The sequence below is a fragment of the Staphylococcus sp. HMSC14C01 genome (genome assembly GCF_001808085.1).
In the GTDB taxonomy this organism is placed as follows: domain Bacteria; phylum Bacillota; class Bacilli; order Staphylococcales; family Staphylococcaceae; genus Staphylococcus; species Staphylococcus hominis.
This window is the reverse complement of sequence record NZ_KV792049.1, coordinates 1-57,671: the sequence shown is the minus strand read 5'-3', so window position 1 is coordinate 57,671 and position 57,671 is coordinate 1. Positions and strand designations below refer to the sequence as shown.

General features: G+C 30.9%; 61 protein-coding genes, 1 tRNA gene, 1 other RNA gene and 1 pseudogene (1 of these 64 running past the window's edge). 40 read left to right on the top strand and 24 right to left on the bottom strand.

The features are described 5' to 3' along the window. On the bottom strand, nucleotides 1–566 hold the 5' portion of the coding sequence (gene murB, locus HMPREF3131_RS09930) for a UDP-N-acetylmuramate dehydrogenase (RefSeq protein ID WP_017175938.1). The gene continues 361 nt to the left of window position 1, outside the view; 566 of the gene's 927 nt are visible here — the first part of the coding sequence; the start codon lies at nucleotides 564–566; its stop codon lies off the left edge, out of view. Between the two features lie 93 nt (nucleotides 567–659). After that, the gene (locus HMPREF3131_RS09925; protein ID WP_017175937.1) at nucleotides 660–1,175 is read right to left on the bottom strand and encodes a GrpB family protein; all 516 of its coding nucleotides are present in this window, start codon (nucleotides 1,173–1,175) and stop codon (nucleotides 660–662) included. 107 nt (nucleotides 1,176–1,282) lie between these two features. On the opposite strand from HMPREF3131_RS09925, the gene HMPREF3131_RS09920 reads away from it, so the two are divergent. From HMPREF3131_RS09920 to HMPREF3131_RS09910, 3 genes are all read left to right on the top strand, one after another. Further along, the gene (locus HMPREF3131_RS09920; protein WP_019834939.1) at nucleotides 1,283–2,161 is read left to right on the top strand and encodes an EMYY motif lipoprotein; all 879 of its coding nucleotides are present in this window, start codon (nucleotides 1,283–1,285) and stop codon (nucleotides 2,159–2,161) included. Nucleotides 2,162–2,275: 114 nt separating this feature from the next. Continuing rightward, nucleotides 2,276–2,596, top strand: a complete 321-nt coding sequence (ytxJ, locus tag HMPREF3131_RS09915; RefSeq protein ID WP_002449093.1) for a bacillithiol system redox-active protein YtxJ — start codon at nucleotides 2,276–2,278, stop codon at nucleotides 2,594–2,596. Between the two features lie 204 nt (nucleotides 2,597–2,800). Continuing rightward, nucleotides 2,801–3,925, top strand: coding sequence for a glycerate kinase (locus tag HMPREF3131_RS09910; protein ID WP_048681296.1), 1,125 nt, complete (start codon nucleotides 2,801–2,803; stop codon nucleotides 3,923–3,925). 45 nt (nucleotides 3,926–3,970) lie between these two features. Here the strand turns inward: HMPREF3131_RS09910 and pepT are convergent, their stop codons facing one another. The 4 genes from pepT to HMPREF3131_RS09890 form a co-directional block, all read right to left on the bottom strand. Next, nucleotides 3,971–5,200 carry a peptidase T gene (gene pepT / locus HMPREF3131_RS09905; protein ID WP_048681299.1) on the bottom strand — a complete coding sequence of 410 codons (1,230 nt, stop codon included), beginning with the start codon at nucleotides 5,198–5,200 and terminating at the stop codon, nucleotides 3,971–3,973. Nucleotides 5,201–5,214: 14 nt separating this feature from the next. Then, entirely contained in the window at nucleotides 5,215–5,709 is a 495-nt protein-coding gene (locus HMPREF3131_RS09900) for a threonine/serine exporter family protein (protein WP_002448047.1), read from the bottom strand. A gap of 16 nt (nucleotides 5,710–5,725) precedes the next feature. Further along, nucleotides 5,726–6,487: a threonine/serine exporter family protein gene (locus tag HMPREF3131_RS09895; protein WP_002448186.1), complete on the bottom strand. Its 762-nt coding sequence runs from the start codon at nucleotides 6,485–6,487 to the stop codon at nucleotides 5,726–5,728. A gap of 207 nt (nucleotides 6,488–6,694) precedes the next feature. Next, nucleotides 6,695–7,765 carry a GGDEF domain-containing protein GdpS gene (locus HMPREF3131_RS09890; RefSeq protein ID WP_017175933.1) on the bottom strand — a complete coding sequence of 357 codons (1,071 nt, stop codon included), beginning with the start codon at nucleotides 7,763–7,765 and terminating at the stop codon, nucleotides 6,695–6,697. Nucleotides 7,766–8,137: 372 nt separating this feature from the next. On the opposite strand from HMPREF3131_RS09890, the gene HMPREF3131_RS09885 reads away from it, so the two are divergent. Beyond that, a complete protein-coding gene (locus tag HMPREF3131_RS09885) occupies nucleotides 8,138–9,211 on the top strand; it encodes a glycosyltransferase family 4 protein (protein ID WP_017175932.1) in 1,074 nt (357 codons plus the stop codon). Between the two features lie 64 nt (nucleotides 9,212–9,275). Here HMPREF3131_RS09885 and HMPREF3131_RS09880 read toward each other — a convergent pair whose 3' ends face one another. After that, nucleotides 9,276–9,917 carry a YigZ family protein gene (locus HMPREF3131_RS09880; protein ID WP_017175931.1) on the bottom strand — a complete coding sequence of 214 codons (642 nt, stop codon included), beginning with the start codon at nucleotides 9,915–9,917 and terminating at the stop codon, nucleotides 9,276–9,278. Nucleotides 9,918–10,057: 140 nt separating this feature from the next. On the opposite strand from HMPREF3131_RS09880, the gene fakB1 reads away from it, so the two are divergent. From fakB1 to whiA, 19 genes are all read left to right on the top strand, one after another. Beyond that, the gene (fakB1, locus tag HMPREF3131_RS09875) at nucleotides 10,058–10,924 is read left to right on the top strand and encodes a fatty acid kinase binding subunit FakB1 (RefSeq protein WP_048679876.1); all 867 of its coding nucleotides are present in this window, start codon (nucleotides 10,058–10,060) and stop codon (nucleotides 10,922–10,924) included. A 306-nt stretch (nucleotides 10,925–11,230) separates the two neighbouring features. Beyond that, entirely contained in the window at nucleotides 11,231–12,313 is a 1,083-nt protein-coding gene (locus tag HMPREF3131_RS09870; protein WP_019834943.1) for a DEAD/DEAH box helicase family protein, read from the top strand. After that, a complete protein-coding gene (locus HMPREF3131_RS09865; RefSeq protein ID WP_017175928.1) occupies nucleotides 12,306–12,983 on the top strand; it encodes a ComF family protein in 678 nt (225 codons plus the stop codon). Before HMPREF3131_RS09870 ends, HMPREF3131_RS09865 begins: the two co-directional genes overlap by 8 nt. 61 nt (nucleotides 12,984–13,044) lie before the next feature. Continuing rightward, nucleotides 13,045–13,620: a ribosome hibernation-promoting factor, HPF/YfiA family gene (gene hpf / locus HMPREF3131_RS09860; protein ID WP_017175927.1), complete on the top strand. Its 576-nt coding sequence runs from the start codon at nucleotides 13,045–13,047 to the stop codon at nucleotides 13,618–13,620. 461 nt (nucleotides 13,621–14,081) lie between these two features. Then, entirely contained in the window at nucleotides 14,082–16,619 is a 2,538-nt protein-coding gene (secA, locus tag HMPREF3131_RS09855) for a preprotein translocase subunit SecA (protein ID WP_017175926.1), read from the top strand. 114 nt (nucleotides 16,620–16,733) lie between these two features. Further along, a protein-coding gene (gene prfB / locus HMPREF3131_RS09850) for a peptide chain release factor 2 (RefSeq protein ID WP_100442621.1) occupies nucleotides 16,734–17,847 on the top strand; the annotation gives its coding sequence in 2 pieces (ribosomal slippage) (nucleotides 16,734–16,805 and nucleotides 16,807–17,847; 1,113 coding nt in all). A gap of 220 nt (nucleotides 17,848–18,067) precedes the next feature. Beyond that, a complete protein-coding gene (locus HMPREF3131_RS09845) occupies nucleotides 18,068–18,958 on the top strand; it encodes a CHAP domain-containing protein (protein WP_002448211.1) in 891 nt (296 codons plus the stop codon). A 208-nt stretch (nucleotides 18,959–19,166) separates the two neighbouring features. Next, nucleotides 19,167–19,814, top strand: a complete 648-nt coding sequence (locus tag HMPREF3131_RS09840) for a YfbR-like 5'-deoxynucleotidase (RefSeq protein WP_017175923.1) — start codon at nucleotides 19,167–19,169, stop codon at nucleotides 19,812–19,814. Nucleotides 19,815–19,819: 5 nt separating this feature from the next. Next, nucleotides 19,820–20,047 carry a CsbA family protein gene (locus HMPREF3131_RS09835; RefSeq protein WP_002448072.1) on the top strand — a complete coding sequence of 76 codons (228 nt, stop codon included), beginning with the start codon at nucleotides 19,820–19,822 and terminating at the stop codon, nucleotides 20,045–20,047. Between the two features lie 267 nt (nucleotides 20,048–20,314). After that, nucleotides 20,315–22,300 (top strand): excinuclease ABC subunit UvrB, encoded by a 1,986-nt coding sequence (gene uvrB, locus HMPREF3131_RS09830; protein WP_070436767.1) that lies wholly within the window; start codon nucleotides 20,315–20,317, stop codon nucleotides 22,298–22,300. Between the two features lie 7 nt (nucleotides 22,301–22,307). After that, nucleotides 22,308–25,148: an excinuclease ABC subunit UvrA gene (uvrA, locus tag HMPREF3131_RS09825; protein ID WP_070436765.1), complete on the top strand. Its 2,841-nt coding sequence runs from the start codon at nucleotides 22,308–22,310 to the stop codon at nucleotides 25,146–25,148. Nucleotides 25,149–25,326: 178 nt separating this feature from the next. Then, nucleotides 25,327–26,262 carry an HPr(Ser) kinase/phosphatase gene (gene hprK / locus HMPREF3131_RS09820; RefSeq protein WP_002448148.1) on the top strand — a complete coding sequence of 312 codons (936 nt, stop codon included), beginning with the start codon at nucleotides 25,327–25,329 and terminating at the stop codon, nucleotides 26,260–26,262. Nucleotides 26,263–26,265: 3 nt separating this feature from the next. Then, nucleotides 26,266–27,108 (top strand): prolipoprotein diacylglyceryl transferase, encoded by an 843-nt coding sequence (gene lgt, locus HMPREF3131_RS09815; RefSeq protein ID WP_048680598.1) that lies wholly within the window; start codon nucleotides 26,266–26,268, stop codon nucleotides 27,106–27,108. Beyond that, nucleotides 27,108–27,587 carry an acyltransferase gene (locus HMPREF3131_RS09810; RefSeq protein ID WP_002455611.1) on the top strand — a complete coding sequence of 160 codons (480 nt, stop codon included), beginning with the start codon at nucleotides 27,108–27,110 and terminating at the stop codon, nucleotides 27,585–27,587. The genes lgt and HMPREF3131_RS09810 overlap by 1 nt, the downstream gene beginning before the upstream one ends. Before the next feature lie 17 nt (nucleotides 27,588–27,604). Then, nucleotides 27,605–29,044: a tetratricopeptide repeat protein gene (locus HMPREF3131_RS09805; protein WP_070436763.1), complete on the top strand. Its 1,440-nt coding sequence runs from the start codon at nucleotides 27,605–27,607 to the stop codon at nucleotides 29,042–29,044. 63 nt (nucleotides 29,045–29,107) lie between these two features. Further along, nucleotides 29,108–30,049, top strand: a complete 942-nt coding sequence (trxB, locus tag HMPREF3131_RS09800) for a thioredoxin-disulfide reductase (protein WP_002448085.1) — start codon at nucleotides 29,108–29,110, stop codon at nucleotides 30,047–30,049. A gap of 153 nt (nucleotides 30,050–30,202) precedes the next feature. After that, nucleotides 30,203–31,117 carry an RNase adapter RapZ gene (gene rapZ / locus HMPREF3131_RS09795; RefSeq protein WP_002448066.1) on the top strand — a complete coding sequence of 305 codons (915 nt, stop codon included), beginning with the start codon at nucleotides 30,203–30,205 and terminating at the stop codon, nucleotides 31,115–31,117. Continuing rightward, nucleotides 31,114–32,100, top strand: a complete 987-nt coding sequence (yvcK, locus tag HMPREF3131_RS09790) for a gluconeogenesis factor YvcK family protein (RefSeq protein ID WP_070436761.1) — start codon at nucleotides 31,114–31,116, stop codon at nucleotides 32,098–32,100. The genes rapZ and yvcK overlap by 4 nt, the downstream gene beginning before the upstream one ends. A 102-nt stretch (nucleotides 32,101–32,202) precedes the next feature. Next, nucleotides 32,203–33,147 (top strand): DNA-binding protein WhiA, encoded by a 945-nt coding sequence (gene whiA, locus HMPREF3131_RS09785; protein ID WP_019834952.1) that lies wholly within the window; start codon nucleotides 32,203–32,205, stop codon nucleotides 33,145–33,147. 24 nt (nucleotides 33,148–33,171) lie between these two features. Here whiA and HMPREF3131_RS09780 read toward each other — a convergent pair. Then, nucleotides 33,172–33,243, bottom strand: a tRNA-Arg gene (locus HMPREF3131_RS09780). A gap of 177 nt (nucleotides 33,244–33,420) precedes the next feature. On the opposite strand from HMPREF3131_RS09780, the gene clpP reads away from it, so the two are divergent. Further along, on the top strand, nucleotides 33,421–34,008 hold the full coding sequence (gene clpP / locus HMPREF3131_RS09775) for an ATP-dependent Clp endopeptidase proteolytic subunit ClpP (RefSeq protein WP_070436759.1): 588 nt from the start codon (nucleotides 33,421–33,423) through the stop codon (nucleotides 34,006–34,008). Nucleotides 34,009–34,059: 51 nt separating this feature from the next. Here the strand turns inward: clpP and HMPREF3131_RS09770 are convergent, their stop codons facing one another. From HMPREF3131_RS09770 to HMPREF3131_RS11380, 3 genes are all read right to left on the bottom strand, one after another. Then, nucleotides 34,060–34,242, bottom strand: a complete 183-nt coding sequence (locus HMPREF3131_RS09770; protein WP_048761424.1) for a hypothetical protein — start codon at nucleotides 34,240–34,242, stop codon at nucleotides 34,060–34,062. 17 nt (nucleotides 34,243–34,259) lie between these two features. Then, a complete protein-coding gene (locus tag HMPREF3131_RS09765) occupies nucleotides 34,260–35,159 on the bottom strand; it encodes a TIGR01777 family oxidoreductase (RefSeq protein WP_048761426.1) in 900 nt (299 codons plus the stop codon). A 269-nt stretch (nucleotides 35,160–35,428) separates the two neighbouring features. Further along, nucleotides 35,429–35,599 (bottom strand): hypothetical protein, encoded by a 171-nt coding sequence (locus HMPREF3131_RS11380; RefSeq protein WP_002448117.1) that lies wholly within the window; start codon nucleotides 35,597–35,599, stop codon nucleotides 35,429–35,431. A 187-nt stretch (nucleotides 35,600–35,786) separates the two neighbouring features. On the opposite strand from HMPREF3131_RS11380, the gene HMPREF3131_RS09760 reads away from it, so the two are divergent. Then, nucleotides 35,787–36,551: a DUF4887 domain-containing protein gene (locus tag HMPREF3131_RS09760; protein WP_049382073.1), complete on the top strand. Its 765-nt coding sequence runs from the start codon at nucleotides 35,787–35,789 to the stop codon at nucleotides 36,549–36,551. A 52-nt stretch (nucleotides 36,552–36,603) separates the two neighbouring features. Here HMPREF3131_RS09760 and HMPREF3131_RS09755 read toward each other — a convergent pair whose 3' ends face one another. Then, nucleotides 36,604–36,831 (bottom strand): hypothetical protein, encoded by a 228-nt coding sequence (locus HMPREF3131_RS09755; protein ID WP_049382072.1) that lies wholly within the window; start codon nucleotides 36,829–36,831, stop codon nucleotides 36,604–36,606. A 266-nt stretch (nucleotides 36,832–37,097) separates the two neighbouring features. Between HMPREF3131_RS09755 and HMPREF3131_RS09750 the strand changes: the two genes are divergently transcribed. From HMPREF3131_RS09750 to ssrA, 12 genes are all read left to right on the top strand, one after another. Continuing rightward, nucleotides 37,098–38,117, top strand: coding sequence for a sugar-binding transcriptional regulator (locus tag HMPREF3131_RS09750; protein ID WP_048683224.1), 1,020 nt, complete (start codon nucleotides 37,098–37,100; stop codon nucleotides 38,115–38,117). Nucleotides 38,118–38,163: 46 nt separating this feature from the next. Further along, nucleotides 38,164–39,171, top strand: coding sequence for a type I glyceraldehyde-3-phosphate dehydrogenase (gene gap / locus HMPREF3131_RS09745; RefSeq protein ID WP_017175906.1), 1,008 nt, complete (start codon nucleotides 38,164–38,166; stop codon nucleotides 39,169–39,171). A 145-nt stretch (nucleotides 39,172–39,316) separates the two neighbouring features. Then, nucleotides 39,317–40,507: a phosphoglycerate kinase gene (gene pgk / locus HMPREF3131_RS09740; RefSeq protein WP_017175905.1), complete on the top strand. Its 1,191-nt coding sequence runs from the start codon at nucleotides 39,317–39,319 to the stop codon at nucleotides 40,505–40,507. 111 nt (nucleotides 40,508–40,618) lie between these two features. Then, a complete protein-coding gene (gene tpiA, locus HMPREF3131_RS09735; RefSeq protein ID WP_017175904.1) occupies nucleotides 40,619–41,380 on the top strand; it encodes a triose-phosphate isomerase in 762 nt (253 codons plus the stop codon). Nucleotides 41,381–41,382: 2 nt separating this feature from the next. Further along, a complete protein-coding gene (gene gpmI, locus HMPREF3131_RS09730; protein WP_048683222.1) occupies nucleotides 41,383–42,900 on the top strand; it encodes a 2,3-bisphosphoglycerate-independent phosphoglycerate mutase in 1,518 nt (505 codons plus the stop codon). A gap of 131 nt (nucleotides 42,901–43,031) precedes the next feature. Then, nucleotides 43,032–44,336, top strand: coding sequence for a surface-displayed alpha-enolase (gene eno, locus HMPREF3131_RS09725; protein WP_017175902.1), 1,305 nt, complete (start codon nucleotides 43,032–43,034; stop codon nucleotides 44,334–44,336). Between the two features lie 173 nt (nucleotides 44,337–44,509). Next, nucleotides 44,510–44,980, top strand: a complete 471-nt coding sequence (locus HMPREF3131_RS09720) for a hypothetical protein (protein WP_017175901.1) — start codon at nucleotides 44,510–44,512, stop codon at nucleotides 44,978–44,980. A gap of 67 nt (nucleotides 44,981–45,047) precedes the next feature. Beyond that, complete coding sequence (gene secG / locus HMPREF3131_RS09715; RefSeq protein ID WP_002448159.1) at nucleotides 45,048–45,281, top strand: preprotein translocase subunit SecG; 234 nt, start codon at nucleotides 45,048–45,050, stop codon at nucleotides 45,279–45,281. A 205-nt stretch (nucleotides 45,282–45,486) separates the two neighbouring features. Then, nucleotides 45,487–46,227: an alpha/beta hydrolase gene (locus HMPREF3131_RS09710; protein ID WP_017175900.1), complete on the top strand. Its 741-nt coding sequence runs from the start codon at nucleotides 45,487–45,489 to the stop codon at nucleotides 46,225–46,227. Nucleotides 46,228–46,264: 37 nt separating this feature from the next. After that, complete coding sequence (rnr, locus tag HMPREF3131_RS09705; protein ID WP_017175899.1) at nucleotides 46,265–48,643, top strand: ribonuclease R; 2,379 nt, start codon at nucleotides 46,265–46,267, stop codon at nucleotides 48,641–48,643. A 24-nt stretch (nucleotides 48,644–48,667) separates the two neighbouring features. Then, nucleotides 48,668–49,138: an SsrA-binding protein SmpB gene (gene smpB, locus HMPREF3131_RS09700; RefSeq protein ID WP_017175898.1), complete on the top strand. Its 471-nt coding sequence runs from the start codon at nucleotides 48,668–48,670 to the stop codon at nucleotides 49,136–49,138. An 86-nt stretch (nucleotides 49,139–49,224) separates the two neighbouring features. Then, nucleotides 49,225–49,586: a transfer-messenger RNA gene (gene ssrA, locus HMPREF3131_RS09695) on the top strand. A gap of 89 nt (nucleotides 49,587–49,675) precedes the next feature. Here the strand turns inward: ssrA and HMPREF3131_RS09690 are convergent. The 3 genes and pseudogenes from HMPREF3131_RS09690 to HMPREF3131_RS09680 form a co-directional block, all read right to left on the bottom strand. Continuing rightward, nucleotides 49,676–49,906 carry a hypothetical protein gene (locus tag HMPREF3131_RS09690; RefSeq protein WP_017175897.1) on the bottom strand — a complete coding sequence of 77 codons (231 nt, stop codon included), beginning with the start codon at nucleotides 49,904–49,906 and terminating at the stop codon, nucleotides 49,676–49,678. Nucleotides 49,907–49,915: 9 nt separating this feature from the next. Beyond that, nucleotides 49,916–50,091 (bottom strand): annotated as a pseudogene (locus HMPREF3131_RS11220) (tyrosine-type recombinase/integrase); the annotation flags it as partial. 593 nt (nucleotides 50,092–50,684) lie between these two features. Beyond that, nucleotides 50,685–50,993: an SdpI family protein gene (locus HMPREF3131_RS09680; RefSeq protein ID WP_228451885.1), complete on the bottom strand. Its 309-nt coding sequence runs from the start codon at nucleotides 50,991–50,993 to the stop codon at nucleotides 50,685–50,687. A 434-nt stretch (nucleotides 50,994–51,427) separates the two neighbouring features. On the opposite strand from HMPREF3131_RS09680, the gene HMPREF3131_RS09675 reads away from it, so the two are divergent. Continuing rightward, entirely contained in the window at nucleotides 51,428–52,369 is a 942-nt protein-coding gene (locus HMPREF3131_RS09675) for a cation diffusion facilitator family transporter (protein ID WP_070436757.1), read from the top strand. Between the two features lie 54 nt (nucleotides 52,370–52,423). On the opposite strand, the gene HMPREF3131_RS11375 is transcribed toward HMPREF3131_RS09675, so the two are convergent. From HMPREF3131_RS11375 to tsaA, 8 genes are all read right to left on the bottom strand, one after another. After that, on the bottom strand, nucleotides 52,424–52,600 hold the full coding sequence (locus HMPREF3131_RS11375) for a hypothetical protein (RefSeq protein ID WP_002448052.1): 177 nt from the start codon (nucleotides 52,598–52,600) through the stop codon (nucleotides 52,424–52,426). A gap of 135 nt (nucleotides 52,601–52,735) precedes the next feature. Beyond that, the gene (locus tag HMPREF3131_RS09670; RefSeq protein ID WP_070436754.1) at nucleotides 52,736–53,452 is read right to left on the bottom strand and encodes a hypothetical protein; all 717 of its coding nucleotides are present in this window, start codon (nucleotides 53,450–53,452) and stop codon (nucleotides 52,736–52,738) included. Between the two features lie 132 nt (nucleotides 53,453–53,584). Further along, nucleotides 53,585–53,812 carry a hypothetical protein gene (locus HMPREF3131_RS09665; protein WP_049335109.1) on the bottom strand — a complete coding sequence of 76 codons (228 nt, stop codon included), beginning with the start codon at nucleotides 53,810–53,812 and terminating at the stop codon, nucleotides 53,585–53,587. Nucleotides 53,813–53,967: 155 nt separating this feature from the next. Continuing rightward, nucleotides 53,968–54,252 (bottom strand): hypothetical protein, encoded by a 285-nt coding sequence (locus HMPREF3131_RS09660; RefSeq protein WP_017175890.1) that lies wholly within the window; start codon nucleotides 54,250–54,252, stop codon nucleotides 53,968–53,970. A 76-nt stretch (nucleotides 54,253–54,328) separates the two neighbouring features. Next, complete coding sequence (locus tag HMPREF3131_RS09655; protein ID WP_049379259.1) at nucleotides 54,329–55,075, bottom strand: poly-gamma-glutamate hydrolase family protein; 747 nt, start codon at nucleotides 55,073–55,075, stop codon at nucleotides 54,329–54,331. 73 nt (nucleotides 55,076–55,148) lie between these two features. Continuing rightward, entirely contained in the window at nucleotides 55,149–55,715 is a 567-nt protein-coding gene (lnsA, locus tag HMPREF3131_RS09650) for a lipoprotein N-acylation protein LnsA (RefSeq protein ID WP_371089541.1), read from the bottom strand. Nucleotides 55,716–55,811: 96 nt separating this feature from the next. Then, entirely contained in the window at nucleotides 55,812–56,000 is a 189-nt protein-coding gene (gene tsaT / locus HMPREF3131_RS09645; RefSeq protein ID WP_017175887.1) for a type II toxin-antitoxin system toxin TsaT, read from the bottom strand. 22 nt (nucleotides 56,001–56,022) lie between these two features. Beyond that, complete coding sequence (gene tsaA, locus HMPREF3131_RS11590; RefSeq protein ID WP_070436752.1) at nucleotides 56,023–56,280, bottom strand: type II toxin-antitoxin system antitoxin TsaA; 258 nt, start codon at nucleotides 56,278–56,280, stop codon at nucleotides 56,023–56,025. 454 nt (nucleotides 56,281–56,734) lie between these two features. Between tsaA and HMPREF3131_RS09635 the strand changes: the two genes are divergently transcribed. Beyond that, nucleotides 56,735–56,938: a sterile alpha motif-like domain-containing protein gene (locus HMPREF3131_RS09635; protein ID WP_002448195.1), complete on the top strand. Its 204-nt coding sequence runs from the start codon at nucleotides 56,735–56,737 to the stop codon at nucleotides 56,936–56,938. Here the strand turns inward: HMPREF3131_RS09635 and HMPREF3131_RS09630 are convergent. Beyond that, nucleotides 56,930–57,172: a hypothetical protein gene (locus HMPREF3131_RS09630; RefSeq protein ID WP_002448133.1), complete on the bottom strand. Its 243-nt coding sequence runs from the start codon at nucleotides 57,170–57,172 to the stop codon at nucleotides 56,930–56,932. The genes HMPREF3131_RS09635 and HMPREF3131_RS09630 overlap by 9 nt on opposite strands. Nucleotides 57,173–57,366: 194 nt before the next feature. Here HMPREF3131_RS09630 and HMPREF3131_RS09625 point away from each other — a divergent pair. Continuing rightward, on the top strand, nucleotides 57,367–57,671 hold a 305-nt coding region (locus tag HMPREF3131_RS09625; protein WP_141738206.1), incomplete at its 3' end, for a histidine phosphatase family protein.

Genomic DNA, 57,671 nt, shown 5'->3' with positions numbered 1-57,671 from the left:
AGAACTACTAAATGTTGTTTTTGAACGACACTGTTTCTATAGTCTAAATGTAATTGTTCTTTAGTAAGTTGTATCAAATCGCCGTGTTCATTTACACATAAAGCATAATCGATGCAATCTTTAATTTCTCCTCCATAGGCGCCTGCATTCATATAAACAGCACCACCAACAGAACCAGGAATGCCACAAGCAAATTCTAAGCCGGTAAGAACGTGATCTCTTGCCGCTCTTGATACATCTATAATTGCTGCACCGCTTCCTGCTATAATTGCATCATCTGAGACATTAATATGATTAAGAGATAATAGACTAATCACAATACCTCTGATACCGCCTTCGCGAATAATAATATTTGAACCATTCCCTAAATATGTAACAGGTAATTGATGTTCATGAGCATAACGTACGATAGTTTGTACTTGCTCATTTTCAGTAGGTGAAAGGTAAAAATCTGCATTTCCACCAGTTTTCGTGTATGTATAACGTTTTAACGGTTCATTAACTTTAATAATATTGTCAGGTACTAAAGATTTTAAATCTTTTAAGATGTCTTCTTGTTCTAACATAAGTACATCCTTTCTTCTCTTCTATAATCTAAACTTTATTATAGCAACTTTACATATGTTTTGCTAAAAGAGTTTAAAACAATTTGTATATCATTAAAGTGTATGATACAAATTATCAAAAAATTTCTGTTTTTGGTTTTCGTAGTATCGGATTGTTGAGTTTAGATTGATAAATTTATTTTTCTGATTAGAAAACATCTGTGCTACGTGTTTTTGTGTAGACAGTACGTGATCTATAGCTAAATATTGAGTGAATAAGGGCGTATCTATTTGAATAATATGTAATCGTATTATTTGCTTAAGATTGATCATATTATCAAATTTTGCCATCATCACTTTCTTTTTATAAGGGTGGTGTAATCGATAAAAGCCTACATAATTCAATCTCTTTTCATCAAGAGATGTAATATCATGGAGATTGTTGACTCCAACTAAAACATCTAAAATCGGTTCTGTGGGATAAGAAAAATGTTTTGTTCCTCCGATATGTTGTGTAAATTTTACTGGAGAATCTAACAAGTTAAATAACAGAGCTTTAGTGTCTTCGTACAACTGATGATAATCATTGCCGTTGGAACAATTTATAAATGATTGAACAGATGCATACATGTGTAACTCCTTCAATTAAATTATTATACAAATTCTGAAATACTATAACATAATTTATTTTCAATATAAATAACTTTATGTATAATACGGGTGTTAGGAGTGCAAAAATGAAAAAATTAATAATACTTTCATTATGTTCACTATACTGTTTGATACTTTCTGGTTGTGGTCAGAATAATAACGAAGATTTAAATCGCTTCAAACAACACCTATCTAAAGTAGAGACCAAGCAAAAAAGCGTGGAAAAAGTGATGAATCAATTAGAGCTGAACCGTTTAAATGATATAAGTAAAACCGATACAACAGATAAAAATAAAAAGTCATTTGAACGACTACAGAAAAATATAAATCACCGTTTAGTGCCTGAGTTTAAAGAGTATGAAAAAGAAGCTAAACATCTTCCGGCTAAGACAAATAAAACTCGTCAATTAAAGAAAGATTATTTAAATCATGTGAGTAATCAACATCAATCTATAAATGAAATTAAATCATTTGTAGATTTATATAATCAATCAGTTGTGGAAAATGAAAAAATTCTAAATTATACACATTCATTTGAAATAAATAGAGCACTAGTAGAAAAAGATATACGTAAAACAAATAATCAAGAAAATGCACATCTATTAAAATCTAAAATTGAAAACAATAATCGTAATTTACGAAAAACTGCTCAAAAATATTTAGAAAAGGATAATTATCCTACTTCAAAAGCAATTAATGAGCATATAAAACCACTGATACAAAAACAGATTAAAGATTTAAATCAGACTAATATTACAGATTCACATTTAAACAATGCTCGTAAAAATGCGATAGAAATGTACTATAATTTACTTGATTATTATGAGACACGTGAAACAACTATTAAGATTGAAGATCAACTTTCAAAAATTAATGTTGAGAAACTACCTAAAACGGGTAAAGATTTAAGTAAGGGAAATTACAACTTTAATACAGAATTAGAAAAAGTACAGCAAAACGAATAAAACCTAAATTTAAATTTTTGGTTAACATTATATGATGAAATGTGTATAATTGTAGCCATTGAGAAGTTTAATTTAAAAAAAGGGACAAAGTTAAAAAATTTAGAGGTGAATAGAATGGCTATAAAGCTGAGTTCGATTGACCAGTTTGAACAAGTATTAGAAGAACATAACGATGTATTTGTATTAAAACATAGTGACACATGTCCAATTTCAGCTGCAGCATTTGATCAATTTAATAAGTTTTTATATGAAAGAGACATAGATGGATATTATCTAGTGGTTCAAGAAGAAAGAAAACTTTCTGATTATATTGCTGAAAAGACAAATGTGAAACATGAATCACCACAAGCTTTTTATTTTGTAGATGGAAAAGCTGTATGGAATGCTAGTCATAGTGATATTAATGTATCTACATTAGCACAAGCTGAAGAATAAGAAAGATAAATATATCGATTTAAGAGTCTGGTACATTTTTTGTTACCAGCTCTTTATTATATCTACCTTTTTATCATTTTAAATGACTTTTATGTTTATAAAATATAAAAAATGAAATATGCGATGAACCTATGTATAATGTGAAAGTGAAGTTATAACGTATGAATTTAAGAAAGATAGAAAGTGGCATGAGGTGAAAATAGAATGAAAATTTTAGTGGCCATGGATGAATTTAACGGTATTATTTCGAGTTATCAAGCGAATCGTTATGTGGAAGAAGCAATAGCAAGTCAAATTGATCAGGCAGATATTGTACAGGTACCTTTATTTAACGGACGTCATGAATTATTAAATTCAGTATTTCTTTGGCAATCAGGTACAAAATATAAAGTGAATGTTCATGATGCTGATATGAATGAGATTGAAACGATATATGGACAAACTGAAGAAGGTACTATAATTATTGAAAGTAATTTATTTTCAAAAGGTAATAAAGCAATTGAACAACGTACTAGTTTTGGGCTAGGAGAAGTTATTTTAGATGCATTAAACAAGGACACAGATCATATTATTATATCTTTAGGTGGTATGGATAGTTTTGATGGTGGCGTAGGGATGCTACAAGCTTTAGGAGCTAAATTTTATGATGATGAAAATAGAGAACTTGACGCACGAGAAGGCGCACAAATGATTAAATTCATTCGTCATATTGATATCTCTGGACTGCCTAGCACATTGGAAAATGTCAGACTGCAAGTGATGACAGATTTTTCTAGTAAGTTGTATGGAAAAAATAGTGAAATTATGAAGTTAAGCTATAATCATCAAATTCCACACAAAAAAGCAGTAGAAATTGATAATTTAATGTGGTACTTAAATGAGATTATGAAAAATGAATTACATATTGCTTTAGGATCTATTGAACGTGGAGGAGCCGGTGGCGGTATTGCTGCGGTGTTGAAAGCATTATACAACACAGAAATTTTAACGAGTCATGAACTAGTAAATCAAATTACACATTTAGATGAGTTAGTATCTCAGGCAGATTTAATTATCTTTGGAGAGGGTTTAAAAGAAGAAGATCATATGCTTGAAACAACCACATTGACTATTGCGGAACTTACAGAAAAATATCACAAACCATCTATTGCAATTTGTGCGACTAATGATAAGTTTGATATATTTAATCATCATCGCGTAACAGCCATGTTTAACACATTTATTGAAATGCCGAAAACATATACAGATTTTAAAATGGGTCTTCAAATTAGACATTATACAGTTCAAGCTTTACGATTATTAAAAACTACAGCTAATGGAATAAAATAAATAAAAAAGTTTAGTTCAAAGAATGAACTAAACTTTTTTTATTTGTTATTTTTCATATTGTGTTACTTCTTGAGCAATACCAATAATCACTTGTACTGCTTTTTCCATTACATCGATAGAAGCATATTCAAATGGGCCATGGAAGTTTCCACATCCTGTAAAAATATTAGGTGTAGGTAAACCTTTAAATGAAAGCTGAGAACCATCAGTACCACCGCGTATAGGCGCAGTATTTGGTTTTATCTCTAAATCTGCAAATACTTTTTTAGGAATATCAATAATATACGGATGTGGCTTAATTTGTTCAGCCATATTATAGTATTGGTCTTCGATATCTACTTTTACTGGATAACCTTCATAATGAATATTAATATCATCACGAATTTCTAAAAGTTTTTTCTTTTTAAGTTCAAAAGATTTTCTATCATGATCTCTTATAATATATTGTAAAGAAGCTTTTTCAACTGTTCCTTCTATTTTCATTAAATGATAGAATCCTTCATAACCTTCTGTACGTTCTGGTACTTCATTAGCAGGTAGTAGACTATGGAATTGATGTGCTAATCCAATAGCATTAACCATAACGTTTTTTGCAGAACCAGGATGAACGTTTACACCATGTGTAGTGATTGTTGCTTCTGCTGCATTAAAACTTTCGAATTGTAATTCTCCAAACTCACTGCCATCCATAGTATAGGCGAAATCGGCATTAAAGCGTTTCACATTAAATTTGTGAGGACCACGACCTATTTCTTCATCAGGTGTAAAAGCTATACGTATGCGACCATGTTTAATTTCTGGATGGGTCTGCAAGTATTTTACTGCTTCCATAATTTCTACAACACCTGCTTTATCATCGGCACCTAGTAAAGATGTACCATCTGTAATCATTAGAGTGTGACCTTCTAATTTTTTAAGTTCTGGAAATACATCTTGACTTAATACGCGATTTGTTTGACCTAATTTAATAGGTTGACCATCATAATCTTCTATAATCTGAGGATTAACATTTGTCGCATTAAAATCTGGTGATGTATCTACATGTGCTAAGAAACCTACCGTAGGAACTTCTTTTTCTATGTTACTTTCTAAAGTAGCAAAAAGATAACCATTATTATCCAATTCTATTTCTAATCCAAAGTTTTGCAGTTCTTTTTGTAATAAATGTAATAAATCCCATTGTTTCTCAGTAGAAGGCGTCGATTTCGATTCGGGATTTGATTGTGTATCTATTTTCACATATCTTGATAATCTATCTATAATCTGTACTTTCATGACGAAACATCCCCTTAGACTCTATTGTTCATATTGTAAGATTTTCTGTACGTTTTTCCTTTGATTTTACCATAAAATTGCTTAATACGTGTGTAAATATAATAGAGAATTTCTGCTACTAATATTCCAAAAGCAATTGAACCAGAAATTAATGTGACCTCTAGAAATGTATTCACAGCATGAGTATAGTCATTAGATACTAAAAATCGTGTTGCTTCATATGCTGTACCACCAGGAACAAGAGGGATTATACCTGGCACAATGAAGATAATAACGGGTCTTTTATAGCGTCGACTCATCACATGACTTAATAAACCAAGAATTAAACTACCTAAAAACGCAGCGCCAACTTTTCCTAAATCCATATCTACGGTATATTGATAAATTGTCCAAGCTAAGGCGCCGACAAATCCACAAGCAAGTAAAAGTCGTTTAGGAGCGTTAAATATAATAGAAAAAAGTACTGTCGAAATAAAACTTATAACAAAATGAAATAAATAAAATAACATACATAAACAGCCTTTCTTAAAGAATTAATAAAACAATCGCTACGCCTGCACCAATAGCGAATGATGTTAGTGCAGCTTCTACACCACGAGACATTCCAGCAAGTAGCTCGCCAGCCATTAAATCTCTAATAGCGTTACAAATTAAAATTCCAGGTACTAAGGGCATAACACTAGAAATTGTTATAATATTTTGATTTGTAGCAATGCCTAGTTTAGTAAATGTAACAGCAATTGTAATGACTACTGCTGATGCTACAAATTCAGAAAAGAATTTAATTTGAATGAAACGCTGGACAAAGCTAAAAGTTAAGAACGCAGCACCGCCAGCTAAAATAGCAATCCAGCAATCAGAAACAACACCGCCAAACATGAGTAAGAAAAAGCCACATGCAATTGCCGCAGCAAAAAAATTCAATAAAAAAGAATATTGTAATGAAGCTTTACTTAGATGAATCAGTTCTGATTTAGCTTCATCAATAGTTAACTCATTTTTAGCAATCTTTCTAGAAAGACTATTTGTAAGAGCAATTTTTTCTAAATCTGTAGTACGATCTCTAATTCTTATAAGCCTTGTATTTGTTCGATCATTAAGTGAGAAAATGATAGCGGTCGATGTGACAAAGCTATATGTATCATTTAAACCATAACTGTGAGCAATTCGATTCATAGTGTCTTCAACACGGTAAGTTTCAGCTCCAGATTCTAAGAGAATACGACCAGCTATTAACACAACATCAATCACCTTATTTTCATCGATAATAGTGATTGAATTATTCATAAAAGCACCTCCACAATAATTAAAATATATAATGATTTTCTTGTATATCTATAATATTCTTCGCTTGTATTAATACTTTATTACTAAATCAGTCATTTTAAAAGTAGAATAACAAATAAATAATATAGATGTTAAATGAGTATAAAAAAGAGATGCAACAGAATTCATTTCGAATTCCACGTTCCATCTCAAATTAAATCGTAACGTCTATAATTTAATTATAGGATTAAACATTACTTGATTACGACCTTCTTTTTTAGCTACATGGACCATATCATCGGCGTCTTTAAATACTTTACGTTGAGATTTATATTCATCTTGAGATAAATAACCAACGCCAATAGATACAGATAATTTTATAACTTCCTTATTAGGTAAATGGAACGAAGATTTTTCGACTGCCATCCTAATATTTTCAGCAAGTTTCACACTTTGATCTAAAGAATAATCGAAGATAACGATAGAAAATTCTTCACCGCCATTACGGAAGATTTTAAATTGATGTGGTACATAATTTTTAAGCAATTGAGACATTTGTTTTAGTACAGCGTCTCCTGCTTTATGAGTATATGTATCATTAACATCTTTAAATCCGTCAATGTCAACGAGTAAAAGTGCGAGACTAGTATGTTCTATTTCGGCTTTTTGAGAAATCTTATTTAAATGTCTATCAAATTCTTTTACATTACCTAAACCTGTTAAATAATCGTACTTATCCTCGTTTTCGTACCGTGTAACAAGCGAAAAGAAATGCCAGATATCAACAAAGGTAATAGCAGAAGTAATCGTTAGTACGAATGAAATAGGTATAAGCATAATTAATTCAGTTAAATCATATAAAGTTGTGAAGATAGATAAAACAAAAATAATAACAATACTGATAGCATTTAAAATAATTAAAGCAATAATATCATTTTTTTTAAGAAACGGCCCAATTAAACTAACAATAATACCTATTATAATAAGAACGACGCCATAAAAAAATGAATTTCCGAATAAAAATATATCCACTAGACTTATGATAAGTGAGGCAATAAAAGTGTAACCGACGTTTGTATAGCGACCAAGGAATAGTAACGGAACGAAAGTTAGGCGAATAAGATATTGATGATGAAAAGGAATAGGGTAAGCTGTTAATAGTAATGCCACCAAAGTCATTAAAATTGTGACATAACCTTTAGAAAATATCATGATTTTATTTTCTGAATATTGTAATCGATGGAATAAATAAATTCCAGCTACCATAACGGCAATATTGTAAATAATTGCTTCAATCATATTGGGATCGACTCCTTTAAATTAACCATTAGTAATTGTAAGTGAAAACTTACTATTTGTCATTAAGTTGTTTGTTATAAAATATATATTATGAATTTCAGATAGACTTTCATGTTCAAATTTATAACAAAATGATATGATATAAAAAATACGTATCTTTACAAAAAATTTACAATTAATTTTAATTAGTTTATGATACATGATTAAAAGTGGTCTATTTAATGAATAGATTATTACGAAGAAAATAAATAGACTAATAATATATAAAATTAAAAAAGTATATATACTACTATAGTCTAATTTAAAAAATTAATAATAATTGTTTAAATAGTATAGATGAAAAAATAACAGGAATATATTGAAGGTGAACTGATGTATACTTTATTACTTATTGTTGTAACATTGGTAATCAGTTTAATAATAACACCTATTATAATAAAGGTTTCTTTTAAATTTAATTTAGTAGATCGACCTAACTATAGAAAAGTACATACAAAACCAGTATCAGTCATGGGAGGTACTGTCATACTACTTTCATTTCTTATTGGTTTATGGTTAGGTCATCCCATAGAGAGAGCAGTCAAACCTTTGGTAATTGGTTTAATTATTATGTATTTTGTAGGCATCATTGATGATATTTATGATTTGAAGCCAATTTTAAAATTAATTGGACAAATTATAGCAGCATCAGTTGTCGTTTTTTACGGGATTACCATAGATTTTATTTCTTTTCCAATTGGTCCAACCATTCATTTTGGTATTTTAAGTATACCGATTACAATTATATGGATTGTAGCAATAACAAATGCAATAAATTTAATAGATGGTTTAGATGGTTTGGCATCAGGTGTGTCAGTTATTGGTTTAACTACCATTGGTTTCATAGCTATATTACAAGGAAATGTATTTATCATTATGATTTGCAGTTTGTTGATTGGCGCATTACTTGGCTTCTTATTCTTTAATTTCCATCCTGCTTCAATCTTTTTAGGCGATAGTGGAGCATTAATGATTGGATTTATTATTGGCTTTTTATCCTTACTAGGTTTTAAAAACATCACATTTATTTCTTTATTCTTCCCAATTGTTATTTTAGCGGTACCATTTATTGATACCTTATTTGCAATGATTAGAAGAGTGAGAAATGGTCAACACATTATGCAAGCAGATAAATCACATTTACATCATAAACTTCTTGCATTAGGATATACACATCGTCAAACAGTATTACTGATATACTCTATTGCGATTATGTTTAGTTTATCGAGTATTATATTGTATTTATCTCAACCATTAGGTGTATTACTAATGTTTATCTTAATCGTCATCACAATTGAACTCATCGTTGAATTTACTGGCTTAATAGATGATAGCTATCGTCCTATTCTTAATTTAATTTCTAAAAAAAATGACGATGCATCTCGCCATAAGACAAACCATAAATAATACTTTTATTCACTTATTTACAAAAGCCAGCAATCTTAAGCGTTTGCTGGCTTTTGTAATTTAATTAATTTGTTTCAATATCAAAAGGTAATTGCTTAGGTGTATCTTTTTCTAAATCATATTGACTTGCTGTATTACGGTTTAAAAATTCGATAAATGAGTCGTATTCTGTTTCTACAACATCAATCTTATAACTCACTTTATCAGTGTAAACTTTGTCTCTTAGAAAAAAAGAGGTTGAAGCAAGTTCATACTCAAATTTACCTGTTAAGTCATAATTAATGGTAACAGTAGTGGGAATAGCATTTCTTAATTCTACACGGCCGATATCGTAAATCACATCTCGTACTGCACCACTATATGCACGAATTAATCCGCCACCGCCAAGTTTAATGCCACCAAAATACCGAGTAACTACTACACAAGCATTGTGAATATCCAGTTTTTTTAATATTTCAAGCATAGGAATACCTGCTGTTCCTGTTGGTTCTCCATCATCGTTGGCTTTTTGTATATTCATTTGATTGCCAACAGTATACGCAGAACAATTATGTGTTGCTTCTTTATGAGTTTGTTTTACTTCTTCTATAAACATCTTAGCCTCTTCTTCTGAGAAAACAGGTTTGATATGAGCAATAAATCGAGATTTATTAATTGTATTTTCAATAATATGTTCTTTTTTTATAGTAATAACATGATCACTCAATTGATAAATACCTCCACGATATGATTAATATGAATTTTATTATACACGTTTGTTTTCTTTTAGATAAATAATTGATTATGAATTTCCTTTTTTATTAAAATAATTTATAATACTGTTGAGTATAATTGAGGAGGACGATTATGAAAATTGCAGTAATGACAGACTCTACTGCGAATCTGCCAAAACATATTATTGAAAAATATCAGATACCAGTTGCACCACTGAGTGTAACATTTGATGATGGAGAAACATTTACTGAACATCCAGATCTTTCAAAAGAATCTTTTTATAAAAAAATGGCCGCATCTAAAACAATTCCTACAACAAGTCAACCAGCTATTGGTGAATGGATAAAGAACTATGAGGAATTAAGAGATAAAGGTTATACAGATGTTATCGTCTTTAATTTATCAAGTGGGATTAGTGGTAGTTATCAATCAGCAACACAAGCAGGTGAAATGGTAGATGGCATTCAAGTCCACACATTTGATACAAGATTAGCTTCTATGATTGAAGGCAGCTATGTGATTTATACATTAAAATTGATTGAAGACGGAGCAACCCCTAACGAAATTATTGATGAATTAACGTCTATTCGTAAAGATACAGGTGCATACTTATTTGTTGATGATTTAAAAAACTTACAAAAAAGTGGTCGTATTACTGGTGCCCAAGCATGGATTGGAACACTTTTACAAATGAAGCCAGTGCTTAAGTTTGAAGAAGATGGAAAAATTCATCCTTTAGAAAAAGTACGTACACGTAAGCGAGCTTATAATTCTATAGAACAACATGCACTTGATATTGCGAAAAATATTAATGATGTAACAGTGTTTGTGATTAATGGCGATAAAATAAAAGAGGGTAAAGATTTTTGTGCTAAATTAAAAGAGAAATATTCAAACATTAATATTCAATATTGTGAATATGGGCCAGTCATTGCATCTCATTTAGGTTCAGGTGGAATCGGAGTTGGATATTTCCCAAGAAAAATTGTAATCGAATAAGATGAAGGTCTAATCGTTAAAAGTGAGAACATGGAGGGCTAAGGTACCCATCTCCTTTTCGATTAGACTTTTTTTATTTTAATAAGGAAGTGATGAAATATTAAATATTATGGAAGATTAGTATCTTCAGAAATAGAATTAAAAGATGAAATAATCAGTGAGAAAACGTTAGGTATCGTAAAGAGTTCAAAAGGATATCGATGTATTCAATGTGGTAATGAAGATAGTGCTCATTTCTATCAATATTTTTCCTCTATTCTTAATAAAGAAGTAATATATTGTCGACAATGTATACATCTAGGAAGAATGGATAATATTACTGAATATAAAATCATTAAAAGTAAAAATGTTAAATCAGAGGGATTATATACATTATCTTTTAAATTATCTGAACAGCAATGTTATGCATCTGAAAAAATCTTATCTGCTATAGAAAACTGTGAAGACTTATTATTATATGCGGTAACTGGTGCAGGAAAAACAGAGATGATATATGAGGGTATTAGCTTATCACGTAAAAGAGGATTTAATGTAGCAATCATCTCTCCAAGAGTAGATGTAGTAGTAGAGATTAGCCAGCGTATTAAAGAAGTTTTTTTGAAAGAAGATATTGACGTATTGCATCAATCAAGTAAACAACAATATAACGGACATTTTGTAATTTGTACTATCCATCAACTATATCGATTTAAAAATCACTTTGAAGTTATTTTTGTCGATGAAGTTGATGCATTTCCGCTGCCTATGGATCATCATCTACAAAATGCTATTAAACAAGCGGCTAAACCGCTATCTACATTGATTTATATGACTGCAACGCCACCTAGACATTTACTGCGTCAAATACCAAAACATCGCATTATACAGTTACCTGCTCGCTTTCATAGACACCCATTACCAGTTCCAAAATTTAAATATTTTAAATTAAATATGAATCGTACTCAAAGTTTTTTAAAGTATATGTTATTAAATCAGATTGAACATAAAAGATTTACGTTAGTATTTTTTAATAATATAGAAAAGATGATTAAGATATCCGAATACTATAAAAAAATATTTTCAGATTTGATATGTATTTCAAGTGAAGATGCTTTACGTTTTGAAAAAGTGAAAGCACTTCGTGAAGGAAAACATCGAATTGTTTTTACAACAACAATTTTAGAACGTGGATTTACTATGGCTCAATTAGACGTTATCGTAATTAATGCAGATACATTTGAAAAGGCTGCATTAGTACAAATTGCTGGAAGAGTTGGACGTAAACAAGAAGCTCCCACAGGAATGGTATTATTTCTTCATGAAGGTGTGAGTATATCAATGTTGATGGCTAAAAAAGATATTACAAGAATGAATAAATTAGGGATTCAAAGAGGGTGGATCGATGAATAAATGTATTCAGTGTGCTACTTCTATTCACGAAGAGTTATCTATATTTAATTTTTATAAACCACCACAACAATTTTGTGAAACATGCAAAAAACAATGGCAAGCCATTAAGCTTGATATCAATGATGAAAAAAGATGTACAAGATGCCTTAATTATAAAATAAATACAGGTGATGAATGTTTAGACTGTAAATGTCTCAATCAGCAATTTACGCTAATGTCACAACTGTATTGTGATTATAAATATGATGGAATAATGAAAGAAACGATTCATCATTATAAATTTATGAAAGATTATTATTTAGCTGAGGTTTTAGCTTCAAAGTTAACATTGCCTAAAACGTCATACGATTATATTGTCCCTATTCCATCCCCTTATAAAAGAGATGAACATCGAACGTTTAATCCAGTAACCACTGTTTTGGACAAAATGGGTATAAGCTATATAGAATTATTAGGCACACGTTCACGACCTAAGCAATCAAGACTTGGAAAAAAAGAACGATTTAAAGCTGACAATCCGTTCTATCTTAAAGAAAATATAGATATTACAAATAAAAATATTTTACTGATTGATGATATCTATACTACAGGTTTGACAGTTCATTATGCTGGAAGTGTATTATGTAATAAAAAAGTCAGAAAATTCAAAGTGTTTGCGTTTTCAAGATGACTTAAACATGATATTATAATAGTAAGAATTACCAATATTAGAGGTTAAAGGAGAGATAACTATGATTAGATTTGAAATTCATGGAGATAACCTCACTATTACAGATGCTATCCGCAACTATATTGAGGAAAAAATTGGTAAACTTGAACGTTATTTTAATAATGTGCCAAATGCAGTTGCACATGTAAAAGTTAAAACGTATCAAAATTCAGCTACTAAAATCGAGGTAACAATTCCTTTGAAAAATGTTACATTGAGAGCTGAAGAACGACACGACGATTTATACGCAGGAATTGATTTAGTTACAAGCAAATTAGAACGTCAAGTTCGTAAATACAAAACGCGTGTGAATCGTAAGAATAGAGATAATGGAGAACAAGAACCATTTATTGCTGAGCAACAAACAGTAGTGAATGAGGATGTGGAAGATACTTCAGAATCATCAAATGAGAATGAAATAGAAATTATTCGTTCTAAACAGTTTAGTTTAAAACCAATGGATTCTGAAGAAGCAGTATTACAAATGGATTTATTAGGGCATGATTTTTACATTTTTACAGATCGTGAAACAGATGGTACAAGTATTGTGTATCGACGTAAAGATGGTAAATATGGTCTGATTGAAACAACTGAATAGTTGAATGTAGACGTTCTTTGCGAAAGTTAAGTATGAGGAGCTATGACTAGAATTGAAAATACATGACATAAGCACGTGTTCAATTCAGTCAATGACTACTTCCTTGTTTAAAGGTACCTGAGACAAGTTGATGTCCCAGGTACTTTTATTATTTAGAAGAGAATAATAAATATTATATGTATCGTACAATGTGAAGAATAAGTATGAAGCTACTATCGACTAGCTACTTTTACACTTATTCATGGACGGTATAATCATGCTATGCTAATGTAATGAGGTAATTAAAAATTAAAGGGATAGTAAGTTTTTTAAAATAGAAAGAAAGTATAAATATAAAAGTAATTATTGTACACAATTAAGCATATCATTTATATGAGTATTTAAGTATAAATTTGAACTTATAAATGATATTATAAATTGTTGTAGGCCAAACAGTTTTTTTAGCTAAAGGAGCGAACATAATGGGATTTTTATCAAAAATTGTTGACGGCAATAAGAAAGAAGTGAAACGTTTAAGTAAAAAAGCTGATGAAGTACTTGCTTTAGAGGAAAAAATAGCGATTTTAACTGACGAAGAAATCAGAAATAAAACGAAACAATTTCAAGAAGAAGCACAAGCAATTGAAGATGTAAAAAAACAAAATGACTATTTAGATAAAATTTTGCCGCAAGCATTTGCATTAGTACGTGAAGGTGCAAAACGTGTATTTAACATGTCACCTTATAAAGTTCAGGTTATGGGTGGTATTGCTATTCATAAAGGTGATATTGCAGAAATGAGAACTGGTGAAGGTAAAACATTAACTGCGACAATGCCAACGTATTTAAATGCTTTAGCAGGTCGAGGTGTTCATGTTATTACAGTCAATGAATACTTATCTAGTGTTCAAAGTGAAGAAATGGCTGAATTATATGAGTTTTTAGGTTTAACAGTTGGTTTAAATCTAAATAGTAAATCTACAGAAGAAAAACGAGAAGCATACGCAAAAGACATTACTTATAGTACAAATAATGAATTAGGCTTCGATTACTTAAGAGATAATATGGTGAATTATGCGGAAGAACGTGTAATGAGACCATTACATTTTGCGATTATTGATGAGGTTGACTCTATTTTAATAGATGAAGCAAGAACACCGTTAATTATTTCAGGTGAAGCTGAAAAGTCAACGTCTCTTTATACTCAAGCGAATGTTTTTGCTAAGATGTTAAAAGCAGATGAAGATTATAAATATGATGAAAAAACAAAAGCTGTTCATTTAACAGAACAAGGTGCAGATAAAGCAGAACGAATGTTTAAAATCGATAATTTATATGATGTTCAAAATGTAGATATTATTAGTCATATTAATACTGCTTTAAGAGCACATGTTACTTTACAACGCGATGTCGATTATATGGTCGTAGATGGAGAAGTATTAATTGTAGATCAATTCACTGGTCGTACAATGCCGGGACGTCGTTTTTCTGAAGGATTGCATCAAGCTATTGAAGCTAAAGAAGGCGTGAAAATTCAAAATGAATCTAAAACAATGGCTTCAATTACTTTCCAAAACTACTTCCGTATGTATAATAAATTAGCTGGAATGACTGGTACTGCTAAAACTGAAGAAGAAGAGTTCCGTAATATCTATAATATGACAGTAACTCAAATTCCAACGAACAAACCTGTTCAACGTCAAGATAAGTCTGATTTAATTTATATTAGTCAAAAAGGAAAATTTGATGCAGTTGTAGACGATGTAGTTGAAAAACATAAACAAGGACAACCAGTTTTATTAGGTACTGTTGCAGTAGAAACAAGTGAATACATTTCAAATTTATTGAAAAAACGCGGTATACGTCATGATGTATTAAATGCGAAGAATCATGAAAGAGAAGCTGAAATTGTAGCAAATGCAGGACAAAAAGGTGCAGTTACTATTGCTACTAATATGGCTGGACGTGGAACAGACATTAAATTAGGTGAAGGCGTAGAAGAAATAGGTGGCCTTGCCGTAATAGGTACTGAACGACATGAATCTCGTCGTATTGATGATCAATTACGTGGTCGTTCAGGTCGTCAAGGAGATAAAGGGGATAGTCGTTTCTACTTATCATTACAAGATGAATTAATGGTTCGTTTTGGTTCTGAAAGACTTCAAAAAATGATGAATCGTTTAGGTATGGATGATTCAACGCCAATAGAATCTAAAATGGTTTCACGTGCAGTTGAGTCAGCTCAAAAACGTGTTGAAGGAAATAACTTTGATGCACGTAAACGAATTCTCGAATATGATGAAGTATTACGTAAACAACGTGAAATTATTTATAATGAACGTAATAGCATTATAGATTCAGAAGATAGTTCAGAAATTGTTATGGCGATGATGCGTACTACTTTACAGAGAGCTATTAACTACTATATTAACGATGAAGATGATAATCCTGATTATGGACCATTTATAGATTATGTTAATGATGTGTTTATTCAAGAAGGAGAATTAACTGAAGAAGAAATTAAAGGTAAAGATTCTGAAGATATTTTTGAAGTGGTATGGGCTAAAATTGAAAAAGGTTATGAAATCCAAAAAGAAAAAATTGGAGATCAAATGCCTGAATTTGAACGTATGATTTTATTACGTTCTATTGATACTCATTGGACTGACCATATTGATACAATGGATCAGTTACGCCAAGGTATACACTTACGTTCATATGCACAACAAAATCCACTTCGTGATTACCAAAATGAAGGACACGAGTTATTTGACTTAATGATGCAAGCTATTGAAGAAGATACGTCTAAATATATATTAAAATCTGTTATTCAAGTAGACGAACAAGTTGAACGTGAAAAAACAACAGATTTTGGTAAGGCACAACACGTATCTGCTGAAGATGGCAAAGAAAAAGCAAAAAAACAGCCTATTGTAAAAGGTGAAAAAATTGGACGTAATGATCCTTGTCCTTGTGGTAGTGGTAAAAAATATAAAAATTGCCATGGTAAAGAAGATTAATATCAAGTAATTATAATTAGGCGAGATCGAGACGTATATTGCTTATCATTTAAAAGCTTTTGTCACGATCTCGTATTTTATTTAAAGAATTTATAAATAAAGGAGACATATATAGTGGAATTATCAGAAATCAAACGTAATATTGATGAATATAATAATGATTTAGAACAAATTAGGGGGTCTCTTTGACTTAGAAAATAAAGAAACAAATATTCAAGAATATGAAGAAATGATGACAGAACCGGACTTTTGGGATAACCAAAATAAAGCTCAAGATGTTATTGATAAAAATAATGCATTAAAATCGATAGTTAATGGTTACTATGAACTCAACCATAAATTAGAAGATATGGATGCAACATGGGAATTACTTCAAGAGGAATATGATGATGAAATCAAAGAAGATTTAGAACAAGATATTGTAACATTCAGAGAACAAATCGATCAGTTTGAATTACAATTATTATTAGATGGCCCACATGATGCAAATAATGCTATTTTAGAGTTGCATCCTGGTGCTGGAGGGACCGAATCTCAAGACTGGGCTAGCATGTTATTAAGAATGTACCAAAGATATGGTGAACAACAAGGTTTTAAAGTAGAAACCATCGATTATTTACCAGGTGATGAAGCGGGAGTAAAAAGCGTCACATTATTGATTAAAGGTCATAATGCCTACGGTTACTTAAAAGCAGAAAAAGGAGTACATCGACTTGTAAGAATTTCACCTTTTGATTCATCTGGAAGACGCCATACGTCATTTGCTTCTTGTGATGTTATACCAGAATTTGATAATGATGAAATAGAAATAGAAATTAATCCTGATGACATTACAGTAGATACATTTAGAGCATCAGGTGCAGGTGGACAACATATCAATAAAACAGAGTCTGCAATCCGTATTACTCACCATCCAACTGGAATTGTAGTGAACAACCAAAATGAACGTTCTCAAATCAAGAACCGTGAAGCTGCAATGAAAATGTTGAAATCTAAATTATATCAATTGAAGTTAGAAGAGCAAGAACGTGAAATGGCAGAAATTCGTGGTGAACAAAAAGAAATAGGATGGGGTAGTCAAATTCGTTCGTATGTATTCCATCCATATTCTATGGTAAAAGATCATCGTACAAATGAAGAAACTGCTAAGGTAGATGCAGTAATGGATGGAGATATTGCGCCATTTATAGAAGCTTATTTACGACAAACGATGTCACAAAATGATTGATTGAGTTGTTTATTAATAAAAAATAAAATTTTAAAATCTAAATAAATCTAACTTTAAAATGTAATTCGTGACTTGTAATATTACTAATTTAATCAATTTAAACTAATTTAGGAGTGTTATTTAACCTTTATATTACAAGGTTTTAACATTCCTCTTTTTTAATGTTGTTTATGCTAAAGTATTAATGAACAAGCATACACTACAGCAAAGGAATGACAACATGTTAAAAAAATCAATGACTGTAACATTTGCTTCAATTGCAGCAATTACAGGTTTAAATACGTTAGCACATGCACAACAAACACACATTGTTAAAGAAAAAACAAATGTAGAAGCATTGGCACAACAATTTTCTACAACTGCAGATGAGATAAAAAAATTAAATCATATAGGTAATGAGGAAGTTGAAAAAGATATTTCAATAGTTGTACCTGATAAAGATATTGTTGAAGTTAAATCGGGTGATACATTAAACAACATTGCGAATGCTCATCATTTAACATTAGATGAATTATATGCATTTAATCCAGGAGTAAAACCGTTAATTCATCCTGGTGATTTAATCGCAGTAAGTGACAAAGGTTCAGCAACATTAGAAAGTCAATTGATAAGTGATAGTAGTGTATATGCTACGCCTTATTCAAGTGAAACTGAAACTGCACCATTAAGTTATAATAGCGCTGAAACTGCGTCATATGTAGCGTCTCCATCATATGTTACTAGTAATAATTACAATACTGAAACAGTAAGTGCACCAGTATATTATAATAATAGCGCTTTAAATAACCAAGGTAATCATTATTATTTTGGTAACTGTACATATTATGCATTTGATCGTAGACAACAATTAGGACGTTCAGTAGGGAGCTATTGGGGAAATGCAAATAATTGGGCAAGCTCAGCTAGAAATGCTGGTTTAGTGGTCGATCATCGTCCAGAAGTGGGTGCTGTTTTCCAAACACCAGCGGGTTATTATGGTCATGTGGGCATCGTAGAACGTGTGAACAATGATGGTTCGTTTTATGTTTCAGAGATGAATTGGAATGGTCATTTCAATGATGTTACAAATAGAACAATTTATAATTCGTCTAGTTATAATTTTATACATTAAATTTTCAAAGGATTTATAATGTTAAAGCATCAACAAAGCTTGTGTTTTGTTGATGTTTTTTTAGTTATTAATAATGCAATGTATTGTTTAAAAAAAGAAATAAAAGTTATGAAATTATCACAATTAAAACTTTTTACTAAACGATTGATTGATATAATAAATACAAGTATAATTTCTATTTAATAATATAAGGAGGTATAACCGCATTATGGGGGTTCATCAATACTTTAAACGTTTATCTGATCTTGAAAAATTAATAAGATTACCAGGAAAATTCAAATATTTTGAGCATAATGTTGCAGCACATTCATTTAAAGTGACTAAAATAGCTCAATACTTAGCAACAGTTGAAGAATATCATGGTAATTCAATTGATTGGAAAAGCTTGTATGAAAAAGCCCTTAACCATGATTTTGCAGAAGTATTTACAGGGGATATTAAGACACCAGTTAAATATGCAAGTAGAGAATTAAAAATGTTATTTTCTCAAGTCGAAGAAGAAATGGTAGATACGTTCATTAATGAAGAAATTCCGAAGCCATACCAAGATATTTATCGTAAAAGACTTCAAGAGGGAAAAGATGATTCTTTAGAAGGCCAAATTTTATCAGTAGCTGATAAAATTGATTTATTATATGAAACGTTTGGTGAAATTCAAAAACGTAATCCGGAAGATCTGTTTTTTGAAATTTATGAACATAGCCTAGAAACAATAATGCAATTTGATCATTTAAGTTCAGTACAAGATTTTATTGATCACGTTATACCGGAAATGCTTACAGAAAACTTTATTCCTCGTGCTGAACTACGTGAAACAACAATGTCAATCTTAGAACGACGAAGAAGAAATGAGTGAATATAATGGTATGGTATACTTTAGCTGCTTTCTTTCCTTGTATCTTAGTTATTTTATTTAGTGTCATTACCAGAAGTAAATGGGTAGGCGTTATTGTAACATTGATATTAATTGCCGCTTCAGTGTATAAAGGATTTTTTCATAATGAATGGATTATATTTTTAGATGTAGTATCTATCCTAGCTGGTTATGTGATTATTGATAATTTAGAATTTCACAAACATCAAGACTAAGCTAAAAAAATTGCAGTACGATACCATTTGTTTTATATTATTAATACATATCTAATAAAAATACGTCAACATATTAAGATGAGGCATAAATATAGAAGTGAATTTATATTTGTGTCTCATCTTTTATATATGTATAAAAAGTGATGGCAAACGTAAGCGAACAAACGTTTGTTTTTTTATTCGCTTTTTTGTTAAGATAAGTATAAATAATTTTATTTTTACTGAAATAAACATTTAATAAAATAAACTGAGGAGGCGCTTGAAAGAATGGTAGAACATCATCCTTTTAAATTAAATTCTGAATTTGAACCACAAGGAGACCAGCCTCAAGCCATAAAAAAAATTGTTGAAGGTGTTAAAGCTGGTAAACGTCATCAAACATTACTTGGTGCAACGGGTACTGGTAAAACATTTACCATGAGTAATGTAATTAAAGAAGTTGGAAAACCTACATTAATTATAGCGCATAATAAAACGTTAGCAGGTCAATTGTATAGTGAATTTAAAGAGTTCTTTCCTGAAAATAGGGTAGAATATTTCGTAAGTTACTACGACTATTATCAACCTGAAGCATATGTGCCATCAACGGATACATTTATCGAAAAAGACGCCTCAATTAACGATGAAATCGATCAGTTACGACATTCAGCTACAAGTGCTTTATTCGAACGTGATGATGTGATTATTATTGCAAGTGTAAGTTGTATTTATGGTTTAGGTAATCCAGAAGAATACAAAGATTTAGTTGTTAGCGTTCGAGTAGGGATGGAAATGGATAGAAGTGAGCTTCTTCGAAAATTAGTCGATGTTCAATATTCAAGAAACGACATCGATTTTCAACGTGGTACATTTAGAGTAAGAGGAGATGTTGTAGAAATCTTTCCTGCTTCAAGGGAAGAAATGTGTATCCGAGTAGAATTTTTTGGCGATGAAGTTGATAGAATCAGAGAAGTAAATTATCTAACTGGTGAAGTGATACGTGAAAGAGAACATTTTGCTATATTCCCGGCTTCCCATTTCGTTACTAGAGAAGAAAAAATGAAAGTCGCTATTGAACGTATTGAAAAAGAACTTGAAGAGCGATTAAAAGAATTGAAAGCTGAAAATAAATTATTAGAAGCACAACGTCTAGAACAACGTACAAATTATGACTTAGAAATGATGAGAGAGATGGGCTTTTGTTCAGGAATAGAGAATTATTCTGTTCATTTAACATTAAGACCACTTGGTTCCACACCTTATACGTTACTTGATTATTTTGGTGATGATTGGCTTGTAATGATAGATGAGTCGCACGTGACGTTACCACAAATTAGAGGTATGTTCAATGGAGACCAAGCACGTAAAAAAGTACTCGTAGATCATGGTTTCCGTTTACCAAGTGCTATGGATAACCGTCCACTTAAATTTGAAGAATTTGAACAAAAAACTAAACAGCTCGTTTATGTTTCTGCAACACCTGGTCCATATGAAATTGAACATACTGATAAAATGGTAGAACAAATTATTCGACCAACTGGTTTATTAGATCCTAAAATTGATGTTCGACCTACGAAGAATCAAATTGATGATTTACTCAGTGAAATTCAAGAAAGAATTGATAGGAATGAACGTGTGCTTGTTACAACCTTAACTAAAAAAATGAGTGAAGATTTGACAACATATATGAAAGAGGCAGGAATTAAAGTGAATTATCTTCATTCTGAAATCAAAACACTTGAACGTATAGAAATCATACGTGATTTAAGAATGGGCACGTATGATGCTGTAGTAGGTATCAATTTGCTTAGAGAGGGTATTGATATACCTGAAGTGTCGTTAGTAGTTATTTTAGATGCAGATAAAGAAGGATTTTTACGTTCAAATCGTTCACTTATTCAAACTATCGGACGTGCTGCACGTAACGATAAAGGAGAAGTTATCATGTATGCCGATAAGATAACAGACTCTATGCAGTACGCAATTGATGAAACACAGCGTCGTCGAGAAATACAAATGGCACATAACGAAAAATATGGTATTACTCCTAAAACAATCAATAAAAAAATACATGATGCCATTAGTGCAACAGTGGATAATGATGAAACAAATGAAAAGCAACAAACTGAAGTACCTAAGAAAATGACAAAGAAAGAACGTCAGAAAACAATTGAAAATATTGAAAAAGAAATGAAAAAAGCAGCTAAAGATTTAGACTTTGAAAGAGCAACAGAATTGAGAGATATGTTATTTGAACTAAAAGCAGAAGGGTGATTATTACATGAAAGGTCCAAGTATCGTAGTTAAAGGTGCAAGAGCACATAACTTAAAAGATATCGATATTGAGTTACCAAAGAACAAACTTATAGTGATGACTGGTCTCTCTGGGTCGGGAAAATCATCACTTGCATTTGACACAATATATGCTGAAGGACAACGTCGCTATGTAGAATCGTTAAGTGCCTACGCACGACAATTTTTAGGACAAATGGATAAGCCAGATGTTGATACCATTGAAGGACTATCACCTGCAATTTCAATTGACCAAAAAACGACAAGTAAAAACCCGCGTTCTACAGTAGCTACTGTGACTGAAATATATGATTACATTCGATTATTATATGCACGTGTGGGGAAAGCATTTTGTCCATATCATGGAATCGAAATTGAATCGCAAACCGTCCAGCAAATGGTAGATCGTATATTAGAATTAGAAGAAAGAACTAAAATTCAAATTTTAGCTCCTTTAGTTTCACATAGAAAAGGGAGCCATGAAAAATTAATTGAAGATATTGGCAAAAAGGGATATGTCAGATTACGTGTCAATGGTGAAGTGGTCGATGTAAACGAGGTTCCTGCACTAGATAAAAATAAAAATCATACTATTGAAGTAGTTGTAGATCGTTTAGTTGTAAAATCAGGAATAGAAACAAGATTAGCAGATTCAATAGAAACAAGTTTAGAGCTAGGTGAAGGAAACCTTACTGTTGATGTCATTGGTGGAGAAGATCTCAAATTCTCTGAAAATCATGCTTGTCCAATTTGTGGATTTTCTATAGGTGAATTAGAACCTAGAATGTTTAGTTTTAATAGCCCATTCGGTGCTTGTCCAACATGTGATGGATTAGGTCAAAGACTTACAGTAGATCTAGATTTGGTTGTTCCTGATACTAATAAAACTTTAAATGAAGGTGCGATTGAACCCTGGGAGCCTACAAGTTCCGACTTTTATCCAACATTATTAAAACGAGTATGTGAAGTTTATAAAATTAATATGGATAAGCCATATAAAAAATTGACTGATAGACAAAAAGATATTCTTATGAATGGGTCAGGCGACAAAGAAATTGAGTTTTCATTTCATAGTCGAAATGGAGGCACACGTCGTAGAAAAATGAAATTTGAAGGCGTAGTCCCTAATATAGATCGACGTTATCACGAATCACCATCAGAATATACACGTGAAATGATGAGTAGATATATGACTGAACTTCCATGTGAAACATGTCACGGTAAACGTTTAAGTAAAGAAGCACTTTCAGTATATGTTGGTGGATACAATATTGGCGAAGTTGTAGAATATTCAATTAAAAATGCACTCAAATTTTATGAGAATATAGAGTTATCAGAGCAAGACAAAGCGATTGCTAAACAAATTTTAATTGAGATTATTTCAAGATTAACATTCTTAAATAATGTAGGGCTTGATTATTTAACACTGAATCGTTCTTCAGGAACATTATCAGGTGGAGAAGCACAACGTATTCGTCTTGCTACTCAAATTGGATCACGATTGACAGGCGTGCTTTATGTATTGGACGAACCTTCTATCGGGTTACATCAACGCGATAATGATCGTTTAATCAATACATTAAAAGAGATGAGAGATTTAGGTAACACACTCATTGTAGTTGAACATGATGACGATACGATGAGAGCAGCCGATTACCTTGTTGATGTCGGACCTGGTGCAGGTAATCATGGCGGTGAAATTGTCTCAAGTGGGACTCCTAAAAAGGTAATGAAAGACAAGAAATCCTTAACTGGTCAATATTTGAGCGGTAAAAAACGTATTGACGTACCGGAACATCGCAGAGAAATTACGAATCGTAAAATATCAATTAAAGGTGCAAAAAGTAATAATTTAAAAGATGTTGATGTAGATATTCCATTGTCAGTAATGACGGTTGTAACAGGTGTTTCTGGATCAGGTAAAAGTTCATTAGTTAATGAAGTGTTATATAAATCATTAGCTCAAGCAATTAATAATTCTAAAGTTAAACCTGGAGAGCATGATGAGATCAAAGGGATTGATCAATTAGATAAGATTATAGATATTGATCAGTCACCTATAGGAAGAACACCACGTTCTAACCCGGCGACATATACAGGTGTATTTGATGACATTAGAGATGTTTTTGCTCAAACGAATGAAGCTAAAATTAGAGGATATCAAAAAGGACGCTTTAGTTTTAATGTTAAAGGCGGTCGTTGTGAAGCTTGTAAAGGCGATGGCATTATTAAAATAGAAATGCACTTCTTACCAGATGTATATGTGCCATGCGAAGTGTGTGATGGCAAACGATATAATAGAGAAACTTTAGAAGTCACATATAAAGGAAAAAATATTGCAGATGTATTAGCAATGACAGTAGAAGAAGCGACTTATTTCTTTGAAAATATTCCTAAAATTCATAGAAAATTACAAACACTTGTAGATGTAGGATTAGGCTATATTACTCTAGGACAACAAGCAACCACACTTTCTGGTGGAGAAGCACAACGTGTGAAACTGGCTTCAGAATTACACAAACGTTCTACAGGACGATCAATTTATATCTTAGATGAACCTACTACAGGCCTTCATGTTGACGATATCAGTCGATTATTAAAAGTATTAAATCGTCTTGTGGAAAATGGAGATACAGTGGTTATTATTGAACATAATTTAGATGTTATTAAAACAGCAGATTATATTATAGATTTAGGACCAGAAGGCGGAGAAGGTGGCGGTACTATCGTTGCAACTGGAACGCCAGAAGAGATTGCAAGTGTGGAAGCTTCTTATACAGGTAAGTACTTAAAAACAGTGTTAGAACGTGATAAAGTGCGAGATGAATAAAATAGAATTTAATGTACGATAGTGCTTTTTTAGAGTATAAATGAAGTAGAATATCATTTTAATGGTTTTGAAAAAAGGAGTAGAAAAATAATTTTCTACTCCTTTTTTATATAACATATTGTTATATTTTTGATATGATAAGAGATGAATTAATTCAAGGGAATTTTGAGGTGAACTCATGTTAACGACAGAGAGATTGGTTAAAGTATTAAAACTGAAGCTATTTACTGGAGAAAAAGGATTAAATAAAACAATTAAAAATATTGATATTTCTAGACCTGGTTTAGAAATGGCAGGTTATTTTTCTCATTATGCAGCAAATCGTATTCAATTATTAGGTACCACTGAATTATCATTTTACAATTTATTACCAGATGAAGAAAGACGAGGACGAATGAGAAAATTATGTCGTCCTGAAACCCCAGCAATTATTGTGACAAGAGGATTAGAGCCCCCTCAGGAACTGATTGAAGCGGCTCAAGAAATGGAGACACCTTTGATTGTTTCTAAAGATGCTACGACAAGTTTAATGAGTCGATTAACGACATTTTTAGAACATGAGTTAGCTAAAACGACCTCTCTACACGGCGTTTTAGTAGACGTATATGGTGTAGGCGTATTGATTACAGGAGACTCTGGCATCGGAAAAAGTGAAACAGCATTAGAATTAGTAAAACGAGGTCATCGTTTAGTAGCAGATGATAATGTTGAAATTCGCGAAATTACGAAAGACGAATTGATTGGTACACCACCTAAGTTAATTGAACATTTATTAGAAATACGTGGACTAGGAATTATCAATGTCATGACTTTATTTGGAGCGGGGTCAATTCTAACCCAAAAACAAATACGGTTAAATATAAATCTTGAAAATTGGGATAAGAATAAATTATATGATCGCGTTGGCTTAAATGAAGAAACGTTAAAGATTTTAGATACGGAAATAACTAAAAAAACAATTCCTGTAAGACCAGGAAGAAACGTTGCTGTTATTATAGAAGTAGCTGCAATGAATTATCGTTTAAATATCATGGGTATTAATACAGCTGAAGAATTTAATCAGCGTTTAAATGAAGAAATTCTCAAGAATGGGAATCAGAATGAAGGGATATAGTATATGCTTTTTAATTTGAATTATATCAATCCTACTGCTATCGATATAGGTCCTTTATCGATAAAATGGTATGGAATTATTATTGCAGTAGGAATATTGATTGGATATTTTATTGCTCAAGAAAGCTTGAAATCTATAGGACTACATAAAGATACATTAGTAGATATTATTTTTTATTGTGCAATTTTCGGATTTCTAGTTGCAAGAATTTATTTTGTTATATTTCAATGGCCTTATTATATGGAAAATCCATCAGAAATACCTAAAATTTGGCATGGCGGGATAGCTATTCACGGTGGATTAATAGGTGGCTTTATTACTGGAATTATTCTATGTAAATTGAAAAATCTTAATCCTTTTCAAATTGGAGATATTGTTGCACCAAGCATTATATTAGCTCAAGGTATAGGTCGATGGGGCAATTTTATGAATCATGAAGCTCATGGCGGACCAGTATCAAGAACATTTCTAGAAAATATGCATATTCCAGAATTTATTATTCGAAATATGTATATTGAAGGTGTATACTATCATCCTACTTTTTTATATGAATCTATTTGGGATATACTTGGTTTTATTATATTAATTACTCTTAGAAAGTATCTACGCGTTGGAGAAACATTTTCATTATATCTCATTTGGTATTCAATAGGACGCTTCTTCGTTGAAGGATTACGAACAGACAGTTTAATGTTAACAAGTCATATTCGCGTAGCTCAACTTGTTTCAATTATTTTAATTATTATTGGTATGACTTTGATTATCTATCGTCGAATAAAATATCAACCAGCTATTTATAAAAATGCTGGACCATTAACTTGGAATTCAAGAGGGAAAGTAAAATAATGAGACGATTAACTATTATTAATACACAGTCGATGAATCCCTTATGGCGCATTTACCAATTTGTTCGTTTTTCTAAAGTGTTAAAAAATACAGTAATAATAGAAATAAGTCGATTTATTCCTTTTTTAAATGTGAAACGATATGTTTATATTCATTTCTTGAAGATGTCAATTGGGGAACGAACTGCATTTGCCTATAAGGTAATGCCTGATATTTTTCATCCCCAGTTAATATCTATTGGCAGTAATACTGTTATTGGTTATAATACAACAATATTAACGCATGAAATTTTAGTAAATGAGTATCGTTATGGACGAGTGGACATTGGTTCTCATACTTTAATTGGAGCAAATGTGACCATTTTACCTGGAGTGAAAATCGGTCATAACGTTATGATTAAAGCAGGTACTATCGTCTCTAAAGATGTTCCCAATGATACTATTGCTTTTGGAAACCCCATGCAAATTCATAATAAATAAGAAAGTGGTGACAAAGCATGGCACGAAAGGAACAAAAAATTATTCCAATGACTTTTGATGAGAATTTTTATCGAAAGATGGCAGATCAAAAATATAAACAGAGAAATTATAGAAAAGCAGCTGAATATTATGGAAATGTGCTAGATTTGTCACCTGAAGATTTTGATATAAAACTTAAGTATGCCGATTGTTTAAATGAATTGAATTTGAATAAAAAAGCAGAAAAAATATTTTATGAAAGCATTATAAATGATCATAATGTATCAGAAAGTTATTATCAATTGAGTCAACTGAATATTAAACTTAATGAGCCAAACAAGGCCTTCTTGTTTGGTATTAATTATGTAGTTTTATCAAATGATGATTCTTTTAGAGAAGAATTAGAAAACATGTTCGAAGTTTCTTATATTGAAGAAAATAAAATTGAAATGGAAGCACAACTATTTGCAGTTCAATTATTATTTCAATATTTATTCGCTCAAGGACGGTTACAAGAAGCACGAACGTATATTTTAAAACAAAACGATGATATTCAGTCGCATCGCGTTATTAGAAATTTATTAGCAATGTGTTATCTTTATTTGAGTGAATATGAGATTGCTAAAGAATTATTCGAAACATTGCTTGCTGAAGATAACTCGGATGTTCATGCACTATGTCATTATACATTGCTATTATATAATACTAATGAAACAGAGAAGTATCACAAATATATAAAAATATTAAATAAAGTGATGCCGATGAATGAAGATGAAAGTTTTAAGTTAGGTATTGTACTAAGTTATCTTAAACAGTACAAAGCGTCTCAACAACTTTTATTACCTTTATATAAAAAGGGTAAGTTTGTTTCAGTTCAAATGTTTAATGCTTTAAGTTATAACTATTATTACTTAGGAAATAAAGAACAAAGTAAACTATTTTGGGATAAATTATTGCAAATTTCTGAAGTAAATGTGGGGTATGCCCCATGGGTATTAGAAGAAAGTAAATACACATTTGAACAAAAAATATTACCTTTATTATTAGATGATGACAGTCATTATCGATTATATGGCGTATTTTTATTAAATCAGTTAAATGGAAAAGAAATACTAATGACTGAAGACATTTGGTCAGTATTGGAAAACATGAATGACTATGAAAAGTTATATTTAACTTACTTAGTTCAAGGATTACATTTAAATAAGCTTGATTTTATTCATAAAGGCTTAAAGAAAATATATGACGTTGAAGAACTATCGTTTGATACAGAATTATTTGTCAGTTGGATTGATAAAGGAGAAGCTTTAATCGTTGAAGGCGTTAATTTTAAAGAGTTAAATAGATATATTGCGGCACATGTTTATTTATATTACCGTTATCATAAAAAGCATATAACTAAAAAGAAAATTATTGAAATTTTTAATACTACAAGATATAAATTAGATAACGCAATTGATAAATTATTGAGCATATAAATTTATGAAAAGCAAATAATACTATATAATGCGCGTATTAATATAAACGTAGGAGGTATAAAAATGAACGAAGTAGATTTTGATGTTGCGATAATTGGGGCTGGACCAGCTGGAATGACTGCTGCAGTTTATGCATCACGTGCAAATCTAAATACAGTGATGATTGAACGTGGTATGCCTGGAGGACAAATGGCAAATACGGAAGAAGTTGAAAATTTTCCAGGCTTTGAAATGATTACAGGTCCAGATTTATCAACAAAAATGTTTGAACATGCGAAAAAATTTGGTGCTTCTTATCAATATGGAGATATCAAATCAATTGAAGATAATGGCGATCACAAAGTGATTAATCTAGGAAATAAAACAATAACAGCTAGAGCAGTGATTATTTCAACAGGTGCAGAATATAAAAAAATTGGTGTCCCTGGTGAACAAGAATTAGGTGGTCGTGGTGTAAGTTATTGTGCAGTATGTGATGGCGCATTCTTTAAAAACAAAAATATATTTGTTATTGGTGGCGGCGACTCAGCGGTAGAAGAGGGTGCATTCCTTACTAAATTCGCTGATAAAGTAACAATTGTTCATCGAAGAGACGAACTAAGAGCCCAAAAAATTCTACAAGATCGTGCATTTAAAAATGAAAAAATTGATTTTATTTGGAGTCACACTTTGAAATCAATTAATGAAAAAGATGGAAAAGTAGGATCTGTAACGTTAGTTTCAACAAAAGATGCGTCTGAGCAAACGTTAGATGCAGACGGTGTCTTTATTTATATTGGTATGAAACCTCTAACAGCACCATTTAATAATTTAGGTATTACAAATGATATGGGCTATATTATTACAAAAGATGATATGACTACTTCTGTACCAGGAATTTTTGCAGCTGGAGACGTGAGAGATAAAGGATTACGTCAAATCGTAACTGCTACAGGTGATGGTAGTATTGCTGCACAAAGTGCAATTGATTATATCGAAGAATTAAATGATAAAGAAGAAGCTTAAGATATTAATTAAAGCTAGAATAATCACTTCTGATAGAAGTATTATTACTAGCTTTTTTCTTAGCAGTAAAGTCGATACAAATTGTTAGCAATGTAAAAATATATGCTATGATGTTATATAAATATATGTATGCTTAAATGGATGGTGCTTAGAATGGTTAATCAAATAAATGATGAAATGAGCAAAAGTGAACTATTAGTTATTACGGGATTGTCTGGCGCTGGTAAATCATTAGTTATTCAATGTTTAGAAGATATTGGCTTTTTCTGTGTAGATAATTTACCGCCTATATTACTACCTAAACTTGTGGAGTTAATGGAGCAAGGTAATCCTTCACTTCAAAAAGTAGCAATTGCAATTGATTTAAGAGGAAAAGAGTTATTTAAATCACTTGTAGATGAAATTGATGCAATTAAAACGCGAAATGATGTTATTGTAGATATTATGTTTTTAGAAGCTACAACTGAAAAATTAATCTCTAGATATAAAGAATCACGTAGAGCGCACCCTTTAAATCAAAATGGTCAAATGTCTTTAATTGATTCAATTCTAGAAGAACAACAATTGCTTTCAAATATTAGGTCAATAGCGAATTACATTATTGATACTACAGAGTTAAAGCCTAAAGAATTAAAAGAAAGAATCAAACGTCGTTTCGCCAATGAAAAAATGAATTCATTTAGTATTAATGTAACTAGTTTTGGATTTAAACATGGTATTCAGAAAGATGCTGATTTAGTATTCGATGTACGCTTTTTACCTAATCCATATTATGTTGAAGACTTGAGACCGATGACTGGAGAAGATGAAGCAGTTTATAATTATGTGATGAAATGGAAAGAAACTAAAACTTTCTTTGAAAAACTAATGGATTTACTTATTTTTATGATTCCAGGTTATAAAAAAGAGGGTAAATCGCAACTGGTTATAGCAATAGGGTGTACCGGCGGACAACATCGCTCTGTAGCCTTAGCTAAGCGTATCGGAGAAGAGTTAAATGATATATTTGATTATAATGTGTATGTTCATCATAGAGATGCACATATTGAAAGTGGCGTGAAGAAATGAAACAGTTGAAAGTAGTACTAATCGGAGGAGGTACGGGACTCTCAGTACTAGCTAGAGGATTACGAGAATATCCAATAGATATCACTGCTATTGTTACAGTCGCAGATGATGGTGGTAGTACAGGTAAAATTAGGGATGAAATGTCTATTCCTGCTCCAGGAGATATTAGAAATGTCATTGCAGCGCTAAGTGATGCGGAACCTATTCTAGAAGAATTATTTCAGTATCGTTTTGAAGAACATCAAATTGAAGGTCACTCATTAGGTAATTTATTACTTGCAGCACTCACAAATATAAAAAATGACTTTGGTCATGCAGTGAAAGAATTAAGTAAAATTTTAAACATTAAAGGAAAAGTGATTCCATCTACTAATACTAATGTTATGTTAAATGCTGTATTAGAAGATGGTGAGATTGTTGAAGGTGAATCTAAAATACCTAAAAAAAATAAAAAAATTCGACGTGTCTATTTAGAACCATCTAATGTAGAACCCATGCAGGAAGCTGTTGATGCTTTACAAGAAGCGGATTTAATTGTTCTAGGTCCTGGTTCACTGTATACGAGTGTAATTTCAAATTTGTGTATTGAAGGTATTTCTAAAGCAATAATAAGTTCACAAGCACCGAAATTATACATATCTAATATTATGACTCAACCAGGAGAAACAAATGATTATGATGTCTACGATCATATTAAAGCTATTCATCAACATGCTGGAGAACCATTTATTGATTATGTTATTTGTAGTAATGATGCATTTGATGAACAGATTCTTCAACGATATAAAGAACGTAATGCTTATCCTGTTAATATGAATAAAATAAAATTAACAGAAAATCATATTAAAATGATTACTTCTAAAAATCTTGTAGAAGTTTATGACCACGTCCTCGTTCGTCATAATACAAAGGTGCTTGCTAACCTTATATATGATTTAGCACTTGAATTAACAAGTACAATTCAATTTAAACCTAAAAAATAAATTAAATTTTAATGATTTTAAAAATAATTTGATATAGGGTGTTATATATTTTGAGATGTTAATTACATATAATAATGATGATGAGAAAAGGAGGGAACATCAATGAGTTTTGCATCAGATATGAAAAATGAATTGACCCGTATTGAAGTCGATGAAAGTAATGCTAAAGCTGAACTTAGCGCTTTGATTCGGATGAACGGTGCACTCAGTTTATCTAATCAACAATTTGTAATTAATGTTCAAACTGAAAATGCGACTACGGCTCGAAGAATATATTCATTAATTAAGCGTATTTTTAATGTGGAAGTAGAAATTTTAGTACGAAAAAAAATGAAATTAAAAAAGAATAATATCTATATTTGTCGAACTAAAGTACGTGCTAAAGAAATACTGGATGAATTAGGTATTTTAAAAAATGGTATTTTTGTTCATGACATTGATGCGAGTATGATTAAAGATGATGAAATGCGTAGAAGCTATTTAAGGGGAGCATTTTTAGCGGGTGGATCAGTAAACAACCCAGAAACCTCTTCCTACCATTTAGAAATTTTTTCTCAATATGAAGGGCATGCTGAGGGATTAACTAAACTAATGAACAGTTATGGATTAAATGCTAAGCATTTAGAACGAAAAAAAGGAAGTATCTCTTATTTGAAAGAAGCGGAGAAAATTTCTGAGTTTTTAAGTTTGATAGGGGGGTACCAAGCACTATTAAAATTTGAAGATGTAAGAATAGTGAGAGATATGAGAAACTCTGTCAATAGACTAGTAAATTGTGAAACAGCTAATTTAAATAAAACTGTGAGTGCAGCTATGAAACAAGTACAAAGCATTCAATTAATTGATGAAGAAATAGGTTTAGATAATTTGCCTGATCGTTTAAGAGAGATTGCAAAATTACGAGTAGAACATCAAGAAATTTCTTTGAAAGAATTAGGAGAAATGATATCAAATGGGCCTATTTCTAAGTCAGGAGTAAATCATCGCTTACGAAAATTAAATGAACTCGCTGATAAAATTAGAAATGGAGAAAAAGTCGAATTATAAAATAAAATGTGTTTTAAAAAATAGCCCCCTCGAGAGGAATCGAACCTCTATCTTAAGAACCGGAATCTTACGTGCTATCCATTACACTACGAGGAGTATAATATAAAAACTAATTTCTGTACTAAATATATAATTAACAGTACAATTTGAATATATGAATAGTGTATAAAATTATAAAACGCAACGTCAAATAAATGTAAAGGTATTATTTTTGACCATTTTTGACTTTTATTGTAAAATAAATATAACAGTTAATTACAAGGAGGAAATATAATGAATTTAATTCCTACAGTTATTGAAACAACAAATCGTGGTGAACGCGCATATGATATTTATTCTCGTCTATTAAAAGACCGCATTATTATGTTAGGCTCAGCAATTGATGATAATGTTGCAAATTCAATTGTATCACAATTATTATTCTTACAAGCTCAAGATTCTGAAAAAGATATTTATTTATACATCAATTCTCCAGGTGGTAGTGTAACAGCAGGATTTGCTATTTACGATACAATTCAACACATTAAACCAGATGTACAAACAATTTGTATTGGTATGGCTGCGTCAATGGGATCATTCTTATTAGCAGCTGGTACAAAAGGTAAACGTTTTGCCTTACCAAACGCTGAAGTTATGATTCATCAACCATTAGGTGGCGCTCAAGGTCAAGCGACAGAAATTGAAATTGCTGCTAACCATATCTTAAAAACACGTGAAAAATTAAATCGTATTTTAGCTGAACGTACAGGTCAAAATATTGAAACAATTCAAAAAGATACTGATCGTGATAACTTCTTAACTGCTGATGAAGCAAAAGAATATGGTTTAATTGATTATGTAATGCAACCTGAAGATATGTAAATAGAATTGTTTAACATGTAAAAAAGGAAGAGCATTGATGCTCTTCCTTTTTTATGGGTTTTTAGTTTTTAATAAATAATGTATAGCTACAAACCCTAATAATAATCCTATAATAATAAAGAAGAAAGATAAAAGTACCATAATAATACTCTTTTCGAAAGCAAAGATACCATTTAAAATTAAAAATACACTAGCGATAAGTAGTAAGATATACGTTAACTTGTTGTCATTCATTACTAAATCTCCAAATACTATTCGTTAATTAAGTCTTCAAGTGCAACTTTTAAATTATTATATCTAAAATTAAACCCTAATGCTTCTAATTTATTAGGTAAGACTTTTTGAGTATCGAGAACTACTGTCGACATTTCTCCTAGTACAGCACGCATAATTAATGATGGCACCCACGTTTCATGTGGTTTATGCATCGTACGTCCAAGTGTATAACCAAATAAATTTTGACGTTCAGGAATTGGAGAAGCCATATTAAATGGACCTTTTGCATTTGATTCGTCAATTGTAAATAAAATCGCACGCACTAAGTCATCTATGTGAATCCAAGAATACCATTGACGGCCAGAACCTAATTTGCCGCCTACGTAGAATTTATATGGTAGTTTCATCGTTTGAAGTGCGCCACCTTCAGAAGACAAAATCATACTAAATCTTCCCAATATAACACGTGTACCAAAATTTTCGAAACGACGAGCAAATCGTTCCCATTGATAAACGACATCTGACAAGAAATCAAAAGGAAGTGTTTGATATTGTTCTGTATAAGTTCGATGTAAACTTGGAGGATAATAACCCATAGCACTTGCATTAAAAAGCACTTCAGGTTTATGTTGACGTTGCTCAAATAAATGAACTAAAGATTCAGTCGATTGAATACGACTTGTCATAATCGTTTGTTTGTAAGAGGATGTCCAACGTTTATTTAATGTAGCTCCTGCTAAATTAATGATTACATCAATATCTGGTACTTGATTTTCCCATCCTTTTTTAGACCAGTTAACATACGTAATCTTAGGCTCATCACTTTGTTTATCACTACGAGTTAAAATTGTAATATGAGCCTCTCTTTTTTTAATTTCATTTACTAAATGACTACCTACCATTCCAGTTCCACCAGTAATTAAAAATTGTTTCATTTACTAACACCTCATTTTTTATAAAGAAAATAAATTTTTTTAATGACAATGTAGAGAAAGATGCTCAAAAAGCATTCAAGATTATGTCATTAACTTTAGAAAATACGGTCATTAAATTACCTAAATTTAGCTATAATAATAAGTATAGCTTTGCTATAGAGAATAGTAGAATATTTAAAAAGTATGTTTATACTTTTAATATACTAATTTACAAAACAAAAGTCATTTTAATTTCTTTCTATTCTCTTCTCTTTCAAGTTTCTATTATATTACTTTATAAATAAGATTAAGAATAATATGATTATAGGAATTAAAATGCCAATAAATATATCAAATTTTGAGTTTTTACTTTCATCAAAATCATCATTACTTAACATCATAGATTTAATTTTATTGCTTGAGTGATGCTTGAATAATGTGTTAAAAGTATCTTTTTTCATTTTGTCACTCCAAAATTTATATCATATTGATAGTGTAGTTATTTATATATGATGTTATCATATATAATTGAATGAGTATTCCATTTATATATGTACTTAAGTGTTTTTTTATTTTTTTAAAAGGAAATAATGTAAAATAGATTGCTATATTAAAGGATGAATAGATAATTAAGAAGTGAGGGAGTCCATGTCAAAAAAAAATAGAAATCTTAAAGACTATGAAGCACATGAAAAGAAAAAAACGAGTGGTATTTCTAAAATAATTAGTACACTTACTGTGCTTCTATTACTTGGTGGATTAGTGTTTGCAGTTTTTGCTTTTGTAGATAATTCAAACAGAGTCAATGAACGTTTAAATAATCAATCAACGGAAGAACATAAACATAAGAAAGATAAAGATACTGAAAGTGATAAAAAGAACGAAGAAAGTACGCAAGAAAATACAACAAGTGAAAACAATACAAATAATAGTAAGGAAAATAAATTAGATAATGTAAAAAATCCAAATGTCACTGATAACTATTCTAATAAGCAAAGTAATTCAATAAGAGTACAACCTACTAATCAAGGTAAAACAGCACAAACACAACAATCTTCTAAAGAAACACCTACAAAACAACCTAGTACAAATCAAATTCAAAGTACCCAACAAAAAGAAAACTCACAAACTCAAGAAAAAGCAACGCAAGAAGAAACAAATAAATCAACTGAAAGCACTCAGTCAAGTCAATCTTCTCGTTCTAATGCTTCAACTGAAACATCACAACATAATTCAAGTAACAATGACACAACTACTACACAAGAACGAGCTAATACAAATCAATCATCACAAACACAAAAATCAACGACGCAACCATCTACTGCCGAGCCTAAAACACAATCATCTAGTTCAACAACTTCAGAATCAAAAAGTAATACCCAACAATCTCAGAGATCTTCAAACGAAGAATAAAAAAAGACCTAGGTATATACACATTTTACCATGTGTGTATCTCTAGGTTTTTTTAAAATATCCAGTTGAGCAAGAACGTTAAGATAATTGAAAGAACAATCGATATAAAAATGGAAGAGAAACAACCAAAAGGACAACCACAACCATAGTGATATCGTATTGTATTGTGATGTTCAGACATATCTCGATATTCTTGTTCTCTTTTAAAATAGTCATCATCTTTATATCTATTATCAGAAGGATCTAAAACTTCTACATCCTTATTGTCTTTATATTTCAAAGTGATTCCTCCTATCTAGTTAATTTTCAATTATAATTCATCATTTTTGAAAAACCTATAAAGTTAACTCTATTGCATTTACTATACCCTATTTTAAATATTTAACAGATTATTTAAAATAATAAGGGTTTTCGCTTGCTTTTTTATAACGACAATAGTAGTATTGCAATTGTAAAGAGGTTGAATTTTGTCCCACCCGGGACAAAAAAAGTCAAACCCCCTCTAACTCTCGATTACCTTTTGAGAAAAATAGGAGGAAGGTAGTAGTGAAAGACCTGATTAAACTACAACAAAAGTTGGTTCCTGACTTAGTTGATAAAATGTATCGACGTTTCTCTATCTTAACGACAATTTCAAATAATGAACCTGTTGGGCGTAGAAGTTTAAGCGAACATATGGATATTACAGAAAGAGTCCTAAGAACAGAAACAGACATATTAAAAAAGCAAAATCTTATACAAGTAAAATCAACTGGTATGGAAATCACCGAGGAAGGTACAAAAGTACTTAATCAATTAAGTGATTACTTTAAAGTGTATAAAGATGATAATCATTATGCTAAACATATTAAGTCCAACTTTGGAGTTAAAGAAGTATATGTCATACCTGGAAATGCTGACATGCATGAAGAAGTTAAGTCTGAGATGGGTAGACAAGCAGGTCATTTACTAGAAGATATATTGTATGAAGATGCAATTGTATCAGTGACAGGCGGATCAACAATGGCTAATGTTAGCCGAGCAATGCATTTATTACCATTTAATGTGTTTTTTGTTCCGGCACGTGGTGGTCTTGGTGAAAATATGGTTTATCAAGCAAATACAATTGCAGCAAGTATGGCACAACAAAGTGGTGGGTATTATACTACCCTATATGTACCAGATAATGTAAGCGAATCAACATATAATACATTACTGATGGAACCATCAGTTGTGCACACATTAGAAAAGATTAAACAAGCAAATATAACAATACACGGTATTGGTGATGCGCTGAAGATGGCGCATCGTAGACAATCATCTGATGAGGTGATTGAAAGACTTCAACATCATCAAGCCGTCGGAGAAGCTTTCGGATATTATTTTGACGCTCAAGGTCATGTAGTTCAAAAAGTAAAAACTATTGGATTACAACTTGAAGATTTAGAAAGCAAAGAATTTATATATGCTGTTGCTGGCGGCATGTCTAAGGGAGAAGCTATCAAAGCATATCTCAGTATTGCTCCCAAAAATACAATATTAATTACTGATGAAGCAGCAGCTAAAGTAATACTAAATAAGGAATAAAAAGTTATTTAACTTTTTAAATATCATTTTAAAGGAGGCCATTATAATGGCAGTAAAAGTAGCAATTAATGGTTTTGGTAGAATTGGTCGTTTAGCATTCAGAAGAATTCAAGACGTAGAAGGTATTGAAGTAGTTGCAGTAAACGACTTAACAGACGACGAAATGTTAGCTCATTTATTAAAATATGACACTATGCAAGGTCGCTTTAACGGAGACGTAGAAGTTGTTGAAGGTGGTTTCCGTGTAAATGGTAAAGAAGTTAAATCTTTTGAAGAACCAGATGCAAGTAAATTACCATGGGGCGATTTAGATATCGACGTAGTATTAGAATGTACTGGTTTCTATACAGAAAAAGAAAAAGCTGAAGCACACATTAATGCAGGAGCTAAAAAAGTATTAATTTCTGCTCCAGCTAAAGGTGATGTTAAAACTATCGTATTTAACACAAACCACAAAGATTTAGACGGATCTGAAACAGTAGTATCAGGTGCTTCATGTACTACAAACTCATTAGCACCAGTTGCTAAAGTTTTAAATGACGAATTTGGTATTGTTGAAGGTTTAATGACAACTATTCACGCTTACACTGGCGACCAAATGACTCAAGATGGTCCACACAAAAAAGGTGACAAACGTCGTGCACGTGCAGCAGCACAAAACATCGTACCTAACTCAACAGGTGCAGCTAAAGCTATCGGTAAAGTAATTCCTGAAATCGATGGTAAATTAGATGGTGGAGCACAACGTGTACCAGTAGCTACTGGTTCATTAACTGAAGTAACAGTTGTATTAGAAAAAGAAGTAACAGTTGAAGATGTTAACAAAGCAATGAAAAATGCTGCTGACGAATCATTCGGTTACACTGAAGATGAAATCGTATCATCAGATATTGTTGGTATGAACTTTGGTTCATTATTCGATGCAACTCAAACTCGTGTCATCTCAGTTGGCGACAAACAATTAGTTAAAGTAGCTGCTTGGTATGACAACGAAATGTCTTATACTTCTCAATTAGTACGTACTTTAGAATATTTAGCTGAATTAACTAAATAATTTCGTAGCCTAGTTTAATAAAAACTTGTGCTCAGTACACTTATATAAAATGTTGAATGAAGTTAGCTTATGAGTAAGCGGGGAGCACTAACGCTTCTCCGCTTATTTTTATATTAATAATTCCTATTTAAAGGAGGAAATTATAATGGCAAAAAAAATTGTTTCTGATTTAGACTTAAAAGGGAAAGTTGTACTTGAACGTGCTGATTTTAATGTACCTTTAAAAAACGGTGAAATTACAAATGATAACCGTATTGTTCAAGCTTTACCAACAATTAAATATATTTTAGAACAAGGCGGTAAATTAGTATTATTCTCTCATTTAGGTAAAGTTAAAGAAGAAAGTGATAAAAAAGAGTTAACTTTAAAACCAGTAGCGGATTCATTAACTGAAAAATTAGGCAAAGAAGTTGTGTTTATTCCAGAAACACGCGGTGAAAAATTAGAATCTGCAATTAAAAATTTAAATGAAGGCGATGTATTATTAGTTGAAAATACTCGTTTTGAAGATTTAGATGGTAAAAAAGAATCTAAAAATGATCCTGAATTAGGTAAGTATTGGGCATCATTAGGTGATGTGTTTGTAAATGATGCATTTGGTACTGCACACCGTGAACATGCTTCAAATGTTGGTATTTCTACTCATCTAGAAACAGCTGCAGGCTACCTAATGGAAAAAGAAATTAAATTTATCGGTGGTGTGGTAAATGATCCACATAAACCAGTTGTGGCTATTTTAGGTGGTGCTAAAGTATCTGACAAAATTGGTGTTATTAAAAATTTAGTGAATATCGCTGATAAAATCATTATTGGTGGCGGTATGGCATATACATTTTTAAAAGCACAAGGTAAAGAAATTGGTCTATCTTTATTAGAAGAAGATAAAATTGACTTTGCTAAAGAACTTTTAGAAAAAAATGGCGATCAAATTGTATTACCTGTTGATTGTAAAGTAGCTAAAGAATTTTCAAATGATGCTAAAATCACTGAAGTGTCTATTGATGAAATTCCAAGTGATCAAGAAGCAATGGATATTGGACCAAAAACAATCGAGTTATTTACTAAAGAATTACAAGGTGCTCACACAGTAGTATGGAACGGACCTATGGGTGTATTTGAATTTAGTAATTTTGCTAAAGGTACAATCGGTGTATGTAAAGCAATTGCTAACTTAGAAGATGCAATCACAATTATCGGCGGCGGTGATTCAGCAGCGGCTGCAATTTCACTAGGATTTGAAGATGATTTCACTCATATTTCAACTGGTGGCGGTGCTTCATTAGAATACCTTGAAGGTAAAGAATTACCTGGTATCAAAGCAATTAACGATAAATAATATTTATTTGAATAATAAAAATGTTTCTTTTATGATTTTCATGGGAAAACAATAAAAGAACGTAAATATTTATAATTAAGTTTAAATTTATTAATAATAGGAGTGTCAATAATGAGAAAACCAATCATAGCTGGTAACTGGAAAATGAATAAAACAGTTCAAGAAGCTAAAGACTTTGTAAACAATTTACCTACATTACCTGATGAAAAGGAAGTTGAATCAGTAATTTGTGCGCCAACAATTCAATTAGATGCATTAATCTCTCTAGTGAATGATGGCAAAGCAAAAGGATTAAAAATTGGTGCTCAAAACACTTATTTTGAAGATAATGGTGCATATACAGGAGAAACTTCTCCAGTAGCATTAGCTGATTTAGGTGTTAAATATGTCGTTATTGGACATTCAGAACGTCGTGAATTATTCCATGAAACAGATGAAGATGTAAATAAAAAAGCACATGCAGTATTTAATCATGGAATGACACCAATTATTTGTGTTGGTGAAACAGATGAAGAAAGAGAAAATGGCAAAGCTAACGAAGTAGTAAGCAACCAAGTAAAAGAAGCAGTAAAAGGCTTGTCAGAAGATCAACTTAAAGAAGTTGTTATTGCTTATGAACCAATTTGGGCAATCGGTACTGGTAAATCAGCTACTTCAGAAGATGCAAATGAAATGTGTGCACAAGTACGTAAAACAGTAGCAGACGTGTCTAGTCAAGATGTAGCTGATGCGACTCGTATTCAATATGGTGGTAGTGTGAAACCAAATAATGTTAAAGAATATATGGCTCAATCAGATATCGATGGTGCATTAGTTGGTGGCGCATCACTTAAAGTAGATGATTTTGTACAATTGTTAGAAGGTGCTAAATAATTATGGCTAAACAACCAACAGCATTAATTATTTTAGACGGTTTTGCTAACCGTGAAAGTGAACATGGTAATGCAGTAAAACAAGCGCATAAACCAAATTTTGATCGTTATTACAACAAATATCCTACGACTCAAATTGAAGCAAGTGGTTTAGATGTTGGTCTTCCTGAAGGTCAAATGGGTAACTCTGAAGTAGGTCATATGAATATAGGTGCAGGCCGTATTGTCTATCAAAGTTTAACTCGTATTAATAAATCCATTGAAGATGGTGATTTCTACGAAAATGAAGTGTTAGGTAAAGCAGCTCAACACGTTAAAGATCACGATTCAGCATTACATGTATTTGGTTTACTTTCAGATGGCGGTGTTCACAGTCATTACAAACATTTATTTGCATTATTAGAACTTGCTAAACAAAAAGGTTTAGATAAAGTGTATGTACATGCATTTTTAGATGGTCGTGATGTAGATCAAAAATCAGCAATTAAATATATTGAAGAAACAGAAGCTAAATTCAAAGAACTTGGTGTAGGTCAATTCGCATCAATTTCAGGTCGTTATTACGCAATGGACCGTGATAAACGTTGGGATCGTGAAGAAAAAGCTTATAATGCTATTCGCAATTTCGAAGGACCTTCTTATGCGAACGCTAAAGAAGGTGTAGAAGCGAATTATGCAAATGATGTTACAGATGAATTTGTTGAACCTTTCATAGTTGAAGGACAAAATGAAGGTGTTCAAGATGGTGATGCTGTTATCTTCTTCAATTTCCGTCCTGATAGAGCAGCACAATTATCTGAAATATTTACAAATAAAGCATTTGACGGCTTTAAAGTTGAGCGTGTAAATGATTTATTCTATGCAACGTTTACTAAATACAATGATAATGTTGATGCAGAAGTCGTATTTGAAAAAGTTGATTTAACGAATACAATTGGTGAAGTTGCTCAAAATAATAATTTAAAACAATTACGTATTGCAGAAACTGAAAAATACCCACATGTTACTTATTTCATGAGTGGGGGACGTAATGAAGAATTTGAAGGTGAACGTCGTCGCTTAATCGATTCACCTAAAGTTGCTACGTATGATTTAAAACCTGAAATGAGTGCATACGAAGTTAAAGATACATTGTTAGAAGAGTTAGACAAAGGTGATTTAGATTTAATTATTTTAAACTTTGCTAACCCTGACATGGTAGGTCATAGTGGTATGCTTGAACCAACTATCAAAGCAATTGAAGCAGTAGATGAATGTTTAGGTGAAGTGGTTGATAAAATTTTAGATATGAATGGCTATGCAATTATTACAGCTGACCATGGTAACTCAGATCAAGTTTTAACTGATGATGATCAACCTATGACTACTCATACTACAAACCCAGTTCCGGTAATTGTTACTAAAGAAGATGTAACATTACGTGAAACTGGTCGTTTAGGTGACTTAGCACCTACATTACTAGACTTATTAAATGTTGAACAACCGTCAGACATGACAGGTGAATCTTTAATTAAGCATTAGTAAAACTGTAAATGATAAGATGATTTAATATTATTCTTTAATATTAAGTCATCTTAGTATAAATATTTTATTAAATAACAAAAAATAGTTATAATAATTAAGGAATCTAAATTTAAAGGAGATTATTTATTATGCCAATTATTACAGATGTTTATGCTCGCGAAGTATTAGACTCACGTGGTAACCCAACAGTTGAAGTTGAAGTATTAACTGAAAGTGGTGCTTTTGGTCGTGCTTTAGTACCTTCAGGTGCTTCTACTGGTGAACACGAAGCAGTTGAATTACGTGATGGAGATAAATCACGTTATAGCGGTAAAGGCGTTACAAAAGCTGTTGAAAATGTAAACGAAATTATCGCTCCAGAAATCGTTGAAGGTGAATTTTCAGTTTTAGATCAAGTATCAATTGATAAAATGATGATTCAATTAGACGGAACACCTAACAAAGGTAAATTAGGTGCAAACGCTATTTTAGGTGTATCTATTGCCGTTGCACGCGCAGCAGCTGACTTATTAGGTCAACCATTATACAAATATTTCGGTGGATTTAACGGTAAACAATTACCAGTCCCAATGATGAATATTGTTAACGGTGGTTCTCACTCAGATGCACCAATTGCATTCCAAGAATTCATGATTTTACCAACTGGTGCTGAATCATTTAAAGAAGCATTACGTTGGGGTGCTGAAATTTTCCATAACTTAAAATCAATTTTAAGTGAACGTGGATTAGAAACTGCTGTAGGTGACGAAGGTGGTTTCGCTCCAAGATTTGACGGTACTGAAGATGCAGTTGAAACAATCATTAAAGCGATTGAAAAAGCTGGTTACAAACCAGGTGAAGATGTATTCTTAGGATTTGACTGTGCTTCATCTGAATTCTATGAAAATGATGTATATGACTACACTAAATTCGAAGGTGAACATGGTGCGAAACGTAGCGCAGCTGAACAAGTTGACTACTTAGAAGAATTAATTAGTAAATATCCAATCATTACAATTGAAGATGGTATGGATGAAAATGACTGGGACGGTTGGAAACAATTAACTGATCGTATCGGGGATAAAGTTCAATTAGTAGGTGACGATTTATTCGTAACTAATACTGAAATTCTTTCTAGAGGTATTGAACAAGGTATTGGTAACTCAATCTTAATCAAAGTAAACCAAATTGGTACATTAACTGAAACATTTGATGCTATTGAAATGGCTCAAAAAGCTGGTTACACTGCAGTAGTATCTCACCGTTCTGGTGAAACTGAAGATACAACAATTGCTGATATCGCAGTAGCAACAAATGCTGGTCAAATTAAAACTGGTTCATTATCAAGAACAGATCGTATTGCGAAATATAATCAATTACTACGTATTGAAGATGAATTATTTGAAACAGCAAAATTTGACGGAATTAAATCTTTCTACAATTTAGATAAATAATTTTAGCACTATACTAAAATCAATAGAGTTCACGCGTTTGCCTGTCATAGAGTTGAGACTATGACAGGCTTTTTTTAATATAAAACTTTAAATAATAGTATAGAAGTGTAAGATTTAACTTCATTGATGAAACTGATATAATAATCTTGTAATTGAAAGAAGGAGAATTGAAGATGGATCAACAACTTAATCAGTCAAATAAAAGAGAACGTATTACTGGTCAATTGATTGGATATAGTTCGCTTGTATTTTGTATATTATTAATTATCCATAATTTTATTGCTTTAGATGCTCGCACTGCTAAAACACTGTTAACACTAGCACATCAAAAAGCGTCAAGCAGTGCAGTAGATAATATTTTAAATAGTTTTAGATATACAGGTATTATGTATATTCTTGCATATTTAGCTGGAGTGATTGCTTTATGGAATCGACATAAATATCTTTGGTGGTTTATGTTTGCCGTATATGTATCAAATGTATTATTTACACTTGTCAACTTAACAATGGTGTTAAATGCTATTATTGAAACAAAATCGGTTTTATTTATTTTACCTATTTTAATCGTCGTGATTGGTTCAGCAATATTAGCCATATATATGTTAATTATTTCAATTGTACGTAAAAGTACATTTAATCGATAGTATTTGATAACTATATTAAGAATATGTTATAATTCGGAACGTATATAATGAACGGAGGACAATTTTCATGCATACATTATTTATGGTCTTATTAATTATTGATTGTATTGCATTAATTACTGTTGTATTACTCCAAGAAAGTAAAAGTAATGGACTTTCGGGTGCGATTAGCGGGGGCGCTGAACAGTTATTTGGTAAGCAAAAACAACGTGGCGTCGATTTATTCTTGCATAGATTAACAATTGTGTTAGCCATCATTTTCTTTTTAATAATGATTGGAATAAGTTATTTTGGTTTATAAGGTCCGACGATATCAATGTCGGGCTTTTTTATTTATAATAGAGTTAACACATTTTATAAAGAAATCATTATTTTAATATAATCATCAATGCATATTTTTAAGCTATTCAGGGAATAAAATAGATTGATTATATAATGAATGCAGTCTATTAGTACAAAATAAAAAAAGTAATCATATTATAATTTTTGTTAGAGAGGGATAAAAAATGCAAATTAAGTTACCTCAACCTTTCTTTTTCCAAGAAGGTAAAAGAGCAGTCTTACTCCTACATGGATTCACAGGTAATTCCTCAGATGTAAGACAACTTGGTAGATTTTTACAAAAAAAAGGTTATACTTCTTATGCGCCACAGTATGAAGGTCATGCTGCACCGCCAGAAGAAATATTAAAGTCTAGTCCATATGTATGGTTTAAAGATGTACTTGATGGCTATGATTATCTTGTAGAACAAGGTTATGAAGACATAGCGGTAGCTGGATTGTCATTAGGCGGCGTATTTGCATTGAAGTTAAGTTTAAACCGTCCTGTAAAAGGTATCATAACAATGTGTGCACCTGCCGAAGTAAAAACAGAAGGTACAATCTATGAAGGTTTTTTAGAATATGCACGTAATTTTAAAAAATACGAAGGTAAAGATCAAGCAACGATTGATAAAGAAATGGAAGATTTTCATCCTACTGAAACACTCAAAGAACTTAGTGATACGTTAAGTCGTGTGCGTAATGATGTAGATGAAGTCTTAGATCCCATTTTAGTAGTTCAAGCTGAAAAAGATGAAATGATTGATCCTCAGTCAGCAAATTATATATACGAAAATGTAGATTCAGATGAAAAACAAATTAAATGGTATGCAAATTCAGGACATGTCATTACAATTGATAAAGAAAAAGAGCAAGTGTTTGAAGATGTATATGCGTTTTTAGAAGGATTAGACTGGTCTGAATAAATCATAAAAATAATTGATTAAAGAAAGGAGGGGCATGATGAATTTAAAGCAATCCATTGAAGATATTGTAAAACAACCTGATTATGAACCGATGTCTGTATCAGACTTTCAAGATGCTTTAGGTCTTAGTAGTGCCGACTCATTTAGAGAATTAATAAAGGTGCTCGTTGAACTTGAACAAGCAGGATTGGTAGAGCGAACAAAGACAGATCGCTATCAACGTAAAGTATCAAATAAGAATTTAAGTTCAAAATTAATAAGAGGTACTTTAAGTCAAAATAAAAAAGGCTTTGCTTTTTTACGCCCAGAAAACGAAGAACTTGAAGATATTTTTATTCCACCAACAAAGATTAATCGTGCTTTAGATGGAGATACAGTAATAGTTGAATTACAAAAATCCAGAGGAGAGCATCGTGGAAAAGTTGAAGGTGAAGTAAAATCTATAGAAAAACACTCTGTCACACAAGTGGTAGGTACGTATAGTGAAGCAAAACATTTTGGTTTTGTCATTCCTGACGATAAACGTATTATGCAAGATATATTTATACCTAAAGGACAGAGTCTTGGAGCCGTAGATGGTCATAAAGTACTTGTCCAAATCACAAAATATGCTGATGGCACAGATAATCCAGAAGGACATGTGTCTGCTATTCTAGGTCATAAAAATGACCCAGGAGTAGATATTCTTTCAATTATTTATCAGCATGGAATTGAGATTGAATTTCCTGATGAGGTATTAAAAGAAGCGGAATCAGTCCCTGAAGAAATAAAACCTGAAGAAATTAAGGGACGAAGAGATTTAAGAAACGATCTTACAATTACAATAGATGGTGCAGATGCTAAAGATTTAGACGATGCAATTAGCGTTAAACGTCTAGATAATGGCCATACGGAATTGACAGTAAGTATTGCAGACGTAAGTTATTACGTAAAAGAAGGCTCTGCGCTAGATAAAGAAGCTTATGATAGAGCAACGAGTGTATATTTAGTAGACCGTGTTATTCCAATGATTCCACACCGTTTAAGTAATGGTATCTGTTCATTAAATCCTGAAGTAGATCGTTTAACGTTAAGTTGTCGTATGGAAATAAATGAGCGTGGCGAAGTGGTGAATCATGACATATTTGATAGTGTTATTCATTCAAACTATCGTATGACATATGATGCAGTGAATCAAATTATTACCGAAAAAAATACAGAAGTGCGTCAACAATACAGTGAAATTGTCCCAATGTTAGATTTAGCACAAGATTTATCTAATCGACTTATCCGTATGCGTAAACGTCGTGGTGAAATTGATTTTGATATTAATGAAGCAAAAGTGTTGGTCAATCAAGAAGGACTACCTACAGATGTAATAATGCGAGAACGTGGTGAAGGAGAGCGTTTAATTGAATCATTTATGTTAGCAGCCAATGAAACAGTTGCTGAACATTTTAACAAATTAGAAGTGCCATTTATTTATCGTGTTCATGAACAACCAAAATCAGATCGATTACGCCAGTTCTTCGACTTTATTACTAATTTTGGTATTATGGTTAAAGGCACAGGTGAAGATATTCATCCTTCAACATTACAATCTATCCAAGAAGAAGTTGAAGGTCGTTCTGAGCAAATGGTTATTTCAACAATGATGTTACGTTCGATGCAACAAGCACATTATGATGATACAAATTTAGGTCATTTCGGCTTGTCAGCAGAATATTATACACATTTTACTTCCCCGATTCGTCGTTATCCAGATTTAACTGTTCATCGCTTAATTCGTAAGTATCTTGTCGATCACTCTATGAATCATAAAGAGATGCATAAATGGGAAGAAACATTACCAGAATTAGCAGAACATACATCCCAACGTGAACGTCGCGCAATTGAAGCAGAGAGAGATACAGATGAGTTGAAGAAAGCAGAGTATATGATTCAACATATTGGTGATGAATTTGAAGGTATTGTAAGCTCTGTTGCCAATTTTGGTATGTTCGTTGAATTACCAAATACAATAGAAGGTATGGTTCATATTTCTAATATGACAGATGATTATTATCAATTTGATGAACGACAAATGGCGTTGATAGGTGAACGACATGCTAAAGTGTTTAGAATTGGTGATGAGGTAAAAGTTAAAGTTACTCATGTAGACGTAGATGAACGCATGATAGATTTCCAAATTGTTGGCATGCCATTACCTAAAAATGATAAATCACAGCGTCCTGCTCGTGGAAAAACGATTCAAGCTAAAACGCGTGGTAAATCTTTAGATAAATCCAAAGATAATCATCATAAAAACAAAAAGAAAAAACGTAAACAACGTAAGGGTAAAAATCAACGTCAACGTGATAAACAAAGCGCAACTAAGCATAAACCTTTTTATAAAGATAAAAATATTAAGAAAAAAGCGTGTCGTAAGAAAAAATAATCAGCAAAGAGGTGACATACATTAATGGCCAAGAAAAAAACAAAATCACCAGGTACGTTGGCTGAAAACCGTAAAGCAAGACATGATTATAATATTGAAGATACCATTGAAGCAGGTATTGCGCTTCAAGGTACAGAAATTAAATCGATTCGACGAGGTAGTGCGAACTTAAAAGATAGTTATGCACAAGTGAAGCGTGGAGAAATGTATATTAATAATATGCATATTGCTCCATACGAAGAAGGAAATCGTTTTAATCATGATCCATTACGATCAAGAAAGCTGTTATTGCATAAAAAAGAGATTATCAAACTCGGCGAACGTACAAGAGAAATTGGATATTCGATTATTCCTTTAAAATTGTATTTAAAACATGGACAATGTAAAGTTTTATTAGGCATAGCTCGTGGTAAAAAACTGCATGATAAACGTCAAGCATTGAAAGATAAAGCAATGAAACGAGATGTTGATCGTGCAATGAAAGCCCGTTATTAAGCATAATTGTTGCTTAATCGGGCTCTATTTGTTATGATAAGTAAAGTTGTTTAAATTAAACTGTATCTTATATTTTATTATATTGCGGGGGCGTTTTTGGATTCGACAGGGGTCCCCCGAGCTTATTAAGCGTGTCGGAGGGTTGTCTCCGTCATCAACACATTCGGTTAAATATAACTGACAAATCAAACAATAATTTAGCAGTAGCTGCGTAATAGCGCTCTGCATCGCCTAACAGCATTTCCTATGTGCTGTTAACGCGATTCAACCCTAATAGGATATGCTAAACACTGCCGTTTGAAGTCTGTTTAGATGAAATTTAATCAAACTAGCATATTGTTGGTTGTCTATTGCTTACCAATATGCGAAATGAATCAATAGACTACACACGTAGAAAGATTTGTATCAGGACCTCTGGACGCGGGTTCGAATCCCGCCGCCTCCATCTCATAGCTTGTAACCCTATTGGTTGCAAGCTTTTTATTTTTATTGCCCCAGTATAGCCCCAAATATGCCCAATAAAAATGCACCCTATAATTAAGATGCAATATTTTTGTATAAAACTATTTCATTTTTATCATTGTGAATTTCAAGGATAATATCATGAATTTTATCATCTTCACTATAAGTATCTTTCATTTCATTATATTTAAAATATTCTAACTGTCTATTTGTTGAGTGATCAATAATTATTATATCTTTTCTTAAATAGTCACATTTTATTTCATAATCTGTTTCATTTATAATATTCCAGTTAAAAATTTTCATTTCATCACCTCATAAATATTTTACAATTTCTTTTTGTGTACTAGGATATAAATGTCCGTAACGTGTACTTATTTCTTCAATAGATAATGTCCTAATCTTTGTGCAATAACCATTAAACTAGTACCGTGATTAATCAAAAGTGACCCATGACTATGACGGATTTCATGAATTACAATTCTAGGAAAATAATTAGTTTAGACGATGTGTTTATGTCGAAAAAGATTATTGTGCGTTGAGAAGAATTTTTAAAAAGGGGCTTTAAATATTTTGGAGTTTTTGTACGTTTGTAAAAAAATCATAGATATTCTAGTTGCTTTAGCAACAGTTTTTGAAGAAAAAACAGCTAAATTATTAGTTAAAATCACAAAGAAAGAGAAAAAATAGAATACGGCATTTATATCTAGAAATTTATTGTACATTGAGAAATATACTTAACTAAATTTGTAAATTAATGTCTACATAGCGTGAGCTATTAAGTAGACCATTTGATAATAATTGGGTTTGTTAAGAATTCTGAGATTCAATGTCAGTAAAGTAATTAGGAGGTTTGATTTATAAATGTATCGCTATGATATTACACATATTATTGCTCTGATTTTGAATATATTTTTTATAATATTTATGCCATTAACTTTTAAATATGGGAATGTATATATAACGATTATCTGGATAATACTTGGAGCGATAAATGCAATTTATATTTATCGTAAGAATACAAAAATGAAAAAAGATCAAAGCAACAAAAAATAGTTGAGATAAAGCAAATAATAGGTTTTGGTTAATCTAATTTTTTATTAGTTTTGGGAATTACATATAAAAGTAAGATACAAAGAATTATGCTTTGTATTATGATAGACCATAGTAATATATTTTCTCTCTTGATTATCAGAAAAAATATATCTAAAGCTATAGGGATTATAGAGAAGTAAAGACTATAACTGAAAAAATGTTTTATATACTTTCCACAAATGATTTGTCCTTTGTCCCAGTTATGTTGAGTTTTTATTGATTTTTTTGTTCTAAATCCGTAGAAGCGGTTTATCTTTTTAGGTGGGTTTTTAATAATTAAATTTCCTAGTAAAATCATAAAAATACTTGAAGGAAATAAAAGCATTTGATAACTTCCTTTTTCATGTTTTTGAAGAGCTTCTTTCTTAATATTATATAGAAATAATGCAAAGAAAAAAATAATGTAAGTATGATGTTAATAAATTAAAGAATGATGAATACTTTTGACTAACACCAGATATAAGTCAGTTAGTCTAGGACAAAATAGAAATAACGAACTTTTATGGTTGGTAAATCAACTGTGGTGATTAAATGTAATGAAATTTTATATTTACATTTATGTGATAAATCATTTCATCTCAAATATACAATGTTTTTAAATTTCTAAATTTCAATTGTTTATTGTAATAACATTAAAACGTTGATATATTAATGTTTGTAACGTTTTTTTTAATATATATTAGGGTAGTTTTAAAGAAAATAATTTATAATTTAATTGTTTGGAGAGAAGTAATGAACAATCAATCAAAATATTTTCATCATGTAGAACATAGGAAATTTCAAAGTAGTTCAAAAGCAACGCTTTGGTCTTCTTTGATTATTACGCTGATTTTTACAATTGTAGAGTTTGTAGGTGGATTATATGCTAATTCACTTGCTTTATTATCAGATTCATTTCATATGTTAAGTGATGTTTTGGCACTAGGATTGTCTATGCTTGCTATTTATTTTGCAAGTAAGCCTCCAACGAAACATTATACGTATGGATTTTTAAGATTAGAAATTATTGTAGCTTTCTTAAATGGTTTAGCATTAATTGTTATTTCGTTAGGTATTATGTACGAAGGCATTTTGAGAATCATACATCCTGAACCGGTAGCAAGTGGTATCATGATATTTGTAGCTGTATTAGGTCTTATTATAAATATCATTTTAACACTTATTTTATTTAGATCTTTAAGAAAAGAAGATAATGTCAATATTCAAAGTGCATTATGGCATTTTTTCGGAGATTTATTAAATTCAATTGGCGTTATCGTAGCAGTAGTACTTATTCATTTTACTGGATGGGCAATTATTGACCCAATCATTAGTATCATCATTTCTCTTATCATTTTAAATGGTGGTTATAAAATAATTAAAAATGCTTGGAAAGTATTAATGGAGCGTATTCCAGGTGGATATGATTCAGATGAAATTATTAATGCAATGAAAAGCGTTGAAGGCGTTATAGATGTGCATGAGTTTCATTTATGGAGCATCACTACAAACCATAGTTCATTGAGTGCTCATGTTGTTTTAAGTGATGAATATACTAAATGGCCGTATTCAACGGTTAATAAAGTTTCTGAATTGTTGAAAGAAAAATATAATTTAGAACATGTTACACTACAAATTGAAAATATTCATCTTAACCATTTAGACGAAGATTACTTTAAACAATACGAAGAATGATAATTAAATAGGAGTAGAAGCGACGGATAGTAAGAGCGCTTCTACTCCTTATTTTTAGTTTTTATTTATTTTTTTACTATCTACGCGTTCAGAATTGCCTTTAGATTTGTGTGCTTTTGGATTATTCTTTTTATGTGCACTTTCATTTACATCTTTGACTGTATCATTACTATGACTACATGCACCTAATATTAGAAAGCTTGAAAGCGTTAGTAAGGCTAATTTTTTCATTGTCTCATCCCTTTGTTTTAAGTCGTATCATATTTTAGTATGGCATATTAAATGTAATATTCAATAAATATTTATAAATTTTAAAATGATGTCAAAAATAAAAGATAGAGCCTCAAAGCTCTACCTTTTTTATTATTAATTGTTTATTTGATTTATATGATTATTCGTATTATTACTTTGTGTATTTTGAGTTGTATTTGATGTGCTATTTTGATTTACATTATTAGTGTTGTCTTTTGTTGTATTAGATTCATTTGTATGATTATATTGAGTACTATTTTGACTATTCTGGTTGTGAGTAGAATGTGTTTGTTTTGAATCATTATTTGCTGAATTCGTCTGATATTGAGATGTGTCTTGTTGTTGTGTTGAAGGTTCTTGCTGTCGTTGTGTAGAATTTTGATTATTTGTAGTCGCATTATTTTGTTCAGTAGTTGAGTTTTCTTGTTGTATTGATTGTTGTGTAGTTCGTGATTCTGATGACTGAATTGAATTTTCTTCTGTGGCGGATGTGTTTTCTTGAGTGGAAGGAGTATCCTGAATAGACTCATGTGATGTATCCTTATTATTTTTCTTAGAATTATTTTCTTTTTTATTGTTATTTTCTTTATTTGTTTTATTATCTTTAGGCTTTTCTTTTTTTATAGGAGTGATGTCACTTTTAGAGGGATTATTACTCTCAATGACTTTATGAATACCCAGTGCAAGCATACTTAATAAGATAATAATAATAGCCATAGCAAGCATTTTTAAGTAATTTTTATTTTTAAAAATAGCAATAATACCAAAAATAATGACTATACAAGCGATTAAAAATAAAGTAATGCCTAGATAGAATATAATTTTATCCATAACTGACCTCCATCATTACAATATGTCAATCAAATTTCACTATAAATATTACATAATAAATATTAATATTTATTTAACATTTTATTATTTTTTTAAAACAATTTAGTTGATAAAATTATTAATATAATAGTGTTATTCATTCGATTTATTGTAAATATTAATTTCTTCATTTTTAAAATTGATTGAAACATATAAATGTTCATCATATGTATTAATAGGAAGAGAGGGTGTATTCAGTTTAAACTCTGATAGAATTTTAAATGAACCATTATTTAAAGGTTCAACTATTGATACATCATTTTCGTTTTGTTGTATAAGTAGATTTCTATTCGTCATATTATTAATTTTCCAATGATTCATGTAAACTCACCTCTATTAAAAATAAAAAGCCTGAAACATACTCAATACATATGTGCAGGCTTTAAAAGTTATATTCATAATTAAATAAATATATTTATTTAAGACTTTTAAGCAAACATCCTAGAATAGGAATAACTAGAAAAAATTAGATATTCTTAATTAAAGCTTTGTTCAATTTCCGTAAAAGCTTTATTTGTAACTTTAATATTATCAATTCTATCAGACATAATATTTCCATCTAGATAGCCATGATCAATAAGAACTTTGCAATTTTCTAAGAAATCACTATACTTTCTATCGCAAAAATAATCATCTTGAGCTGTAATACTATCTTTAAAATTATTTGCTTCTTCCTCTGTTTGTCCACTATTTGAACGTTCCATATATAGCTTATAAAATTTTGCTACTGTATATTTTTGTTCGTTAGTTAATTCGTCCATAGAAACGCCTCCTAAACTCATTACTTATATATACCCAATTTAATTTAATTAAAAAACTAAAAAAACGATATTACATTTATTGAGCTTTTTTAATACCTTGATCTACTGCTTCGGCAAATCTATAAAATGTTCTCGTATAATTTTTGGGGGATCGTCTATTATTTTTATCCAAGTTGTTATGTTTAAAAAACAAAGCTCGTTGGCGAGTCGTCAATTCTAGTTGCACTCCTGTATCTTTTTTATCTCTATTAATAATATTATTATTGGAAAGGGCCTCAATTCCTTTAGGCGTTTTTTGTACTGTAAATCCATGATCAGTTAATGAATGACGTAATGTTTGAACCAATTTTTTATCTTGACCACCTACGTAAACAATGGGTTCATCGCCTGCATATCCGTGAATAGATACTGTTTTTGACGAATGGTTGAGCATATCTAATAATTGAGGTTCATCAAAAACAGTAGAAGTAATATGTAGTTGAGCATTATTATCTGAACGTAGACCTTCAAATGAATAAAAATTATATTGACCAATATTTGAAATACGACGAGCGAGTTCAGTGGTTCCAGGTTCAATACTTCCACCATGAATCGCTGTAATTAAGGTATCGCTGTGCTTACGGTGTTTTGTGATTATTTTCCAATCTTTATTTTTTGTTGTATGTTGTTTTAAATCATTAAAGTTAGCATAGTAATCTAAAGATTGATTTTGTTTTAAATCAAAATGTTTATAAAAGTAAAGAAAGAAAAGAATAAATAATATAATAATAAGAGTTAAAAAGATGTAATAAAAAAATCGATAATTTAATTTTTTGTTTTTCATAAAAATAAGTTGTTCCTTTAAATATCATTTCTTAGTATAGAAAAGTATAGCGTAACGCCATAGTCTTTAACTATTAGTATGTTTTTACAAGCTTAAGGCGATAGTCATTATTAAAATTATCAACTAAAGCATATGGAGAGATAATCAGTAAACCATGATCATTTATCGTATCTTTACTTACACCGTATTTATATGCTTGATAAATAATTTTAGTACAATATGTAAAGCGTTCACTTTTTAAATTAAGTGTAACTAAATAAGTTTTATCACTATTTTTATAATGAGCTTTTGCCCAATCAGCTGCTTTTTGACCTGCATTAGGATATTCACAACGATATATTTTAATCCAATCATTTTTTTTAACGCCAAATCGCTGTTTAAATGATTCGAAAGATTCAGTAATAGGCTTATCGCCAGGTCCTTCAATTTGTAAAACAGTATCATGATCTAAAGCAATACTTGAATGTCCAAAGAAACCAAATAATACCGGACCTTTTGTAAGAATAATGTCACCAGGTTGTAATTTGAAATCATTTCCTTTTCCTGAAGATGAAGAAGTGGAACTTATAGATGCATAAGTATGAGAAGGGAACGCGAAAAATAGTAATGAAGTGAAAATAACAAATATAATACGCTTCAATTGAATAGTCTTCAATTTATATCTCCTTAATTGTTTTATAGAGGAATATATAAAAAAGAACAAAATAAGATTGTATTTTGTTCTTTTAAACTCTATTTATAAAATACCAAATATTAGTACATATATCAGTAAAGCAAAACCAAAAATATAAAAGATGACTGTAAAGCCTAAATATGATTCTTTACGTTCTTCTTTTTTAGATTTTAGCAATAACCCTAATATAATTGAAGCAGCGACAACAAATATAATACCCAGCCAAAGTAAAATCGTTAAATGTGTACTCATTTGTAAACCTCCCACATTTTAATTAAAAAAAGTTATATATCAGTGGATATATATAATATAAAAAAATGATTAGATTAGTTAAAAAAATTATTTCGCTTATAAGGTTTTTATCCAAGATAGCGGCAATTAAACTGAATGAAATAGTGAGACCACATATGATTAAACCAGGTATGAGCCAGAAATAATCATCTAACTTAGGAAAATAGGTGACAGTAATATTAAAACCTAGAAATAAAAAGGTAATCATAATATTAATCCAAAATAATTTATTAATATTCATAGGTAGTGTCACCTCTATAACAATGATGTCTTTTTTATCATCATATCACTTCTTTAAAAGAAAGGTAAAACTTTAATCCTTATTAAAAGAATGACTTCGTAAATTTACATAAAAAAAACTGGCGATTAAACTAAAATGTACTCATCGGCAGTCATAAATATGTATGATTAACTAATAAACTATCAATTAAAAGGGGAAATCAAAAAAGTAAATAAAAGAGTATAAAGATTCGAAAAATCGTCACATTTACAGAAAATTAATATTCGCATAGAATGTTTTTAGTGAATAATTAGAAATAAAGTGTTTTAATTATTTTAATAAAATCAATTAAAACATTACAACTTTTATAAAAAATATGACTTACTGATGTGATTATATATAAATAAACATCATTCATTTAGAAACAATAAGATGATAGGAGATACTGAAATGTTGTAATGTGAGGAGGAAAAAAATGACATTTTATGATTTTGTTATTGGATTTATTAATGATGATACACCACTAGGAAGTTTAGCAAACTACATTGTAAATGATCATAAATTTCCCAAAAACGAACGCAATAATAAAGAAATTAGAGCATATGTGATGTCAAATTACGTTGATCACCAACTAATTGAAAGCGCTAATCGAGCAATGAGTCTCTATAAATTAATTTGAATTAGGATAGTACCAATTTTGTTGCTTTAGCGCATTCCATATATCTTTAGTTTTAAAGTTTAATTCATTATCTCTAATTGAAAAAGGTTCTATAATTTCTCTATCTAACCACGAATGAATAAGTTCACTAGGAACTCCATCAAGTAACATTTCTGATTTACTTATTACAAAACATTCCCAATCTAATGAGAGCTTATTAGGATTGACATAATTGTATTGATGATGATCATTCATAATGAACGCTCCTTTATTTGTAAAACTTATAATTCATTATACCCGTCACAATGAGAACCAAACGTGTATTAATTAATTTTTTACCTTTATTTATTTTTAAGTATAAAAAAATTAAGATATACTATGTATGGATTATAAAGTGGTGTAAAAGAAAGTTGCCTATATTATTTAAAAAATATATTGAGGTGAATGTAATGAGTAAAATACTCTATTTAATGAGACATGGACAAACTATGTTTAATTTAAGAGGGAAAGTACAAGGTGCAAGTGATTCTCCACTTACTAAATTAGGAATATCTCAAGCGAAGCAAGCAGGTCATTACTTTAAACACAATCATATTACTTTTGACGAAGCATATTCATCTAGTTCGGAACGGGCATGTGATACGTTAGAAAATGTTTTACCTGAACAAGCATATCAACGTAATAAAGGACTAAAAGAATGGAGTTTTGGGCTATTTGAAGGGGATAGTGTTCAATTATTGGATGCAGTTTGGGA

What these genes read in the sequence shown, in the direction of transcription:
- HMPREF3131_RS09865 (WP_017175928.1), top strand. Translation starts at nt 12,306, where the DNA reads ATGAATAAATGTATTCAGTGTGCTACTTCTATTCACGAAGAGTTATCT.
- fakB1 (WP_048679876.1), top strand. Translation starts at nt 10,058, where the DNA reads ATGAAAATTGCAGTAATGACAGACTCTACTGCGAATCTGCCAAAACAT.
- clpP (WP_070436759.1), top strand. Translation starts at nt 33,421, where the DNA reads ATGAATTTAATTCCTACAGTTATTGAAACAACAAATCGTGGTGAACGC.
- hprK (WP_002448148.1), top strand. Translation starts at nt 25,327, where the DNA reads ATGTTAACGACAGAGAGATTGGTTAAAGTATTAAAACTGAAGCTATTT.
- secA (WP_017175926.1), top strand. Translation starts at nt 14,082, where the DNA reads ATGGGATTTTTATCAAAAATTGTTGACGGCAATAAGAAAGAAGTGAAA.
- eno (WP_017175902.1), top strand. Translation starts at nt 43,032, where the DNA reads ATGCCAATTATTACAGATGTTTATGCTCGCGAAGTATTAGACTCACGT.
- HMPREF3131_RS09810 (WP_002455611.1), top strand. Translation starts at nt 27,108, where the DNA reads ATGAGACGATTAACTATTATTAATACACAGTCGATGAATCCCTTATGG.
- HMPREF3131_RS11380 (WP_002448117.1), bottom strand. Translation starts at nt 35,599, where the DNA reads ATGAAAAAAGATACTTTTAACACATTATTCAAGCATCACTCAAGCAAT.
- HMPREF3131_RS09680 (WP_228451885.1), bottom strand. Translation starts at nt 50,993, where the DNA reads ATGATTTTACTAGGAAATTTAATTATTAAAAACCCACCTAAAAAGATA.
- tpiA (WP_017175904.1), top strand. Translation starts at nt 40,619, where the DNA reads ATGAGAAAACCAATCATAGCTGGTAACTGGAAAATGAATAAAACAGTT.
- HMPREF3131_RS09630 (WP_002448133.1), bottom strand. Translation starts at nt 57,172, where the DNA reads ATGAATGATCATCATCAATACAATTATGTCAATCCTAATAAGCTCTCA.
- HMPREF3131_RS09665 (WP_049335109.1), bottom strand. Translation starts at nt 53,812, where the DNA reads ATGAATCATTGGAAAATTAATAATATGACGAATAGAAATCTACTTATA.
- HMPREF3131_RS09760 (WP_049382073.1), top strand. Translation starts at nt 35,787, where the DNA reads ATGTCAAAAAAAAATAGAAATCTTAAAGACTATGAAGCACATGAAAAG.
- HMPREF3131_RS09765 (WP_048761426.1), bottom strand. Translation starts at nt 35,159, where the DNA reads ATGAAACAATTTTTAATTACTGGTGGAACTGGAATGGTAGGTAGTCAT.
- pepT (WP_048681299.1), bottom strand. Translation starts at nt 5,200, where the DNA reads ATGAAAGTACAGATTATAGATAGATTATCAAGATATGTGAAAATAGAT.
- HMPREF3131_RS09670 (WP_070436754.1), bottom strand. Translation starts at nt 53,452, where the DNA reads ATGGATAAAATTATATTCTATCTAGGCATTACTTTATTTTTAATCGCT.
- hpf (WP_017175927.1), top strand. Translation starts at nt 13,045, where the DNA reads ATGATTAGATTTGAAATTCATGGAGATAACCTCACTATTACAGATGCT.
- HMPREF3131_RS09900 (WP_002448047.1), bottom strand. Translation starts at nt 5,709, where the DNA reads ATGTTATTTTATTTATTTCATTTTGTTATAAGTTTTATTTCGACAGTA.
- HMPREF3131_RS09660 (WP_017175890.1), bottom strand. Translation starts at nt 54,252, where the DNA reads ATGGACGAATTAACTAACGAACAAAAATATACAGTAGCAAAATTTTAT.
- tsaA (WP_070436752.1), bottom strand. Translation starts at nt 56,280, where the DNA reads ATGAATATTAATAAATTATTTTGGATTAATATTATGATTACCTTTTTA.
- HMPREF3131_RS09845 (WP_002448211.1), top strand. Translation starts at nt 18,068, where the DNA reads ATGTTAAAAAAATCAATGACTGTAACATTTGCTTCAATTGCAGCAATT.
- rnr (WP_017175899.1), top strand. Translation starts at nt 46,265, where the DNA reads ATGAATTTAAAGCAATCCATTGAAGATATTGTAAAACAACCTGATTAT.
- HMPREF3131_RS09770 (WP_048761424.1), bottom strand. Translation starts at nt 34,242, where the DNA reads ATGAATGACAACAAGTTAACGTATATCTTACTACTTATCGCTAGTGTA.
- uvrA (WP_070436765.1), top strand. Translation starts at nt 22,308, where the DNA reads ATGAAAGGTCCAAGTATCGTAGTTAAAGGTGCAAGAGCACATAACTTA.
- HMPREF3131_RS09920 (WP_019834939.1), top strand. Translation starts at nt 1,283, where the DNA reads ATGAAAAAATTAATAATACTTTCATTATGTTCACTATACTGTTTGATA.
- HMPREF3131_RS09835 (WP_002448072.1), top strand. Translation starts at nt 19,820, where the DNA reads ATGGTATGGTATACTTTAGCTGCTTTCTTTCCTTGTATCTTAGTTATT.
- gap (WP_017175906.1), top strand. Translation starts at nt 38,164, where the DNA reads ATGGCAGTAAAAGTAGCAATTAATGGTTTTGGTAGAATTGGTCGTTTA.
- lgt (WP_048680598.1), top strand. Translation starts at nt 26,266, where the DNA reads ATGCTTTTTAATTTGAATTATATCAATCCTACTGCTATCGATATAGGT.
- HMPREF3131_RS09675 (WP_070436757.1), top strand. Translation starts at nt 51,428, where the DNA reads ATGAACAATCAATCAAAATATTTTCATCATGTAGAACATAGGAAATTT.
- yvcK (WP_070436761.1), top strand. Translation starts at nt 31,114, where the DNA reads ATGAAACAGTTGAAAGTAGTACTAATCGGAGGAGGTACGGGACTCTCA.
- whiA (WP_019834952.1), top strand. Translation starts at nt 32,203, where the DNA reads ATGAGTTTTGCATCAGATATGAAAAATGAATTGACCCGTATTGAAGTC.
- uvrB (WP_070436767.1), top strand. Translation starts at nt 20,315, where the DNA reads ATGGTAGAACATCATCCTTTTAAATTAAATTCTGAATTTGAACCACAA.
- gpmI (WP_048683222.1), top strand. Translation starts at nt 41,383, where the DNA reads ATGGCTAAACAACCAACAGCATTAATTATTTTAGACGGTTTTGCTAAC.
- ytxJ (WP_002449093.1), top strand. Translation starts at nt 2,276, where the DNA reads ATGGCTATAAAGCTGAGTTCGATTGACCAGTTTGAACAAGTATTAGAA.
- HMPREF3131_RS09910 (WP_048681296.1), top strand. Translation starts at nt 2,801, where the DNA reads ATGAAAATTTTAGTGGCCATGGATGAATTTAACGGTATTATTTCGAGT.
- pgk (WP_017175905.1), top strand. Translation starts at nt 39,317, where the DNA reads ATGGCAAAAAAAATTGTTTCTGATTTAGACTTAAAAGGGAAAGTTGTA.
- HMPREF3131_RS09885 (WP_017175932.1), top strand. Translation starts at nt 8,138, where the DNA reads ATGTATACTTTATTACTTATTGTTGTAACATTGGTAATCAGTTTAATA.
- HMPREF3131_RS09890 (WP_017175933.1), bottom strand. Translation starts at nt 7,765, where the DNA reads ATGATTGAAGCAATTATTTACAATATTGCCGTTATGGTAGCTGGAATT.
- HMPREF3131_RS09925 (WP_017175937.1), bottom strand. Translation starts at nt 1,175, where the DNA reads ATGTATGCATCTGTTCAATCATTTATAAATTGTTCCAACGGCAATGAT.
- tsaT (WP_017175887.1), bottom strand. Translation starts at nt 56,000, where the DNA reads ATGAGTACACATTTAACGATTTTACTTTGGCTGGGTATTATATTTGTT.
- HMPREF3131_RS09895 (WP_002448186.1), bottom strand. Translation starts at nt 6,487, where the DNA reads ATGAATAATTCAATCACTATTATCGATGAAAATAAGGTGATTGATGTT.
- rapZ (WP_002448066.1), top strand. Translation starts at nt 30,203, where the DNA reads ATGGTTAATCAAATAAATGATGAAATGAGCAAAAGTGAACTATTAGTT.
- HMPREF3131_RS09870 (WP_019834943.1), top strand. Translation starts at nt 11,231, where the DNA reads ATGGATAATATTACTGAATATAAAATCATTAAAAGTAAAAATGTTAAA.
- secG (WP_002448159.1), top strand. Translation starts at nt 45,048, where the DNA reads ATGCATACATTATTTATGGTCTTATTAATTATTGATTGTATTGCATTA.
- HMPREF3131_RS09720 (WP_017175901.1), top strand. Translation starts at nt 44,510, where the DNA reads ATGGATCAACAACTTAATCAGTCAAATAAAAGAGAACGTATTACTGGT.
- HMPREF3131_RS09635 (WP_002448195.1), top strand. Translation starts at nt 56,735, where the DNA reads ATGACATTTTATGATTTTGTTATTGGATTTATTAATGATGATACACCA.
- HMPREF3131_RS09690 (WP_017175897.1), bottom strand. Translation starts at nt 49,906, where the DNA reads ATGAAAATTTTTAACTGGAATATTATAAATGAAACAGATTATGAAATA.
- smpB (WP_017175898.1), top strand. Translation starts at nt 48,668, where the DNA reads ATGGCCAAGAAAAAAACAAAATCACCAGGTACGTTGGCTGAAAACCGT.
- trxB (WP_002448085.1), top strand. Translation starts at nt 29,108, where the DNA reads ATGAACGAAGTAGATTTTGATGTTGCGATAATTGGGGCTGGACCAGCT.
- HMPREF3131_RS09840 (WP_017175923.1), top strand. Translation starts at nt 19,167, where the DNA reads ATGGGGGTTCATCAATACTTTAAACGTTTATCTGATCTTGAAAAATTA.
- HMPREF3131_RS11375 (WP_002448052.1), bottom strand. Translation starts at nt 52,600, where the DNA reads ATGAAAAAATTAGCCTTACTAACGCTTTCAAGCTTTCTAATATTAGGT.
- HMPREF3131_RS09655 (WP_049379259.1), bottom strand. Translation starts at nt 55,075, where the DNA reads ATGAAAAACAAAAAATTAAATTATCGATTTTTTTATTACATCTTTTTA.
- HMPREF3131_RS09710 (WP_017175900.1), top strand. Translation starts at nt 45,487, where the DNA reads ATGCAAATTAAGTTACCTCAACCTTTCTTTTTCCAAGAAGGTAAAAGA.
- HMPREF3131_RS09805 (WP_070436763.1), top strand. Translation starts at nt 27,605, where the DNA reads ATGGCACGAAAGGAACAAAAAATTATTCCAATGACTTTTGATGAGAAT.